We start from the raw sequence: 57,671 nt of genomic DNA on the forward strand, positions 1-57,671 counted from the left end.
ACGAAAATTGCTTTTCAAATTTTTGTGAATTTCGCTTATTTCCGAAGGAGTTGCTTCTGCTCCCACCGTTTATTCGGAGTTAGAGTCTGTGGCAAAACTGATTTTTAGTTTTGTCCCACGCTCTATATTTTTGCTCTAGATAAAACACGAACGATTTTACAAATTATTTAGATAATATTCGAAAATTCTTTGACAACAAAAAAACTCATTGCTAAAATATGGATGTAAAAGAGAGAGAGGAGAAAGACATGAGTGCAACGGTTTCTGTGATTATGGGAAGTACCTCCGATTGGGAGACGATGAAAAATGCTTGTGACATTTTGGATGAATTCGAGATTCCTTACGAAAAAAAGGTGGTGTCTGCACATCGGACACCTGATTTGATGTTTCAATATGCGAAAGAAGCACGTGAGAGAGGAATCAAAGTGATCATTGCCGGGGCAGGTGGTGCTGCTCATCTACCGGGGATGGTGGCTTCTCAAACGACACTACCAGTTATTGGTGTGCCGGTACAAACACGAACATTGAATGGATTGGATTCGCTACTATCCATTGTTCAGATGCCTGGAGGAGTGCCGGTTGCAACGACGGCAATCGGAAAAGCAGGGGCAATTAACGCTGGACTACTTGCGATAGAGATGCTTTCAATGTATGATTTAAAGTTGGAGGCTAAATTAGCGCAACGACGCTCAATGTTAGCAGAAACTGTTATAGAAAGTAGTGATCAACTTGGTTAAACCTTTGTTGCCTGGATCAACGATCGGGATCGTCGGTGGCGGTCAGCTTGGCCGCATGATGGCGTTCAGCGCGAAAGAAATGGGCTTTAAAGTAGGTGTTCTTGATCCTGTAATTGATTGTCCAGCTGCACAAGTGGCAAATTGGACGATTCAAGGAACCTACGATGACACGTTTGCACTAGAAGAACTTGCTAGAAGAACAGATGTTATCACTTATGAATTTGAGAATGTCAGTGTCGAAGCACTTAATGCGATTTTACCAATGTCATTTATCCCCCAAGGAACGGATCTATTGGCTATCACACAGGACCGGCTGTTAGAAAAGTCCTTTTTGGAAACAAACAACATCGTCATCGCTCCTTATGCGACAATCGTTAGCCCAACGGATATCCAAGATGCAATTGACGGGATCGGGTATCCTTGTGTATTGAAAACAACGCGAGGAGGATACGATGGAAAAGGACAATATGTATTGAGAAGTCGCACAGATCTTGCTCCAGCGATGGATCTGTTAAGAGAAGGGACTTGCGTATTGGAAGCATGGATCCCTTTTGAAAAAGAAATCTCGATCATGGTAGCAGGGAATGGTCAAGGCGAATATAGTACATTTCCAGTAGTTGAAAATATCCATCGTAACAATATTTTACACGAAACGATTGCACCAGCTCATGTTTCTAGTGAAGTAATCGAAGAAGCAGAGCGGATCGCTCGAGTAATTGCCGAAGCAGTGAGCTTGTCGGGCGTTCTAGGTGTCGAGTTGTTTTTGACGAAATCAGGTGGATTATACGTGAATGAACTAGCACCACGTCCGCACAATTCAGGACATTACTCCATCGAAGCTTGTTCGATGAGTCAGTTTGATGCCCATATCCGTGGAATTTGTGGTTGGCCGTTGAGTGACAAAGTTCGTTTGCTCAGCGATGCAGTCATGGTAAACGTATTAGGAGAACAATTGCTTGAAAGTTATCATCTCATCGACAAGAAGCCTGACTGGCAATTTCATTTTTATGGTAAATCACAAGCGAAAAAAGGACGTAAAATGGGACATATCACCATTTTGACTGAAGATATCCAACAAACATTGGATGAAATAAAGAAAACCAATATTTGGGATTAAAGGAGAATAATTGATGCTAGAACGTTATACACGACCTGAAATGGGCAATATCTGGACAGAACAAAATAAATATCAAGCATGGCTTGAAGTGGAGATCTTAGCTGATGAAGCTTGGGCCGAATTAGGAGAAATCCCTAAAGAAGATGTACAAAAAATCAGAGAACATGCTTCATTCGATATTGACCGGATTTTAGAAATCGAAAAATCGACACGTCATGATGTTGTGGCCTTCACACGTGCAGTTTCGGAAACGTTAGGTGAAGAGAGCAAGTGGGTCCATTACGGATTGACAAGTACAGATGTTGTCGATACAGCTTATGGCTATCAGATCAAACAAGCAAATGATATTTTAAGAGAAGATTTGAAACGTTTTACAGCAATTATTGGCGAAAAGGCAAAAGAACATAAGTTGACAGTCATGATGGGGAGAACGCATGGGGTACATGCTGAACCAACGACTTTTGGTTTGAAATTGGCTACTTGGTATTCTGAAATGAAGAGAAATATCGAACGTTTTGAACATGCTGCCAAAGGAGTGGAAGCTGGCAAAATCTCTGGTGCAGTGGGTACGTTTGCCAACATCCCGCCTTTTATCGAAGAATATGTTTGTGACAAGTTGGGTATTCGCCCACAAGAAGTGTCTACACAGGTTTTACCACGGGATCTACATGCAGAATATTTTGCAACAATGTCCTTGATTGCAACGAGTATCGAGCGTTTTGCGACGGAGATACGAGGATTGCAAAAATCTGAGACACGAGAAGTAGAAGAGTTTTTCGCTAAAGGTCAAAAGGGGTCCTCGGCAATGCCTCATAAGCGAAACCCGATTGGATCAGAGAATATGGCTGGGTTGGCGAGAGTGATCCGCGGTCATATGGTCACGGCGTATGAAAATGTATCATTGTGGCATGAAAGAGATATCTCACATTCTTCAGCAGAACGCATCATTTTACCTGATACGACGATCTTATTGGATTATATGTTGAATCGTTTTGGGAATATTGTTAAAAATCTAACGGTTTTCCCTGAAAATATGAAACGAAATATGTCTGCTACGTTTGGCTTGATCTATAGCCAACGTGTCATGCTCAAATTGATCGACAAGGGTATGACAAGGGAAGAAGCTTATGACTTGGTGCAACCAAAAACGGCATATGCTTGGGACAACCAAGTACAATTCCGTCCGTTATTAGAAGAAGATCCAGCCATTACTTCGGTTTTATCGAAAGAAGATATCGATGACGCGTTTGATTATCGTCATCATTTGAAAAATGTGGATGTGATTTTTAAACGGGTAGGATTAGAATAAACAACGAATAGTTGAATATAAAAAAGTTACTGCATTGCAACGATCACTAGATCGATTGTGAACTATCAGAATAACCAAAAAGGGTACGACAAACGGATTGTCGTACCCTTCTTTTGTATTTATAACTGTAAGGTTCAAAAACTACGCGTAAACAGCGTGATCTCCATAAGCAAAATGTTGTGTATGAAGTAGCTGTAATAATTCTTCAATAAAAGTATAAGTGAATTCTTGTTGATCGTAGGTTACTTGAATTCGATAATGGTTTTTAAAAAGTCTTTGTTCATGAATTTGGCAGATGACCAAATGATGCTTCGTGTTTGTTTGGAACTGAAACGTTCTTTTACGGCATTCCGTTCGTCGTTTAGCCGCACGGCGGATTTTACGGAAGGTATAAAAGCTCGTATCTTTGTTACATAAATAGACATCTTTGATTGAGAGCAAGTCATTATACAGACGGGCTTTCTCTTCTGGTGATAATTCAGATAAAAAACGTTTGGCATAGGTTGACTCTTCCATTCAATTACCTCCTTGAACAAAGTATCCAAGTTTATTTAATTCTACTATAGCACCATTTTTTATCTGTGTAAACGCTTGTCAAGATTTTCCATCAGCTTTAAAAGATAAAAACACGAACATTAGATAATTTTAATGGTGAAAATGTACATATTTTTATTGATTGATCTGACAAGCCTTGTTAAAATCAAAAGTGAAAACACGAACAAAAAGAAGCGGTTTACTGATGAACGTAAAGTAACTAAGGAGATGGAACTGTGGATAAAAGAGATTTGCTCTATGAAGGAAAAGCCAAGAAAATGTATCGTACTAGTGATGAAGAAGTGATTTGGATCGAGTATCTCGATCAAGCTACTGCGCTTAACGGTGCAATGAAAGATGAGATCGTTGGTAAAGCAGAACTGAACAATCAAATCACAAGTAAGATATTCAATTATCTAAACGAGCAAGGTATTGAGAATCATTTTATTAAACAACTATCAAAACACGAACAATTAGTAAAAAAATTAAATATCATTCCTTTAGAAGTAGTCGTGCGTAATGTCGCTGCAGGGAGCTTTTCTAAACGTTTGGCGATACCAGAAGGACAAACGTTACCTCAGCCCATCGTTGAATTTTATTACAAAAATGATCAACTAGATGATCCATTTATCAATGATGAACATGTTTTGTTTTTGAAGGTAGCAACGATGTCGGAAATTGCTGAATTAAAGGAACAAGCAAAACGAGTGAATGATGCTTTAGTACCATTGTTCAAACAGATCGGCTTACAACTGATCGACTTTAAATTGGAATTTGGCAAAACCAGTGATGGAACTATTCTTTTAGGAGATGAGATTTCTCCTGACACGTGTCGCCTTTGGGATCTAGAAACGGAAGCCCACATGGACAAAGATGTTTACCGCCGAAAAATCGGTGAGATCGTTCCTGTATATCAAGAAGTATTGAATCGCTTAGAAAAAATCAATCAATAAAAAAACAATGGGTAAAAGGAGAAAAGCACATGTATTTTGTAAAAGTCTATGTCACCTATAAAGATTCTGTTTTAGATCCTCAAGGAGAAGCGGTCAAGAATGCCGTTCATCGTTTAGGGTATGACACTGTAGAAGAGATTCGAATCGGCAAATACTTCGAGATCCAAGTCTCTGCAGAGAAACAGGCAGTTGAAGAAACGATCGAAGCAATCTGTGACAAATTGTTGGCGAATGTCAATATGGAAACGTATCGTTATGAAATCGAACAATTGGAGGAAATCTAATATGAGATTTGCTGTGGTCGTCTTTCCTGGATCAAATTGTGATGCAGATATGTTATGGGCAATACGTGAAATCATGGGTGTCGAAGCCGATTACGTTCGTTATGATGAAACTTCATTAGCAGGTTTTGATGGTGTTTTGCTTCCTGGTGGATTCTCCTATGGCGATTACTTGCGTTGTGGAGCGATTGCCCGTTTTTCATCGATCATGGAAGAAGTGATTCGTTTTGCCGATGAAGGAAAACCAGTTTTTGGTACCTGTAACGGTTTCCAAATATTGACGGAAGCAGGCCTGCTTCCAGGTGTCTTGAGAAGAAATGATTCTTTACGCTTTATCTGTAAGTCAGTGCCGTTAAAAGTGAATAACCAGACACCTTTTACTTCGAAATATGAGGCCGATGAAGTCATTCAGTTACCTGTAGCACATGGGGAAGGAAATTATTTTTGTGATGAAGAGACCTTACAGGAATTGAAAGAAAACAATCAAATTGCCTTTACTTACGCTACTGAAAATATTAATGGCAGTGTAGCAAATATCGCAGGGATCACGAATAAAAAGGGGAATGTACTAGGGATGATGCCTCATCCAGAAAGAGCGATGGAAGAATTGTTGGGTTCAGAAGATGGAAAACGATTTTTTGCTTCAATGATCAAGAACTTTGGAAAGGTGACTGTTTGAAATGAAAACATTAAGTGAACCAAGTGCTTTAGAAATCAAAGAGAAAAAAATCTATTCACAGTGGGGATTGACTGATGAAGAATATCGCATGATCGAAGAAGATATTCTAGGAAGAATGCCTAACTATACAGAAACAGGTTTGTTCTCTGTGATGTGGAGCGAACATTGTTCTTATAAAAACTCGAAGCCCATCTTACGTAAATTCCCAACAAGCGGTCCGCAAGTCTTACAAGGTCCTGGTGAAGGGGCTGGAATCGTTGATATCGGTGATGGTCAAGCAGTTGTTTTCAAAGCGGAAAGCCATAACCATCCTTCAGCAGTTGAACCTTATGAAGGTGCAGCTACAGGAGTTGGAGGAATCATCAGAGATATTTTCAGTATGGGCGCACGACCAATCGCCATTCTAGATTCATTGCGTTTTGGTGAGCTAGATAATTCACGTACGAAATATTTATTAGATGAAGTTGTAGCTGGTATCAGCGGTTATGGAAATTGTATCGGTATCCCAACTGTTGGTGGTGAGATTGCTTTTGATCCATGTTATGAAGGGAATCCATTAGTTAACGCAATGTGTGTAGGCTTGATCGATCATCAAAATATCCAAAAGGGACAAGCTTCGGGAGTCGGGAATTCAATCATGTATGTTGGTGCAAAAACCGGTCGCGATGGTATCCACGGTGCGACATTTGCTTCTGAAGAGTTCAGTCAAGAAGAAGAACAACAACGTTCAGCTATTCAGGTAGGCGATCCATTTATGGAAAAACTTTTATTAGAGGCTTGTTTAGAACTTGTTTTAGATCATGCCGATATCCTAGTGGGAATCCAGGACATGGGGGCTGCTGGCTTGGTCTCTTCAAGTTCTGAGATGGCGTCTAAAGCTGGTTCGGGTTTGGTGCTGAGTTTAGATGATGTCCCACAACGGGAAAGCCATATGACACCTTATGAAATGATGCTTTCTGAATCACAGGAACGGATGTTGATTTGCGTCAAAAAAGGCGCAGAAGCACAAGTGAAAGAGTTATTCAAAAAATATGATCTAGATGCTGTGACGATCGGTAAAGTGACAGATGATGGACTTTATCGTCTATACCATCATGGGGAAGAAGTAGCGAATTTACCAGTTGATGCGTTGGCAGAAGATGCACCAGTCTATGAGAAGGAAGCAAAAGAACCTGCTCGGATCAAAGAATTCAAAGAATTGGGTCAATATCAGCCAGTGATCACTGATCCTAACGAAGTATTACTTGATCTATTACGTCAGCCAACGATTGCTTCGAAACATTCGATTTATGAAACGTATGATTCACAAGTACAAACGAATACAGTGGTCAGACCGGGAAGTGATGCAGCAGTTTTACGGATTCGTGGCACAGAAAAGGCATTGGCGATGACTACTGACTGTAATGCTCGCTATATCTATCTGAATCCTGAAATCGGTGGGCAGATCGCTGTAGCAGAAGCAGCAAGGAATATCGTTGCAAGCGGTGGGCAACCACTAGCAATCACAGATTGTTTGAATTATGGCTCTCCAGATAAACCAGAAGTATTCTGGGAATTAAAAACATCTGCTGAAGGTATCTCTGAAGCGTGCAAAGTATTAGGAACGCCCGTTATTTCTGGAAATGTTTCTCTCTATAACGAAACAGATGGTCAAGCAATCTATCCAACGCCGATGATCGGAATGGTCGGCTTGATTGAAAAACAACAGAATATCACGACACAAGAATTCAAAGAAGCGGGGGATCTTATCTATCTGCTTGGTGAAACTTACGAGGACTTCAATGGCAGTGAACTCCAAAAATTACAATTAGGAAAAATCCAAGGAGATATCGAACACTTTGATTTGACGATTGAAAAAGAGAACCAACAAATAGTGTTAGCAGCGATTAAGGCTGGAGTAGTCGCAAGTGCGCATGATTGCGCAGAAGGCGGGGTAGCGGTTGCCTTGGCAGAAGCAGCTTTTCCTAAAGGATTCGGCTTAGACGTACGGACGACAATGACAACAGCGCAACTATTCTCTGAAACACAGTCAAGATTCGTTTTGACGACTTCGCCAGAGAATAAAGCAGCTTTTGAAACAATCGTAGGCGAAAAAGCGACATTGATCGGGCAGGTAACCACGGAAAAAAGAATCACCATCCAAGCTTCTGATGGGAAAATCGATGTGGCTACTCAAGTTGCCTACAGAAACTGGAAGGAAGCGATCGAATGCCTTATGAAGTAAAGAGTTTAAATGAAGAGTGCGGGGTATTTGGCGTATGGGGGCATTCAGACGCTGCGAGTATCACTTACTTTGGTCTTCATAGTTTGCAACATCGTGGGCAAGAAGGAGCCGGGATCGTATCGAATGATCAAGGGAAACTGTTAGGTCATCGAGATCTCGGATTGCTTTCGGAAGTGTTCAAAGATCAAAGAAAATTAAAGGCGTTATCGGGTGAGGCTGCGATCGGACATGTCCGTTACGCAACGGCGGGAAATGGAAGTGTCGATAATATCCAGCCTTTCCTATTTAAATTTTATGATCAGTCAGTTGGTCTAGCGCACAATGGTAACTTAACGAATGCACGCTCACTACGAACAGAATTAGAAAAAGATGGAGCGATCTTTCATTCTAATTCTGATACTGAAATACTGATGCATTTGATACGCCGAAGTGGTGAGCAGACGTTTCTTGGCAAACTAAAACATGCGTTGAATGAGGTGAAGGGTGGTTTTGCTTATCTTTTACTGACAGAAGACGCCATGATTGCGGCTCTTGATCCTAACGGTTTTCGTCCGCTTGCGATTGGACAAATGAAAAATGGTGCGTATGTGATTGCTTCGGAAACTTGTGCTCTGGAGGTAGTGGGTGCCAAGTTTGTGCGTGACGTTCGTCCAGGAGAAATCGTGATCATCGATGATTCAGGTTATCGTATCGAAACGTATACAAAAGATACGCAACTAGCCATCTGTTCAATGGAATATATCTATTTTGCGCGCCCCGATTCCAATATTGCAGGGGTCAATGTCCATACAGCGCGTAAGAATATGGGACGGAATTTAGCAAAAGAAGCGTTAGTCGATGCTGACATGGTAGTTGGTGTTCCTAATTCATCTTTGTCTGCTGCTAGCGGCTATGCTGAAGCAAGTGGTATTCCTTATGAAATTGGTTTAGTCAAAAACCAATATATTGCACGCACATTCATCCAACCAACCCCTGAATTGAGAGAACAAGGTGTCCGGATGAAACTCTCAGCAGTTCGCGGTGTGGTCGAAGGAAAGAGGATCGTGATGGTCGATGATTCGATCGTTCGAGGAACGACGAGTCGGCGGATCGTTCGTTTGCTGAAAGAAGCAGGGGCGAAAGAAGTCCATGTCCGGATTGCTTCACCACCATTGAAATATCCATGTTTTTATGGCATCGATATCCAAACAAGAAAAGAGCTGATTGCAGCGAATCATAGTGTAGAAGAAATCAGACAATGTATTGAAGCTGACTCACTTGAATTTTTAAGTGAAGAAGGATTGATCCAAGCAATCGGTCTAGCGGAGGATGCTCCATATTCTGGTTTGTGTATGGCTTATTTCAATGGAGATTATCCTACTCCACTCTACGATTACGAAGAAAAGTACCAGGAATCATTAAAAGAAAAAGTATCGTTTTTTTGATTATTAAGGAGGACACGAACGAGATGGGAAATGCTTATGCGAATGCGGGTGTGAATGTCGAAGCAGGTTATGAAGTAGTCGAAAGGATCAAAAAGCATGTCAAAAGGACAGAACGACTTGGTGTAATGGGGGCTCTTGGCGGTTTTGGCGGGTGTTTCGAGCTTGGCTCATTCAGCCATTTGAAGGAACCGGTCCTAGTTTCTGGTACAGACGGTGTGGGAACGAAATTACTCTTAGCGATCGAATCTGGGATACACGATACGATCGGAATTGATTGTGTAGCGATGTGTGTGAATGATATTCTTGCGCAAGGTGCTGAACCACTCTATTTTCTGGATTATTTGGCAACAGGAAAGAATTCTCCAGAAAAGTTAGAAAAAGTCGTAGCGGGAGTAGCTACTGGCTGTGTTGAGGCCAATATGGCTCTGATCGGCGGCGAAACAGCGGAAATGCCGGGGATGTACACGGAAGACGAGTATGATCTTGCTGGTTTTGCGGTAGGTATCGCTGAAAAAGCGCAATTGATCACAGGAAAAGCAATCAAAGCTGGGGATGTCCTTCTTGGCTTGCCCTCTAGTGGTATTCATTCTAATGGCTATTCATTGGTGCGCAAAATCTTCTTTGAGAAACACGCTTTTTCATTATCTGATACGATCAGCGGATTATCAGAACCGCTTAGTACAGAGTTGCTAAAACCTACAAAAATCTATGTTTCTTCACTATTACCTATTATGAAAGAGCAAAAAATCAAAGGTGCAGCTCATATCACTGGTGGTGGGTTTGTTGAAAATATCCCCCGCATGCTGCCTGAAGAAACAGCGGCTCGCATCCAACTAGGTTCTTGGCCGACATTGCCGATCTTCGATTGTTTGGAAAAATACGGAGAAATACCAACGAAAGAAATGTATGAAATCTTTAATATGGGGATCGGGATGGTATTAGCAGTAGAAGCCACCGAAGCTGATGAAATCATGGAGAAAATACAAAAACAAGGGGAAACTGTTTATCGTATTGGAGAAGTCGTGCCGTTAGAAACAGAAAAAGTGGAATTTGTTGAGGCAAGAAGATGAGAATCGCCGTATTTGCTTCGGGAAATGGCAGTAATTTTCAAGCGTTGGTTGAGTATTTCCGTGAAAAAGGGTTAACAGATCAATTTGTGTGGCTTTTTTGTGATCAACCGAATGCATACGTTTTAGAACGTGCGAGTAAACTGGATATTTCGACAAGTATATTTTCTCCAAAAGAATTTCAGTCGAAAAAAGCATACGAAGAAAAAATATTGGAATATTTGTTGGACAAAGAAGTAGATTTGATTGTTCTAGCAGGATATATGCGGATCATCGGTTCTACTTTACTAGATCAATATGAATCACGGATCATCAATATCCATCCTTCTTTATTACCTGATTTTCCAGGATTACATGGTATTCGTGATGCGTTTGAAGCAGGAGTAAAGAAAACAGGAGTGACGATCCATTACATTGATAAAGGTGTTGATACTGGTCCGATCATTTGTCAAGAAAGTGTAGAGATCAAAAAAGGGGATACACTGGAAGAGTTAGAAAGACGGATCCATCAAGTAGAACATCGAATCTACCCAAAAGTGATAGAACAAGTTGTAAAAGAAATGAAGACGATGGAGGCTCATATAAAATGACAAGAGCATTAATAAGTGTGTCAGATAAAAAAGGCGTTATTGCGTTTGCTGAAGGGCTAATAGAAAATGGCATTGAGATCATCTCTACTGGTGGGACGAAGAAAGTGCTTGATGAAGCAGGTATTCCCACGATTTCAATTGAAGAAGTAACGGATTTTCCTGAGATGATGGATGGTCGTGTCAAAACTCTTCATCCAAAGATTCATGGGGGATTGTTGGGTCGTCGAGATCTAGCTAGTCATATGGAGGCCATGGCAGCTTCGCAGATCACGCCAATTGATTTTGTCTGTGTCAATTTATATCCATTTAAAGAAACGATCATGAAATCCGGTGTAACGGAAGAAGAAGCAATTGAAAATATCGATATTGGTGGACCAAGTATGTTGCGTAGCGCAGCTAAAAACCATCAGTTTGTGACAGCAGTCGTTGATCCTGCAGACTATCCTGTGGTTCTTTCGGAATTGAAGGAACAAGGGGGAACGTCCCTTGCAACGAGAAAAAAATTAGCTGCAAAGGTATTTCGCCATACTGCTGCATATGATGCTTTGATCGCACAGTATCTAACTGGTCAAGTAGCTGAACGCGAACCAGAAAAATTGACGCTTACCTTTGATCGAAAACAGGATCTTCGCTATGGAGAAAACAGTCATCAAAAGGCAGCGTTTTATGAAACGGCATTGGCGGAAAGTTATTCGATTGCTCAAGCACAACAACTTCATGGAAAAGAATTGTCCTTCAATAATATTCGTGATGCGGATGCGGCGCTACGGATCATGCGAGAGTATCAAGAACCGACTGTTGTTGCGTTGAAACATATGAACCCTTGTGGGATTGGTTCTGCTTCAACGATTTTTGCTGCTTGGAATGCTGCTTATGAAGCAGACCCTGTATCGATTTTTGGCGGAATCATCGTTCTCAACCGAGAAGTAGATCTGCCTACAGCTGAAGCGATGCATAAGCTTTTTCTAGAAATCATCATTGCACCATCGTTTACACCAGAGAGTTTAGAAGTATTGAAGACGAAGAAAAATATTCGGTTGCTGACTGTTGATTTTACTGTGAAAGAGTCCACGTATACGGAAGAAACGGTTTCTGTTTTAGGTGGATTATTAGTCCAAGACGAAGATGTTGCGATGGAAGAGAAACAAGATTGGCAAGTAGTGACTGATCGAAAACCTACTGAAAAGGAACTAGCTGCTATGGCTTTTGCATGGCGAGCGGTGAAACATGTGAAGTCAAATGCGATTGTTTTGGCAAATGAACATCAAACAGTAGGAATCGGTGCGGGACAAATGAATCGTGTGGGTTCTGTTAAGATCGCTATTGAACAAGCAGGAGCTAAGACCAAGGATGCGGTGTTAGCAAGTGATGCTTATTTTCCAATGGATGACTCTGTCGAATATGCCGCAAAACACGGAATCAAAGCGATCATCCAGCCAGGGGGAAGTATCAAAGACCAAGCATCCATCGATATGGCAAATAAATATGGTGTGGCAATGGTATTTACTGGTGTACGTCATTTCAGACACTAATACAAAGGAGTAGCAGATGAATATATTGATCATAGGTGCTGGTGGCAGAGAGCATGCGATAGGAAAGAAAATAAAACAGAGTCCGAAAGTTAACAAGGTCTATTGTGCACCTGGTAATCCAGGGATGACCATCGATGGCATCGAACAAGTAGATATCCATGAACTGGATCATCAAAACTTGATTGAATTTGCCAAAAAAAATCAGATTACTTGGACGTTCGTTGGCCCAGAACAACCATTGTTGAATGGGATCGTCGATGACTTCCAAGCCGCTGGGCTAAAAATTTTTGGTCCAACTCAATCTGCGGCGATAATCGAAGGGTCGAAAAGTTTTGCAAAAGAACTGATGGGGAAATTTGGCATCCCTACAGCTGAATCAGAGAACTTTACGACTTTTGCAGCTGCAAAACAATATATCGAAGAACAAGGGGCACCTATCGTTATCAAAGCGGATGGACTAGCTGCTGGTAAAGGTGTCGTAGTTGCTTTGACAGTGGAAGAAGCAGTTCAAGCTGCGAAAGAAATGTTAGAAGATCATCGCTTTGGAGACAGCGGAAAATTGATCGTTGTTGAAGAATTTTTATCGGGAGAGGAATTTTCTTTACTGGCATTCGTCAATGGGAATGAGATATATCCGATGCCGATCTCACAAGACCACAAACGGGCATACGACGAGGATCGAGGTCCAAATACAGGCGGAATGGGGGCATATACGCCAGTGCCACAAATCGCCGACGAGTTAGTGGAAGAAGCGATTCAGAAAATCCTTCAGCCAGCTGCTGATGGAATGGTAGAACTGGGACGTCCGTTCGTTGGTATTTTGTATGCTGGGTTGATTGCAACACCAACGGGGCCCAAAGTGATTGAATTCAATGCAAGATTTGGAGACCCTGAAACGCAAGTCGTCTTATCCCGTTTGAAAAGTGACTTTGTCCAAGTAATTGATGAATTGCTTAAAGGGCAGGCACCAAGTGAACTTGTATGGGAGAATGAGGGGTATAACGTGGGTGTAGTTGTTGCAGCTGAAGGGTACCCGGGTGACTACTTAAAAGGGATGCCGCTCCCTGATTTTTCAACTGAGGATGTGACCGTCTATTATGCAGGCGTAAGGAAAGAAGAGGGTAATTTAGTTGGATCAGGTGGGCGAATCTATTTGGTGGAGAGTTTTGGTAAAACCTTGACTGAGGCAAGAACAAACATCTACACAGCGCTTGCGGCAAAAGATACGAATCAGACATTCTATCGGACAGATATTGGAGCAAAAGGGCTACGCGTAACATCGAAAAGTTGAGAATAGGACAAGACACCGTATTTTTCTGGAGAATAGAAAAATACGGTGTCTATTTTTAAAGCCTTTTCATTAAAGTTGTGGTAAAATTATCCCGAAAAGAAAGGAAGTTTTGAGATGAAACAGATTCAATTGGGTGCATCAAGTCAGATGGTTTCCTCTGTTATTCTTGGTTGTATGCGAATCAACGGAGCAAAGGATCCAGTAAAGGTGATTGAAACAGCTTACGATAATGGAATCAATTTTTTTGATCACGCCGATATTTACGGAGGCGGAGAATGTGAATCGATTTTCGCCGATGCTTTGGCAAAAACGTCACTTAAACGAGAAGACTTATTTATACAGACAAAGTGCGGGATAGTTCCTGGTGTTATGTTCGATTTTTCAAAAAAACATATCATTGAATCAGTAGAAGGAAGCCTTCAACGTCTGAAAATGGACTATGTAGATGCGCTTTTACTCCATCGTCCAGATACTTTAGTCGATCCTAGCGAAGTGGCTGAAGCGTTTGATGAGTTAGAAAAATCAGGGAAAGTTCGCCATTTTGGTGTCAGCAATCAAAAACCGATGCAAATCGACTTGCTTAAGAAGTATGTGAAACAGCCATTACTAGCCAATCAATTGCAATTTGGCTTAAAGCATTCTGGAATGATCGATCAAGGAATCCATGTCAATATGACTGATGATGGAAGCGTTGACCATGACGGTAGTGTATTAGATTACTCACGCTTGAATGATATGACTATCCAGGCGTGGTCTCCTTACCAATACGGATTTTTTGAAGGAGTATTTATTGGAAATGAAAAATTCCCTGAGTTGAATCAAGCATTGGATAACTTAGCTGAAAAATACGGAACGACTCCGACCGGTTTAGCAGCGGCGTGGATCTTGCGCCATCCTGCAAATATGCAAGTAATTGCTGGGACGATGAATCCTGGAAGGATCGAAGAAATTGCGAAAGCGTCAGAAATCCAATTAACGCGCGAAGATTGGTATGAACTTTATCGTGCAGCAGGAAATATCCTTCCTTAAACAATATGGAGCCGTTAGTCAGTTGAGGTTGATCTAACGGCTTTTTTACATAGAATAAAAAAACACATAAACAAATAAAGAAAGGAAGAAGAACATGGCGACACATAAAGAACTGTTGAAAGCAGAGAAAAAAGCATTGAACAAGCTTTTTGTGAGGGAACTTTCCAATGTTAGGAAAGAAACTCATGAACTTGATCAACTACAAAAAGCGATCGTGGTCCACGTTAATTATGGGAATAGCAAAGATAGAACAACTTTAGAGCAAAAATACGTAGATAGTCAGGTCGTTGATTTGTTGAACCAATATAGGAAAAAGATAGATGATCATTTGCCGAGATTACGCAGGGTGAAACAAATTGAAAAAGATATCGATTACGCCAAAAAATATTCCTATTATCAGGGTAGCCATACATTCAAAAGACTGAACTATGAAGAAGGGTGGGCTACATGGAAATTAGAGAATGCTGAAGGAATATACTATCCTCCTCCGTTGAAAAAGTATATCGAGCGTTTGAATACCACTTATGATGATGTTCACCTAAATACAGTTATACCTGTACATCCAATGAAAAATAAACTATATCCAGGTACATATACCAAAAACAATTCCCTTAGCCGAAGAGTCCTACATACGCAAAAAGCTCGATTGAATAAAGAAGTGAAAGAACAAATAAAAGTGATTGAAATAAGTAAAAAGGAGTTAGATGAAATTAACGCAAAAATTCTCAACAGCTGTGAAAACATTGGCAAAACGATCAGTGAGCTTGAAGCATTGGAGTATCAGAATTTGTGTGTCAAGCAAAGCGAGTGTTTTGTTACATACATCGATCAATTTGTGGCTCTGGATCAAGTAAGAACTAAGCTTCATCAAACAAGAATAGCGTTGGTACATCATACATCTTTGAATACAGAGAATAAAATAAAGTATATCAATGCTAGTCAAACACTCAAAAAAGTCAACTACACACAGGATTCGTTTGCTGGAAATCTTCAATTGGCGCTTAAAAAGTATCAATCTCCCCAAATCCTTGAATTTTATGATGTTTATACGAATCGAAGCAGTCGAGAGAGAATAGCTAAAGCATTAAAAAAAATGGGCAAGCTTTTAGCGAAAGTCGATAAAGAAAAAGAAGTTGTCGAGAATACGCAAGCGCCAAAAATAGAGCGAGGAACTCTTAATCATCCGGTGATAGAACGTGCTCAAAGTAATCAGTCGATCAACTCTCGGCGACTTGGTGTCGTCATCAATCAAGCAGTCGCTAACAGCACGAATGAGTCCTATATAAAAAGAAATCGGGAAACGGCTAAAAAAGTTGACCAACCTGATAGGAGCTCGACGCTTTAAGAGCACGGGTCGCTCATTTTTATAATCAACTACATAAATACCCTTAAAAACGAACAATGGGCAAAAAAACAAAATCTGTGGGAAAATGCTGATTCTGTTTTTTTTGTTTGCTTTTTCTCTTGATTTTTTATTTCAATTAGGTTAAATTACATAGGGCGCTAAAAATAAGTGCTTTGAAAGTAAATAATGTTCGTGTTTTACCGTATTCGAACATCAGGAGGATCATGTCAATGAAAGTATTTGATTACGAAGATATCCAACTAATTCCTAATAAATGTATCGTGAATAGCCGTTCAGAGTGTGATACGACCGTTACTCTAGGAAAACACACATTCAAGATGCCTGTAGTGCCGGCGAACATGCAGACGATCATCGATGACTCGATTGCAGAATTTCTAGCAGAAAATGGCTATTTCTATATCATGCACCGTTTTGATGAAGCGGCAAGAATCCCATTTGTCAAAAAAATGAAGGAACGCCAATTGATTAGTTCGATCAGTGTCGGGGTGAAAAAGGAAGAATATTCTTTTGTAGAAGAGTTAGCCAAACAAGGATTAGCACCAGACTATATCACGATCGATATTGCACATGGTCATTCAAATTCTGTCATTGAAATGATCCAACATATCAAAGCGCATTTGCCAGAAACTTTTGTGATTGCTGGAAATGTTGGTACGCCAGAAGCAGTCCGTGAATTAGAGAATGCCGGTGCTGATGCCACGAAAGTCGGCATTGGACCTGGGAAAGTATGTATCACTAAGATTAAAACAGGCTTTGGTACTGGTGGTTGGCAACTGGCGGCTCTTAGATGGTGCGCAAAAGCAGCAAGAAAACCGATTATTGCAGATGGTGGTATTCGTACGCATGGTGATATTGCGAAATCAGTTCGCTTTGGTGCAACGATGGTAATGATTGGCTCGCTTTTTGCAGGACATGAAGAATCACCTGGAGAAACTAAAGTGGAGAATGGTGTCGTATATAAAGAATATTTCGGTTCTGCATCAGAGTTCCAAAAAGGTGAAAAGAAAAATGTCGAAGGTAAGAAAATTTGGATCCAACATAAAGGATCATTAAAAGATACGCTGATTGAAATGCAACAAGATCTACAGTCTTCGATCTCCTACGCAGGTGGAAGAGACCTTGAAGCTATTCGAAAAGTAGATTATGTAATCGTGAAAAATTCGATTTTCAACGGAGATACGATCTAAAGAAGATCAATGAAATAAAAACGGAAATAGCAGAAAGTGGTCTTCAATAAATAAGAAAAAATTCAGAGGAGTTGTTTTTCAAATTCCTAAGAATCTTATGTTATTGACACAAAGCAGTGGTTAGCTCCGATTTAGAGGGTGCGACAAAGGTGACTTTTCCTTTTGTCGTGCTCTTATTTTTTATTTTCTGTTTCTTTCTACGGGAAATCCGTTAAAATAAAGAAAAAAACTGGAGAAAAAATATGTGGAAAGAAATAGATAAAACGAAGGGACCAATCTATCGGCAAATGATGGATCAGATAATGAAAAATATCGAAAATGGCAATCTAGCTCCTGGGGAAAGATTGCTTTCTGAGAGGAAATTGGCGGCTGCTTTTAGGACGAATCGGACAACAGTGGTACGTGCGTTGGATGAATTACGGGATCTGGGAGTTCTTACTAGTCGACAGGGAAGCGGACGCTATGTCAATCAAACGGAATGGGGGAAGTTTTCTGTTCCACGAATCAATTGGCGTGAACTTTTTTCTCAGCGCTATGAGCAAGTAGATGACTGGTATGAAGAACGGATCAAGGAAGCAAAAAAACAACCAGATTTTCTGGATCTTTTCTCCAGTGAAATGCCGAATAAACTATTGCCTGATGTACAATTTCCGGCACATACGATGGCAGAAATGATCACTGAAGAGCAAAAAATGACGGATCTAGGTTATCTTCCGTTAGTAGAAAAAATTGAAGGATATCTAAGTGACGAGTTTCAATTTGATTTTTCCCGCACACAGTTATTAGTGACGGTGGGAGGGCAACAAGCTATTTTTTTGATTTTACAAACACTTCTCTCCAATGGAGATGCAGTAGCAGTCGAATCACCTTCCTTTTTCTATCGTTTGGCTTTGTTTAGAGCAACAGGGACTCGGCTATTTGGTATTCCGATGGATGATGAGGGGATAGATTTGGCTATTTTAGAAAAGTCCATCCAAAAAAATAAAATCAAAGCTGTACTAGTCAACCCTAATTTCCAAAATCCTACCGGGAAAGTCATGTCGCAAAAACGGCGAAATGATCTAGTCGTACTGTGTAGGAAGTATCAGGTCCCGATTGTTGAAGATGATGTTTTTAGTGATCTTTCGTTTCAGGAAGTTGAAAAAAGCCCTGTTTCTATCCATTCACTCGATCCTGAAAATGTTCTATATGTTGGTTCTTTATCTAGACTACTTGGGAAGACGACAAAAATCGGTTGGATAATCGGCCCCCAAACGTTGATCTTCAAATTAGCCAAAGCACAACAAATGATGGAATTCTCCATGAGTATCTTTACACAAATTGCTGCCACTGCAGTTTTCGAAGAAAGTTATGATGCGAAACTAGCGCTTGTACGTAACCAATTGCAGGAAAAAAGTTTGTTGTTGCAGAAATGGGCACAGAAGCAGAACTTTTTCAATGTCTGGCCAATCAAAGGTGGATATTATGCCTGGGTAACATGGGAAGGAAAGAAAATGACGGCAGAAATTGCAAGTGAAGCGGTGGCAAAAGGGTTGGGCGTAGCCCCTAGTTGGTTATTTGGTCGGGAGACGAATGGGATAAGGATCAATTTCAGCAGACTTGACCAAGATCGAATGATTGTTTTTGCCAAACGAATGGAAGAATTGGCAGGTTGGTTGCAAGCATGAACTAAATGAAGGAATAAATAGTGCAACAGTTTGGAAAAAACCTGACTGTTGCTTTTTAGTTGAAAAAAATGCACATATAGGAGTAAATTAGAATATAAGTGTTTGTTTATTTTATCACTAATATCTTTAGAGGCTTTTGCTTGATTCGTGAAAAAGGTATAACAATAAGCTTTGTTTATAGTAACAGCTAGTATAGTGAAGGTAAAAAAAACAAGGGATAATGGCGAAAAAATGTAAACCGCTTTCTTGATTGTGATTGACTTCACTAATGTTGTAATAAAGCGGATATCTGTAATTTTTTTAAATCGTGAAAATTTGGGCTTTAAGCTTGTGTTTCTTAATGATACGTGATAATTTATAAATGAAGACGGTTAAATAGTGATACAGATTATATCGCTGTTTCAATCGCAGAAAGAAGAGATTTTCTTATAGATGAGAGAGGAATGTGTGATAATGGCAAACAAGAAAGCACCTATCGACTTCACTGCATTATTAGAAGAAGTCAATTCAGATTTTCCAGTATACCAAGCACTAGACCAAGATGGTAAAGTAGTAAATGAAAACCTTGTTCCTGATTTATCAGATGAACAATTAGTTGAATTGATGACGAATATGGTTTGGTCTCGTGTTTTAGATCAACGGTCAACCGCTTTGAATCGTCAAGGACGTTTAGGATTTTTCGCTCCAACAGCAGGACAAGAAGCAAGTCAGCTTGCAAGTTCATTTGCATTTGATAAAGAGGATGTATTGCTCCCAGGTTATCGTGATGTCCCTCAATTGGTTAAACATGGTTTACCTTTATCACAAGCATTCTTGTGGTCACGCGGACATGCGGCAGGAAACTTTTATCCAGAAGAATTGAAAGCTCTACCACCACAAATCATCATTGGCGCACAATATGTTCAAGCGGCTGGTGTAGCACTTGGCTTAAAGAAACGTAATAAGAAAAATGTAGTGTTCACTTACACAGGTGATGGCGGTTCTTCACAAGGAGATTTCTATGAAGCAATCAACTTCGCTGGTGCTTACCATGCCAACGCAGTATTCTACATTCAAAATAATGGTTTCGCTATCTCAACACCTCGTGAAAAGCAAACAGCTGCTAAAACATTAGCACAAAAAGCTGTTGCTGCTGGTATTCCAGGTATCCAAGTTGATGGTATGGACCCATTAGCAGTTTACACTGTATCTAAGATGGCACGCGATTGGGCAGTAAGTGGTAATGGCCCTGTGTTGATCGAAACGTTAACTTACCGTTACGGACCACATACATTATCTGGAGATGATCCAACACGTTACCGTACGAAAGATACGGATGACGAGTGGCAGAAAAAAGATCCATTGATCCGTTTCCGTAATTATTTGACTGAAAAAGGATTATGGTCAGAAGAAAAAGAAGAACAAGTCATTGAACAAACAAAAGAAGAAATCAAAGCAGCAATTGCAGAAGCTGATAAAATGCCAAAACAAAAAGTATCAGATTTCTTGAAAAATATGTTTGAAGTTTCTCCTCAAACAATCAAAGAACAAATTGCAATCTATGAAGCGAAGGAGTCGAAATAATCATGGCACAAAAAACAATGATTCAAGCAATCACAGATGCCTTAGCGTTGGAACTAGAAAATGACGAAAATGTTGTCGTTTTTGGTGAAGATGTCGGTAAAAACGGTGGGGTATTCCGTGCAACAGAAGGATTGCAAGAAAAATTTGGCGAAGAACGCGTTTTTGACACTCCTTTAGCGGAATCAGGAATCGCTGGACTTGGATTTGGATTAGCTCTTGAAGGATTCCGTCCGGTACCAGAAATCCAGTTTTTCGGATTTATTTTTGAAGCAATGGATGAAGTCGTTGCACAAATGGCACGTACAAGATACCGCATGGGCGGAACGAGAAACTTACCGATCACGATCCGTTCACCATTCGGCGGAGGTGTCCATACACCAGAACTTCACTCGGATAATTTAGAAGGATTGATTGCTCAGTCACCAGGGATTCGCGTAGTCATCCCATCAAATCCGTACGATGCAAAAGGACTATTGATTTCAGCTATCCGTAGTAATGACCCAGTCGTCTACTTGGAACATATGAAACTATACCGTTCGTTCCGCGAGGAAGTGCCAGATGAAGCGTATGAAGTACCTTTGGATAAAGCTGCTGTCACACGTGAAGGTTCCGATGTTTCGATCATCACATATGGTGCAATGGTTCGTGAAGCAATCAAAGCAGCAGACAATCTTGCAAAAGAAGATATTTCAGTAGAAATCATCGATCTACGTACGGTAGCACCATTGGATGTGGACACGATCATTCAATCTGTTGAAAAAACTGGTCGTGTTGTAGTTGTGCAAGAAGCACAAAGACAAGCTGGCGTAAGTGCACAAGTGATTTCTGAAATCTCAGAACGCGCGATCCTTTCTTTAGAGGCACCAATCGGCCGTGTTGCAGCACCAGACACTGTCTTTCCTTTTGGACAAGCAGAAAATATCTGGTTACCTAATGCTGCTGATATTGAAGCAAAAGTGAAAGAAATCGCAGAATTCTAAGAAGAGGGGACGTAATTAAATCATGGCATATCAATTTAAATTACCTGATATCGGTGAAGGTATCGCAGAAGGTGAAATCGTCAAATGGTTTGTTAAAGCAGGAGATACGATCAATGAAGACGATACTTTATTAGAAGTACAAAATGATAAATCAGTTGAAGAAATTCCTTCTCCAGTAACGGGGACAGTCAAAAATGTTATTGTACCAGAAGGCACAGTAGCAAATGTAGGGGATGTATTGGTAGAAATCGATGCTCCTGGACACGAAGGTAACGAGGAAAGCGGTGGCGATGCGGGTGTAGCAGCCAAAGAACAAACACCAGAACAGCCTGCAGCTGAACCGGCTGCTGACACTGAAACACAAGGGACAGACGGTGGCGTGTTTGAATTCAAGTTGCCTGATATCGGTGAAGGTATCGCAGAAGGTGAAATCGTCAAATGGTTTGTTAAAGCAGGAGATACGATCAATGAAGACGATACTTTATTAGAAGTACAAAATGATAAATCAGTTGAAGAAATTCCTTCTCCAGTAACAGGGACAGTCAAAAATGTTATTGTACCAGAAGGCACAGTGGCAAATGTAGGGGATGTATTAGTTGAAATCGATGCCCCTGGTCATAACACTGCTCCATCAAGTGCAAAACCAGCTGCACCTGCTTCTGAAAAAGTCGAAACATCGGGATCAGCCGCTGTTGTCGAAGCTTCAGATCCAGATAAACGTGTGTTGGCGATGCCATCTGTTCGTCAATTCGCTCGTGAAAAAGATGTTGACATCTCTCAAGTGACGGCTACAGGAAAAGGTGGACGTGTGACAAAAGAAGATATTGAAAAATTCATTTCTGGTGGTGGAGATCCTGCAAAAGCAGAAGAAGCAGCACCTGCAAAAGAAACTGCTCCTGCTGAAAAAGCTGAAACAAAACCAGCGAAACCAGCTCAAGCATTCAAGTCAAATCTAGGTGATCTAGAAGAACGCGTAGCATTGACTCCTACACGTAAAGCTATTGCGAAAGCCATGGTCAACAGTAAACAAACAGCGCCTCATGTGACGTTACATGATGAAGTTGAAGTTTCTAAATTGTGGGATAACCGCAAACGATTCAAGGAAGTTGCAGCAGCCAATGGAACAAAACTTACTTTCTTGCCATACGTGGTGAAAGCATTGACAGCTACAGTGAAAAAATTCCCTATCTTGAATGCTTCGATTGATGATGCAAAACAAGAAATCGTGTATAAAAATTACTATAATATCGGTATCGCTACAGATACGGATCATGGGTTATACGTGCCAAACGTGAAAGATGCAGACCGTAAAGGAATGTTTGCCATCGCTGACGAAATCAACGAAAAAGCAAAATTAGCTCACGATGGAAAACTATCTGCTGATGATATGCGTAATGGAACAATCACCATCAGTAATATCGGTTCAGTTGGTGGCGGCTGGTTTACTCCAGTAATCAACTACCCAGAAGTAGCGATCTTAGGTGTCGGTACAATTGCACAACAACCGATCGTGAATGGTGAAGGTGAAATCGTCGTAGGTCGAGTAATGAAACTTTCTCTAAGTTTCGATCACCGGATCGTTGATGGTGCGACAGCACAACAAGCAATGAACAATATCAAACGTCTTTTAGCTGATCCAGAGCTATTAATGATGGAAGGATGATAAACAAATGGTAGTTGGAGATTTTGCTGTAGAATTAGATACAGTTGTAATCGGTGCGGGACCTGGCGGCTATGTAGCAGCCATTCGCGCTGCTGAAATGGGTCAAAAAGTTGCAATCATCGAAAGAGAATATATCGGTGGCGTTTGTTTGAATGTCGGCTGTATTCCTTCAAAAGCATTGATTGCTGCAGGACATCATTATCAAGAATCACTTGATTCCACTATTTTTGGTGTAACAAGCGAAAATGTTACTCTTGATTTTGAGAAAACACAAGATTGGAAAGAAAACAAGGTAGTTAAAACACTTACTTCCGGTGTTGGATTCTTACTAAAAAAACACAAAGTAGAAACGATTGAAGGAGAAGCTTTCTTCGTGGATGATCATACATTGCGTGTGATCCATCCAGATTCAGCACAAACGTATTCATTTAACAATGCAATCATTGCTACTGGTTCACGCCCTATCGAAATTCCAGGATTCAAATTTGGCGGGCGTGTACTTGATTCAACTGGCGGTCTAGCATTGAAAGAAGTACCTAAGAAGTTTGTGATCATCGGTGGCGGTGTCATCGGTGCGGAACTCGGTGGTGCGTATGCAAATCTTGGAGCCGAAGTAACGATTCTTGAAGGTTCGCCACAAATCTTACCAACTTATGAAAAAGATTTGGTGAAACTAGTGGAAGACGACTTTAAGAAAAAAGGAGTAACCGTCGTAACCAATGCCATGGCAAAAGAAGCAGTGGATAATGGCGACAGCGTAACAATCAAATACGCTGTTGACGGGAAAGAAGAAACTGTGACGGCTGATTATGTCATGGTAACAGTTGGTCGCCGTCCAAATACTGATGACATGGGCTTAGAACAAGCTGGTGTTGAAGTTGGCGAACGCGGATTGATTAAAGTGGATAAACAAGGGCGTACGAATGTGCCGAATATATATGCGATCGGCGATATCGTACCCGGTGCAGCATTAGCCCATAAAGCAAGTTATGAAGCGAAAATTGCAGCTGAAGCTATCTCAGGCAAAAAGGTAGCTGTCGACTATAAAGCAATGCCGGCAGTTGCATTTACGGATCCTGAATTAGCTTCTGTCGGAATGACGATCAAAGAAGCAAAAGAAGCTGGGCTAGAAGCGACTGCTTATAAATTCCCATTTTCTGGAAATGGTCGTGCCTTGTCACTTGCGAAAACTGAAGGCTTTATTCGTTTAGTCACAACAAATGACGATAATGTGGTCATTGGCGCACAAATCGGTGGTGTTGGTGCCAGCGATATGGTGTCAGAATTAGCTTTAGCCATTGAATCAGGAATGAATGCGGAAGATATCGCTTTAACTATCCATCCACATCCATCCCTTGGAGAAATCACAATGGATGCATCAGAATTAGCATTAGGATTACCGATCCATATTTAAAGATCAAAGAGAACTCTCTCTATCATTGAGTGATAATTGATTATCAATACGAGCCAAGTACCTAATTCCATTGAGTTAGGTACTTGGCTTTTTGTATGTACGTTAATTCTCAAATATGAAAAAATGGGACATCTGTCTATCTGGTTATTTGTTAAGATTCTCTTAGCGAGTAAATCTTTAGAACGTAAGAAAGAGTGGAGAACCGTGGTTTTTTGCTTTCAATCATAGATTGCTTGAATAAAAAAGGAGTGGAGCAAGTGAATAACCCAGAAAAAAATCCTGAAGAGGTTTATGTAGCACCAATAACTAGAGATCTTAGAAATCATCCTCAAAGTGATAAGATACGGCAGATATTTGTTCGAAGTGAGGAAAATTTCTTTCGTCATTTATCGGATCTCTTTGTAAAAGAACCTGAAGTTTACGCTAAAGTTGAAGAAATCATTTTTGATAAGTTCCGGTTGTCTGTTCCTTCGTTATTAGAAATGGTTGAACGAAAAGGAGAAAACATTCTACGTGCTCCATTACTCTTGCCAGAATATGAAGAACAGCGAAAAGAAGCAGTAAAAAAACTATATCTTGCCTGTCGAGATGAAGCGGAAACTACAATCTTCAATGCCTATCATCGAAATGGATATTGCATCGCTGAAATTGTTTCGCCAAGTTTCAACCGTCTTATTGAAGAAACGAAGAACTTTGAAAGAAGAAGAGACAATGTGCGTTTTGCCGCACGTGCGCTTGAAGCTTGTCTTAAAAATCTACGTAGAGATAAGCCTATCAATCTGATCAATTTTTATACAAAACCGGCGAGACAGGGCAATGATAGATAAGTAGTGGTTGTTCTTTAGTTACAAGTGAGCAACAACTTCTCCCTAATAAAAACATATTGATAAGCGAAGAAAATCCATCAAGAGGCGAACAAAAAATGAGTGAAATCAGGTAATGACTTAAATTGCCTGATTTTTTGCCGTGATTGGAATGAGGCGGGGACAGAAGTGTTTAACTCCAAGAAATAAGAAGAAATTACGAAAATTGCTTTTCAAATTTTTGTGAATTTCGGCTTATTTAAGAAGGAGTTGCTTCTGCTCCCACCGTTTATTCGTTTTTAAAGAATGAGACAAAAATGTTTCATACTTTTTGTCCCACGCTCAAAGGATGACGGGATAGTGAATATGGAGGTTTAATTTCATGTTACATAATTATATTATGTAAACTAAAAAAGTAAAAATAGTTGGTTGCTTATTCTTTTCTATGATACACTGATTTTGATTATGATGAATAGGAGAATGAGCGATGCAAGAGTATCAATATCCATTAGACCTTGATTGGACGACCGAAGAAATGGTGATCGTCATGAAAATGTGGGAGGACTTAGAAACTGCAAATGAAAAAGGAATCGCGAACGATCAGTTTCTAAAAACCTATCAAAACTTTAAAACAGTGATCAAATCGATCGGTGAAGAAAAACGACTAGGCAGAGAATTTGAGAAGGCTTCTGGCTATTCCTTATATCGAACGGTTCAGGAAGCAAAAAAGAATACGAAAAAAATCTTGAAGATAAACGGGTGAAGACATGGAAAAACGAATCAGTGTGATCAAAGAGTGGCTTTATGAAGCAGGAGAAAAAATAAAAAATGCTGAAAATAAAAAGTTGACGATTGATCAAAAGACTAGTCGAAATGATCTCGTCACTAATATGGATCGTGAAATCCAAGCTTTCTTGATCGACAAAATCCACAGATTCAATCCAGAAGCCAAAATCCTTGCAGAAGAAGATGGATACAGTAAGGTAAACGATTTTACAGGACAGCTTTTCGTGATTGATCCAATCGATGGCACACTTAATTTTGTCGTAGAACGTGAGAACTTTTGTATTATGTTAGGAGTCTACGAAGATGGTAAAGGTCAGTTAGGGTTTATTTACGATGTCGTCAAAGAAGAACTTTACTGGGGTGGTAATGGAATAGGAGTGTATAAAAACGAAGAAGCATTGCCAAAGCCGCCCAACAGTGGATTATCGCAAGGATTATTAGGAGTAAATGGTTATTTGTTTAGTCATAACAGATTCAATGTTCGAACGATTGCAGAAAAAAGTATGGGAGCCCGCCTTTATGGATGTGCTGGTCTAGAATTGATTGCGATGCTAAAAGGGCATCATATTGGCTATATCTCTAATCTAAGCCCTTGGGACTATGTAGCGGGGAATATCTTACTAGAAGAGTTCGGAATGAAGTACAGTGGCATACTAGGTGATAAATTAAAATTCGCAGGACGTGAATATTATCTCGCTGGGACAGAGAAGGCTTATGAAGAAATGCGACGATTGATAAACGATTCACAATCCTCAAAATCATAAAAAAACCGTAAGTTTAAGAGGAAAATGGCGAGAATATTAATTTTCTCGAAAAAATGAAAACATTTTACTATATTTCATGAAAAAAATTTGCTATAATAAACAGTCGAGTAAAATTGCACTGTCATAAAGAACCGAGAAGGAGTTAGTTACATTGAACTATAGAAACGATATCCGTAACGTAGCGATCATCGCTCACGTCGATCACGGAAAAACAACATTGGTTGATGAATTATTGAAACAATCCGATACATTAGACGCACACACACAATTACAAGAACGTGCGATGGATTCAAATGCTTTGGAAAAAGAACGTGGAATTACTATTTTAGCGAAAAATACAGCGGTTGATTATAAAAACTACCGTATCAATATCATGGATACTCCTGGACACGCGGACTTCGGTGGCGAAGTTGAACGTATCATGAAAATGGTAGACGGCGTTGTTCTAGTTGTTGATGCTTATGAAGGAACGATGCCACAAACACGTTTCGTATTGAAAAAAGCATTAGAACAACATATTACACCGATCGTCGTTGTAAATAAGATCGACAAACCATCTGCACGCCCAGAGTTTGTTGTTGATGAAGTACTAGAATTATTCATCGAATTGGGTGCTGATGATGATCAATTAGATTTCCCAGTTATTTACGCTTCAGCATTGAATGGAACTTCAAGCTTGTCTGATGATCCTACTGACCAAGAACCAACGATGGCACCAGTTTTCGATACGATCGTTGAAAAGATCCCTGCTCCAGTAGATAACAGCGACGAACCTTTACAATTCCAAGTATCATTGTTAGATTACAATGACTATGTTGGACGTATCGGGATCGGCCGTGTTTTCAGAGGAACCATCAAAGTAGGGGATCAAGTAGCCTTGATCAAACTTGACGGTTCAGTTAAAAAATTCCGTGTAACGAAATTGTTCGGTTTCTTCGGTCTAAAACGTTTAGAAATCCAAGAAGCAAAAGCTGGAGATTTGATTGCAGTATCAGGTATGGAAGATATCTTCGTCGGTGAAACAGTTACACCTGTAGATCACCAAGAAGCATTACCGATCTTACACATTGATGAACCAACTTTACAAATGACATTCTTAGTAAATAATTCACCATTTGCTGGGCGCGAAGGTAAATTCGTCACTGCACGTAAAATTGAAGAACGCTTGATGGCTGAACTTCAAACAGACGTTTCACTACGTGTTGAACCAACAAACTCTCCAGATGCTTGGACTGTTTCTGGTCGTGGGGAACTACATTTATCGATCTTGATCGAAAATATGCGTCGTGAAGGCTATGAATTACAAGTATCACGTCCAGAAGTTATCGAAAAAATCATCGATGGTGTAAAATGCGAACCATTTGAACGTGTTCAAATCGATACTCCAGAAGAATACATGGGTAGTGTAATCGAATCATTGAGCCTACGTAAAGGCGAAATGCAAGACATGATCCATACTGGAAATGGTCAGATCCGTTTGACATTCCTAACACCAGCACGTGGCTTGATCGGTTATTCTACTGAATTCCTTTCTATGACACGCGGATATGGAATCATGAACCATACCTTCGATCAATATTTACCAATGTTACCAGGACAAATCGGTGGACGCCACCAAGGTGCTCTTGTTTCGATCGATGCAGGGAAAGCAACAACTTATTCCATCATGAGTATTGAAGAACGTGGAACAGTCTTTGTTGAACCAGGTACAGAAGTATACGAAGGAATGATCATTGGCGAAAACAGCCGTGAAAATGACTTGACTGTCAACATTACAAAAGCAAAACAAATGACTAACGTACGTTCTGCTACGAAAGACCAAACATCTGTCATCAAAAAACCAAAACAATTAACATTAGAAGAATCATTAGAATTCTTGAATGATGATGAATATTGTGAAGTAACACCAGAAAGCATTCGTTTAAGAAAACAAATCTTGAACAAAAATGTTCGTGAAAAAGCGTCTAAAAAGAAAAAATAATGCGTGATCAAGCATCATAGGAGGAGGGGATAAAATCCCCTCCTTTTTTAGTTTGTCAGTCACAGTACTGAAAGAAAATGATTCTTTAGGCGATACTATAAAAGTACAACTACAATCGAAACCGATAAATCTAGTTGGTTTTGTACATAGCTGAAAATATCTGATTCTCTAGTAATGTTGTTCAAATATAAAAAGTTCGTAGCATGGAGTGATCTAGTACATCAGGTTAAGTGTTATTTATCTATAAAAAATATTTTTGGTATGCTTAAGATAACAAGTGTGTAATTGATGCTATCACTGTCGACTAAGTAGGATAAAAAGCCTTTAGCTATGCTATTTTACAAAGAGGCTGCAAAAATCAAAGGGCGTGATGAAGTGCGCGTTTCAGCTAATGTGTCACCTAGCATGGAAAGAAAATAGTTTATTCTAAAAATTCGATTGTGGTGATTATGCTCAGCTATTTCTGTGGAGAAGTAGATTTAGAAATAGAGAAAAACACACGAAATAACGGAAAAAGTCTATTAAAAGACTTTTTAAAAACTCAAAATAAGCTCTCTGATGTTTCATAAATGCGATTTGTTTCACGGATAAAAGGGTTGTTCTGAGTGACAACGAGAAGTAAAATAGTTCTTGCGTAATCTATTTAAATGAATGAAATATTGCCATCATTTTCTTAAAATATGTATAAAGTAGGGATAAGATGAACGAATTACTAAAAAAATATTTTGGCTATGACGAATTTCGCCCAGGGCAAAGGGAAATCATTCAAAAAGTGATGGAACATGAAGATGTGCTGGGTATCATGCCGACAGGAAGTGGGAAATCGGTGTGCTATCAACTGCCAGCATTGATGCTAGATGGTTTGACGATCGTTGTTTCACCCTTGATATCCCTCATGAAAGATCAAGTAGATGCGGCTAACCAGTTAGGGATAGCTGCAACATTTATCAATAGTTCGTTGAATGGCTATGAAACAGCAAGACGTTTCCAAGAACTTGAACAGAGGGAGATCCAGTTGCTCTATGTTGCACCTGAACGCTTTATCATGCCAGATTTCATTCGTTCGATGCAACATTGGAATGTCCAACTGCTTGCCATTGATGAAGCACATTGTATTTCCCAATGGGGGCATGATTTCCGTCCTAGTTACCTTCAAATGGCAGAAAAGTTGAATGAGTTGATCCAACGGCCGATCATTGTTGCATTAACAGCAACTGCAACGATAGCTGTAGCCGAAGACATCAAAAGACTTTTAAAGATTCCGGTCAAAAATCATATCCAAACCGGGTTTGCTCGCGAAAATCTACGGTTGCAAGTAATCAAGGATCAAAAAAAAGAACAATATTTGGTCGAATATCTGCGTATGAATCAGAAACAATCCGGCATCATCTATGCGGCAACACGCAAAGAAGTTGACCGTATCTATCATTTATTAAAAAAGTTTGGTTTCAATGCTGGTAGGTATCATGGTGGCATGAGTGAACGGGAACGGACGGAAATGCAAGAAGCTTTTCTGTACGACCGCGTAGAGTTATTGGTGGCTACCAATGCTTTTGGAATGGGGATCAATAAAAGCAATATCCGCTTTGTCATCCATTATCAAATACCAGGTTCTTTGGAGGCGTATTATCAAGAAGCAGGTAGAGCGGGAAGAGATGGTCTTCTAAGTGATGCTATCTTGTTATTTGCACCGCAAGATATCCAGATCCAGAAATTTTTTATCCAGCAATCACAACGGGAAGATTATCAAAAGCAAAAAGAATATGAAAAATTAAAAGCTATGACCGAGTATGTCTACATTGAGGATTGTTTGCAGCAATATATCTTAGCTTATTTTGGAGAAGATGGTGTACCTTGCGAGCGTTGCGGTAACTGTTTAGATGATCGAGAGTTGATCGATGTTACGAAGGAAACACAGATGGTTTTATCTTGTATCAAACGAATGGGCGAAAACTATGGGAAGCAGATGTTGATGAAAGTGTTAGCTGGATCGAAGGAGCAAAAAGTGAAAAACTTCGGATTTGATCGACTTTCTACGTACGGTTTATTAAAGAAATACGCGCAAAAAGATATCTTGCAGCTAATCGAATTCCTTATCTCTGGTGGTTACTTGCTCTCTGTGAGTGGAGAGTACCCCGTTTTGAAGGTCACAGAGTCAGGTATCGCTGTTCTTACTGGAAAAAAACAAGTATTTAAGAAAGAACCAAAGAAAGTAGTTCAACTTTCAGATGAAGCTGCAGACAGTCTGTTTGAAGCATTACGAGAACTGCGAACAGACTTAGCTTCTGAAGCTGGTGTTCCACCATATGTCGTTTTTTCTGATTCGACGTTAAAGGAAATGAGCCAACAAAGACCACAAAACCGACTGGCATTTCTGCAAATAAAAGGTGTCGGTCAAAGTAAATTAGATAAATACGGAGAAGCATTCCTAGCCGTTATCAAAGAAGCACAAAGCGAAAAATGAAAAGTGCGTCCATCGTGCAAAACAAAAGGATAAAAAAAGGGAAAATCACCTTACGAAAACCGTGATTTTTCCCCGTTGGATTTTTAAGTATGTTATAATAAATAAACTTAGAATGGGGGTAGGCGTAGATGGATTCTCTGTCAAATGAATTTGCAGTCCAAGTATTGAAAGATGAAGCTGAACGGATCAAACGCTTGATCAAAAATCAAAAAAACAGCTTATGTATCTCGCAATGTAAAGCTTTTGAAGAAGTAGTGGATACGCAAATGTATGGATTCTCACAACAAGTCAATTTTGCGATACGTGTGGGGATAGTCGAAAAAACAGAAGGTCAGCTATTGCTGAGTGAATTAGAGCGTGAACTGAACCATTTATATAGTGAAGTTTACCAAGAAAATTATGATAAAAAAGAAATTGGCAAGGAGGAGTAAACTTGCCTAAGAAAGTTAAAAAAAGGCATTTATTAGACTATAGCATATTGATCCCATATTTGATTCTATGTGTATTGGGATTGATCATGGTCTATAGTTCGTCATCATATTTATTAATGGAAAACGGGACAAGCCCTTCCGCATCATTTTTTAATCAAAGTATTTTTTGGGTCCTGAGTCTAATTGTAATCGGGCTACTTTACAAAATGAAAACCGATGTTTTGAAGAATCAGCGGTTGATCATGGCAGCAATCGCTGTGCTGACGATTTTACTTTTGATCGTTTTATTTTTTGGTAAAGAGATCAATGGTGCAAAAGGATGGATTCAGATCGCTGGATTTACGATCCAACCTGCAGAGTATTTAAAGATCATCGCAATCTGGTATTTGTCTTGGACTCTTTCCAAACGACAATACAGCATCCAAAAAGATTTTATCGGCACGGTCAAACGACCTCTTGCTTTGGTATTGGTATTGACGGCTATCGTTGCAATCTTGCCCGATTTTGGGAACGCAACTGTCATCTTTTTGATTACGTTGGTTTTGCTTTTAGCAAGTGGTATCAACTATGTATATACATTGATCGTTGGATTTGGCGGAGTTGGTTTAAGTGTGTTTACTATCTGGCTAGTCAATATCACTCACGGGAAATTTCTTCCTGAACGATTGCAATATATCTATAATCGTTTTGCTATTTTTCAGAATCCTTTTTCCGATGAACTCAATAGAGGGCACCAAATGGTCAACGGCTATTATGCGATGTTCAACGGCGGTCTATTTGGCCGAGGATTAGGGAATAGTATCCAGAAAAAAGGCTTCTTACAAGAAGCACAAACCGATTTCATCTACGCGATCGTAGTAGAAGAACTAGGTGTTATCATGGGGATCCTGATCCTTGCTCTACTATTCTTTATGATCACTCGGATCATTTTAGTAGGGACGCGTTCAAAAGATCCATTCAATTCATTATTGTGTATCGGGATCGGAGCAATGTTCTTAGTTCAAGTGTTCGTAAACCTTGGAGGGATCACTGGTGTTATCCCATTGACAGGTATTACTTTCCCATTTTTGAGTCAGGGCGGTTCTAGTCTCTTGATGCTCTCGATCTGTATTGGTTTTGTATTGAATATCAGTGCAGATGAGAAAAGAAAAAGCTTAGGTTTATACTAAAAAAGATGTAGGAGTGGTTCGATGGAAAAAGTTTTAGTTGCTAACAGAGGAGAGATTGCGGTACGTGTGTTCCGTGCTTGCACAGAATTAGGAATTAAAACTGTTGGTATCTACGCTGAAGAAGATGAGTATTCAGTGCACCGGTTCAAAGCAGATGAAGCATATTTGATTGGACAAGGGAAAAAACCGATCGATGCGTATTTAGATATTGAAGGGATCATCTCGATTGCAAAACAATGCGGAGCATATGCTATTCATCCAGGATATGGATTACTATCTGAAAATTTAGGTTTTGCACAACGTTGTAAAGAAGAGGGGATCACTTTTGTCGGTCCCGATTTACATCATCTTGATATTTTTGGAGATAAAATCAAAGCAAAAGCAGCAGCGATCGAAGCTGGGATCGCATCGATTCCTGGAACAGATGGTCCGATTGCGAGTGTAGAAGAAGCACTAGATTTTGGCGAACGCTATGGTTATCCAATCATGATCAAAGCAGCTTTAGGTGGTGGCGGACGTGGGATGCGTGTCGCTCATGATGAAAAAAGCGCTCGAGAAGGATATGAACGTGCAAAAAGCGAAGCAAAAGCAGCGTTTGGTAGCGATGAAGTCTATGTAGAAAAATATATAGCGAACCCTAAGCATATCGAAGTCCAAATCCTTGGAGATAAGCATGGCAATGTGATCCATTTATTTGAAAGAGATTGTTCTGTTCAAAGACGCCACCAAAAAGTTGTAGAAGTCGCACCTTGTGTGTCCATGAACGAAGAACAGCGTCAGCGGATCTGTGAAGCTGCTGTCCAATTGATGAAACATGTGGGCTATGTCAATGCTGGAACAGTCGAGTTTTTGGTTGAAGGAGACGATTTTTACTTTATCGAAGTCAATCCTCGAGTGCAAGTAGAGCATACGATCACTGAAATGATCACAGATGTCGATATTGTAACGACACAATTATTGATTGCACAAGGAAAAGATCTGCACAAAGAAATCGGTTTGCCAGAACAATCAGGGATCAAGCTTAATGGTTCGGCGATCCAGTGCCGAATCACGACAGAAGACCCGTTGAATCATTTTCTTCCTGACACAGGGAAAATCGATACTTACCGTTCTCCAGGTGGATTCGGCGTCCGTTTAGATGTCGGTAATGCTTATTCTGGTTATGTCGTTACTCCTTATTTTGACTCTTTATTAGTTAAAGTTTGTACGCATGCAGCTGATTTTGACACTGCGATCCAAAAAATGACACGTTGTCTGAAAGAATTTCGGATTCGTGGAGTAAAAACCAACATTCCATTTATGTTAAACGTTATTTCTCATCCTGTGTTCCAATCCGGTAATGCAAAAACAACGTTTATTGATAATACAAAAGAACTATTTGAATTTCCTCGTTTGAGAGACCGTGGCAATAAAACAATGAAATACATCGGTGAAATCACTGTCAATGGCTTCCCTGGAATCAAAAAAGGGGAAAAACCATTCTATGACAAACCACGTCTACCTAAAAAGCTGATCACTCGGGATGAGTATCTCACAGCAAAAAATGTTTTAGATAATGAGGGAGCTGATGGATTAGTCCAGTGGATCAAGAACCAAGAAAATCTGCTACTGACTGATACGACCTTTAGAGATGCGCATCAAAGTTTATTGGCAACTAGAGTACGGACAAAAGATTTCAAAGAAGTTGCCCGTTTAACAGGAGAGGGACTTCCAGAACTTTTCTCAAGTGAGATGTGGGGAGGCGCCACTTTTGATGTGGCCTATCGTTTTTTGAATGAAGACCCATGGCAAAGACTAAGAAAAATCCGTTCCTTGATGCCTAACACTTTATTGCAGATGCTGTTCAGAGGATCGAATGCAGTAGGATACTCGAATTATCCAGATAACGTGTTAGTGGAATTTGTGAAAGAAGCGGCGGCACAAGGAATTGATGTCTTCCGGATTTTTGACAGCTTGAACTGGACACCTCAAATGGAAAAAAGTATTCAAGCAGTCCGAGATACAGGGAAAATCGCAGAAGCCGCAATCTGCTATACTGGCGATATCAACGATCCAAGTCGCGCAAAATACAATGTGCAATATTATAAAGATATGGCAAAAGAGCTTGAACAACTAGGGGCGCATATCATAGCAATCAAAGATATGGCTGGATTATTAAAACCTCAGGCAGCCTATCGTTTGATTAGTGAATTGAAAGAAACAACTGATTTACCGATCCATTTGCATACACATGATACTAGCGGAAATGGAATCATCACCTATTCAGCAGCAACCAAAGCTGGGGTGGACATTGTCGACGTAGCCATGAGTGCGATGAGTGGAAATACGAGTCAACCGAGCATGAGCAGTTTATATTATGCGTTAGTCAATGGTCCTCGCTTACCTGAGATCAATATCCAAAATGCACAACAATTGAACCATTATTGGGAAGATATACGCATGTACTATAAACCATTTGAAAATGGGTTGAACGCCCCTGAAACAGAAGTCTATATGCACGAAATGCCAGGGGGACAATATTCAAATCTCCAACAACAGGCAAAAGCAGTCGGTCTAGGACACAAATGGGATGAAATCAAAAAGATGTATCACACAGTCAATTTAATGTTTGGTGACATCGTTAAAGTAACACCGTCATCAAAAGTGGTGGGGGATATGGCGTTATTCATGGTCCAAAATGATTTGACGGAAGACTATATCTATGAAAAAGGAGACACCTTGAGTTTCCCAGAATCAGTTGTCACTTTCTTCCAAGGTGAGTTGGGACAACCAGTTGGCGGATTCCCTGAAAAATTACAAAAGATCATTTTGAAAGGAAGACCTGCAATCAATGTCCGTCCAGGTGCTTTAGCTGAACCAGTCGACTTTGAACAAGTCAAAAATGAGTTAGCTGAAAAAATCGGTTATGAGCCTAAAAATGAAGAAGTTTTGAGCTACTTGATGTATCCTCAAGTCTTTTTAGATTATCAAAAAGCATACAATCAATTTGGCGATGTGACTTTATTAGATACACCAACGTTCTTCCAAGGGATTCGCTTGGGTGAAACAGTGAATGTCCAAATCGAAAGAGGAAAAATCTTGATCATTCGGTTGGATGAGATCGGTGAACCAGATATTGAAGGAAATCGCGTGTTGTTCTTCAATCTGAATGGTCAACGCCGCGAAATACTGATCAAGGATACTTCGATCATCAGTTCAGTTCAAACACGTTTGAAAGCTGAACCAACGAATCGCGAACAAATCGGAGCAACGATGTCAGGTTCTGTGCTAGAAGTGTTAGTGAAAAAAGGCGATAAAGTGAAAAAAGGTGACACTTTGATGATCACAGAAGCGATGAAGATGGAAACGGCGATCGAAGCCCGTTTTGACGGAGAAATTGCCCATATCTATGTGGCAAACGGTGATTCGATTGCGTCAGGTGACCTCTTGATCGAAGTGACTGAAAAATAAAGGTGGTGGGTCAGCATGAAACGGCTAGGATTATTTATCTTGATATTGCTATCAGTGATCGTCGCATTCTACATGCAGCCGGTATTGTTCCCACCCGTGCTAGAGGCAAAAAAAAGCCAAGAACAACAGACACAAAACCAGATGACGACGTGGAAATACCAGGAGCTTAAAGCAACTGGTTTTTCCACCTATATCGGAAAGCCAATCGAAGAGTTAGAACAGCATTTTGGAAAACCATATGATCGCTTAACTTCTGGATTTGGCTTTGAAACTAGATACTATCAGGATACCCAAGGACAATGGTCTTTCGAAGCAAATATCCAAGATGATAAAGTAGAAGCCGTCAAAGTATTAAAAGCAGATCATGAAACGATCGCACCTTTTACGCTTGGTATGACGATGCAAGATTTAACGGATATCACGACCATTTATACAAATTTCACATTTGAGTATCAAGATACAGAAGTCGGTATTGAGCTGATGGAAGAGGATATGAATTATCGACCACTGCTCGCCTTTGACAATCAGACTTTTGGTATTTTGTTTTTTGATCAAAGTACAGGTGATTTGTTCTCAGTAGTATATTTGAGTAAAGATAGTTTACTCAAATTGTTGCCTTATCAAGTGTTTGGTGAAGGGTTACCTCATTATCAATTAGAGGATGATGCAGATTGGGAAGAAATCAATCAAGCAAAGGAAAATAAAAGTTTTATTTTGTTGAATTCTTTGAGAAAACAAGATGATTTACCACTCTATCGAAGAAACATCAATTTTTCCGATAAAACGAATTTATTACTACACGATTATTTGAAAAAGCCAGAAGAATTTCTTTCAGAAGATCGGTTAGCAGAATGGAAGCAAACATTGGGTAGTGCAAAAACGGCTACAAAATTCACCCTAGCCAAAGACGAACTGGATAAGTTAACAGGAAAAGGCAAATTACAGCATGTCAATGGTGTATTTACTCACCCTGTCATCGATCCAACGTTCACTTTTTTATTTTTGTATAGCGATCCATACTATCATGATCGTTTCTTGCTTGATTCCCCTGATCAGTTAGGAATTGCTTTTTCTAAAGAAAATATGATAGTCTTGATGCAAGAAGAAGTTGAGGAGAGTAGCGATAGCAGTGATAATCAATGAAGAATTATTTGTTTTAGAAGATCAATGTAAACGTTTGGCGAAATGTATCATTGAAAGTCATACAATGAGCGAATACATGAAAACAAAAAAACAGATGGAGCAATCGGAAGAAGTTGCGAAGTTAAAAGCTGATTTCTTCAAAAAAAAAGAAGACTATGAAAAGATTGCGCCCTACAAAGAGTACGCACCAGGGTACAAAGAAACGTATTTGGCTGTTAGAAAAGCCAAAAGACAACTTGATTTAAATGACTCAGTCGCCGCCTTTCGGATACAAGAAACCCAACTTCAAAATATACTCGATGAAATCAGTCGAGAGCTTGCACAAGCTGTTTCTTCGGAGATCAAGATCGATGCAGGCAATCCTTTCTTTGAAAAAGGAAGACATGCTGGATGTGGAGGAAACTGTCATGGAAACAGAAAACAATCAATTTGAAATAACGAAGCGACGTGGACTGATCGTCTGGGTCTATAGCCTGAAACAACTAAAGAATCTCAAGAAGTTTGGCTTGCTTCATTATGTTTCAAGGAAAATGAAATACGTGGTCATCTATTTGAACGAAGAAACATTCGATCAAACAGAAGAACGAATCAAAAAATTACATTTTGTACGCAATGTAGAGCGCTCATACCGCCCTGATATTGAAATGAATTTTGCAGAAAAAATCGGATCAAAAGCACAAGTGAAAGATGATGGGTTCGAAGTAGAAGAAGCCAATACCAAAATTCGCTTGGCAGACCATGTATTCTAATTTTCTATATGAATAAAAGGTTCTAAGTCAAATAGTGTTGTTTTGAATTAAATCATGAAAAGGAGACGTTTCGGCGTTTCCTTTTTTGTGTAATTAAATGATCTCGTAAAGATTTTGTTGGATCAGAATTCTCTTTCTAAGATGACAAAACGTTCTAAAGCCAAATGCGATTCTTTTGATGACTTTGATCAAGTTGTTTTTACCTTCCAGTTTGCCGTTAGAAAAAGAAATGTTCGAATCTTTAATATTTAGTAGTTGTTTGATCATTTTGTCTATGCTTTTTTCTTTCATTTTGATATTCTTATTAGTGGACATTTGGTTTTCCTCCTATGATTGGGTTCAGCGATTTAATTATAGGACAACCAGATGTCTTTTTGTTATAAAAATAATTGGCGTTCCTACTCCTAAGAGTAACAACTCCGAATATTATAGAACCTTTATTTTGTCATGATTTAATCATACTAGGGAACGATATGTTTTTTTAATATCTAAAATGAACAATGGGGCTGATGAATCAAAATTGATTCTTCAGTCCCATAAATTATAGAACCCCTTTTTTGAGTGTCCACACGTAAATTTGATTCATAGATACAATGCAACACTGTCTTTTAATCAGTCAAAATAAGTGGTGGATCATCTTCAGCAAAAATAGATCAGGTAGATGAAACAAGTGTTATTATTTGTATAGTTAACAAAATTTAAGGATAATAATAGTGGGTGTATTGTTGCTTTTTTCCACAAACAATTGAACAACTCAGTAATTAGAAAGGTAAAGGTGTAATTACAATGAAAAAGTTTGTCTATTCTATGATGTTATTCAGTTTGTTAGGTAATTTTTTCACACCCATCGTTGCAACAGCGATGGAAAACGGAGAAGGAGTATCTACTACTGCAAGTGAAAAAACCATAAATTCTACATCAGGTGATACCCCAAAAACACTGCAGACAGAATCTGTTCCTCCTACTAAAGAGTCATCAAGTACTGAAGAAAGTATTCCCGTCGAGAATCACCTTCAGTTTGATCAAGCAAGTGAGTTTGTTAGTACAGCTGAGAAGAATGAATTAGCATTGAATTTAGTCGGAAATATCACTAGTTCTACTGAAAACAATCAAGCGATCACTTTTGAAATGGCTAAGTTATTTGTATTGAAAGATGCCAAAGATGAAGAGAAGAATATCCTGAATGACCAAAAAGAAATAATCGGAAAGTATACGGTTGATACAACGAAAAATGGTACCCAATTTACATTAGATTTTAATAAACTAAGTAAAGGCGATAACCGTTTCCGGCTTGTTTTACTAGGGACGAATACACGCGGACCAAATCGAACGGTTGATTTTTATCAAAAAGATAAAAAAATATTTCAATTAAACTTGCCAAAAGAAACAGAGTCTACTACACAGACAATCGAAACCAAAGAAACGTCAACCGAGAATAGTCAATCTGACACTCAAACAACGGCAACCACTGAACGGACTAAAAACGCAAGTAGTAATCAAAGTAAGAATGTGAATAAAGCAGTCCTTTCACCCGAAACAAAGAGTGAAGATGCTGGAGCAACACAGGATTCTAAACAAATGGATGAATTATTTGAGAAGTATGCTCCTGGTGACAACTTCGTGAAAAAAATTAAATTGACAACTGAGACTAACCCAGCAACGATCGATTCAGTCGTTGTGTTTCAATTGGACTTTGAGATTCCTGATACTGTCCGAACTGAAATGATGCCTGGTGATTATTACGAGATGGATTTTCCACAAGGATTAGAAATCAGGGACCCTTCACCAAAAGGAGATTTACTGGATAAGAATAAAAATAGCTATGGTACTTACGAGTTTGATGCAAATACGCAAAAATTGCGTATTGTTTTTACGAAACAAGACAGTATGGAGTTTTTGCCAGCCAGCAGTGGTTCAGTTTCAGCTGATGTACATTTTGATAAAAAGAAAATCACTCAACCAGGCGAGACAACGATCACTTATCCGAGTAAAACGAATATCCCACCTGCTACTTTCATAATAAAACCATCTAGTGGAGCCTCTCTTAGTAAAGCAGGTCATCCAGATAGAGTAAATAGTCCAGATAAAGTGATTTGGGATATAGACTTCAACAAAGATTATAGCGACTTATCTAAGCCATTGATACGTGAACATTTTCCTGATCAACTGGTATTTGATAAACAGGAGAAAGGCGCAGTTTCTGTTTATCCGTTGAATCTGGATTTTGATGGAAACGTGGTGGGAGTAGACACGATACCTCTTGATCCAAAACAATATACAGTAGAGAATGATGGCTCGATTCAATTCAATATGGCTATCCAACAACCTTACCGCATCGTTTATACTACAACGATCAAAGATTCAGTAAAACCCAGTGACGGTGGAAAGCTAACAATAAGAAACAACGTGGAATTAACTACAGATACAACGAATCTACAAGCTTCGGCTTCTGTCGACCTTACTTATGAAAAAGCATTAGAAAAAGTTAAAACTGATTATGATCCTGTCGAACAAGTCTATAGTTGGCTGATTCGTTACAACTATGGTCAAAAAGAATTAACAGCGGACAATGTGATCTCAGACACGTATTCGGCAAATATGGATGTCGATCCGGATAGCTTTGCTATTTACCAGGTCAATTTTGACAGTGATGGTACTCCAGTCAATGGCGCACCAATTGATCCGAGTGCTTATACAATTGACACGACCAATAATCCATTTAAAGTGACATTTAAAAATAATGTACAGGCTGAAAAAGCAATCAATATCACCTACAAAACAAAGGTCAATAAAATCGTCACAGACAACTCTGGTATAAAGATAACGAATCAGGCACGGACTGAAAATCTCTCTTCATCGGCAGAAGTCCAAGCGAACCCTACACAACAAGTAATCATCAAAAATAAACCAACACTTGATGTAGGAAGGAAATCAGCTCACTATGTGGTTGATATAAATAAAAATAAGTATGAACTGGAAAATGCCCTTTTTACTGATACAATGAGCTACACAGATGAGGGGTATGTAATTTTTCCAACTAAAGTAAAAGTACCAGACAAGCAATCAGACTATGGGGTGATCATCCGTGATGTCTCAGAAAATGATCACATTTTGACAGGAGCAGTCCAATTTTTGGATGTGCATGGAAATATACTGAACATGATAGGGGATGAAACTACAGCTGACTATGTTCTTTCTGTGCATTTAACTGAGTCTCAAAAAGGATATACGGATTTTAAGATAAAATTCCAAAACAGCTACGCAAAGACGAGACATCAGTTCCAAATGGAATATTATGTCTCCTATAATCAGTTTAATGAAGAGTTCGAAGACCCAAATACGAGTATTAATTATGCGAATACAATCAAAGTTAATTTTGACAATAACGGTGAATCCTATGAAGCTTCCAGCAGTGCAGAGTTTAAAACAAACACTCAAGAAACACAACAAGGAATGAAGTTTGGCAGCTATGATCCAGCAACGAAAGAATTCACATGGACGATCGTGACCAACTATAATAACTTAGGGGTATCAAGAATTTATTTTCATGACCCAATCACTGGAAATCAAGTCTATGAACCGAATTCATTAGAGGTAACACGAGGAACAATCAATCATAACGGGCAGTTTCAGGCAACTACCAGTGATCCCTATAAAGGCAATCAGGTGGGGAAAAACTATCTTAAAGTAACTGACCCAGCACCAACCAGCGAGAACCAAGGAACATTAACTATAGATCTGGGTACAGATGAAGAGTACATTCAAGGCTGGAACGTGACAGGGGCTCCAATGGTCTTTCAGATCCAGTTCAAAACATCTTTGAAAAATCAGATTGTGTACGATCAATCTACGTATAGCAATGTGGCAAATGTTGATGTCAAGGGGATTAAACAAGATTTACCCGCTTCAGTCTCCGTGGCGTTCGGCGGACAATCTATTTTAAAAGATGGAAAATACAATGCACAAACTGGTAAAGTTGATTGGCAATTGGTGATCAATCCAAATCAATCATGGCTATCAAACGTTAAAGTTGAAGACAAACCAAGTGCGAATCAATTCATAAAAGCAAGCAGCTTCAAACTTTATACAGGAAAATACTCAGGAACGGGCAGTTCGATCACTGTGGAGCCAGATCAGCCCGTACCGACCAATCAATACAAAGTTCAGATCGATACTGACTCGACTGTAGGACAACAAACATTTACTGTAGATATGTCCGGTATCAAAGAAAAAAAGGATCCAAATCATGAGAACGAGTTTTTAAACGGAGTAATCGAAAAACCGTATGTGTTGGTTTATGAAACTGAACCGAATTTTACATCTAAAACTGAAACGGTCACTAATGATGCCATCATTTCAAGTGAGGGTGCTGAATTACCTGGGAAAGACACAAAGAAAGATGTTCAAGTGACTATTCAAGAGTCCGATGGTTTAGCGTATGGAACAAAAGGAAAAATCATTGTTCAAAAGGAAAATGGGCAAGGGGGAGTCGTTCCTAATGCTGTTTTACAATTGCTACGAAAAAATACTAAGACCAACCAATCCGATATCATTTACCAAGTAACAACAGACAAGCAAGGAATGGCCATATTTGGTAATTTGATTGCTACTAGCCCAATATATGAATACTCTGTCAAGGAGATCGAAGCACCAGAAGGTTATACAATTTCTCCTGAGCTACTAGTAGGAAAAAAAGTATCGATCAATACGGACAGCACTCCATTGACTACTTTGATTAAAAATGAACCAATCAAATTAATTTTTAATAAAACAGATGGAGAAGGGAAGCCACTATCTGGCGGATTATTTAGTTTGTTAAAAAATAAAGGAACTAAAGAAGCACCAAATTATGTTTCCGTACAGACTTTTGCAGCGCGAGAAAGAGGCGTAGATTTATCAGGTCTTAGCGACGGCCAATATCAAATCAGCGAATCAATGGCACCGGAGGGGTACCAAATCAATCAAACACCGATCGATTTTGAAGTAAAGAAAAATGCCGACAATACACGAAATGTTTTCGTAAACGATCAAGTGGTCCCAGATGGCGTATTGACGCTAAAAAACTACCAAGGTTCAGCCGTATTGAAGAAAACCGATGAGGCAGGTAAAACTCTTGCTGGTGCCCAGTTCAATTTGCAACATGCAAAACTAAATACAGGTGATTTTAGTGATTATGGGAATCAAAAATCTTATATTACAGATAATAATGGACAGTTGAATCTAACTGGCCTAGCCCCAGGGAAGTATAAATTGAAAGAAAGCAAAGCACCAGAAGGCTACTACTTGAATACGGAAGAAATTGCTTTTGAAATTCCTCAAATAGCAACTGGCAATGAGGCACCAATCCAGTTGAATGATGGCAAAGCATTGATCAATTATCAAGGAACTGCGACAGTAACAAAGAAATCTGAATCTGGGGAATTATTACGAGATGCTATCTTTGAAGTCCAAACAAGTAGTGGAAAAACAGTCCAAACAAATTTAGTGACTGATGAGAATGGGAAAGTTACAGCTAAAAATCTTGCTCCTGGCGCGTATCAATTTGTCGAAACCAAAGCGCCAAATGGGTACATGCTCAACACCCAACCGTTACCATTTACCATTGATACAACATCGGCAGGAAAGCCAGCGGCAGTGACTGCTAATTTTGTAAACTATCAAGGCGGAGTTGAACTAATAAAAATCGACGCTGAGGATAGCAACAAATATTTGGCGAATGCGGAATTTCAATTACTTGATAGCAAGGAAACAGTCTTGCGTAAAGAACTTAAGACGAACGGGGAAGGAAAACTAGCGCTAAACGATTTGGCACCTGGAAAGTATTTCTTTAAAGAAACTAAAGCGCCAGAGGGCTACCAATTGTCAGATAAGCTAGTTGGATTTACGATCCCAACGAAACACAACGGTAAACCCAAACAAATGGAGATAGTAGTAAAAAATAGTGCGAATACTCCAAGTAGAACGACTCAATCGACCAAACCGGATCAATCAATCAAACCGGATCAATCAATCAAACCGGATCAGTCTACCAAGCACCAGCAATCTGGAAAAGGATATTATCCGAAAACTGGTGAGACTAAAAGCATGATCATGATCATTGGAGGGGTGATCCTTGTTCTAGTTATCATTGGAGCCACTTATCTACGAAGAAAGCAACACGAAAAATAAATTTAGAAGGGTGGAATAGCAGGATTCAACTCTGAGAAATAAGTTTGACTTATTTTCAAAGCCGTTGCCCTGTTTCCATCATTTGTGCATGTTTAGACTGTGAGGCAAAAGCATTTCTTGTTTTTGTCTCACGGTCTTTTTGTCTTTCGAGGAATCACTAAAAGGAACATGAACACACGTATAGATCTTTTTTAGAGAAAGAACACGAAGCTTGTGCCGTAACAAACCCAAAAAAGCGTTATTGTAAGTTTTGCGAAACTAAAAAACTCCTTTTGACTAAATGAATAGCTGTAACCATTCATTGATCAAAAGGAGTGTCTATCTTATCTCTATCATTTTTTGAGAAAAGGATTGAGAATCTGCAACTCTAAAAATATAGATAAGAAATCAAATAGGCTATAAAAAACGCGTAGAGGCCACAAATAAGATTTAAAATACCTAATAGTCTGACTGATCGAACCACTTTATTCATTGTTTCAAGAGGACGTAAAATAACCATCAATGGGTTATCAGGATGGGTTTCCAAATAATCCATCCAGAAAGCATGTTCTTTATCAGGCTTTGGTGTAGACAAAGCGATCACTGAGATGTAGATGAAGAGTAATCCTAAACTGATATACTCGCCAATAAAATTATCGGAAATGATTAATCCTATCCCTACTCCAACTGTAATAAATAGCAAGAGTGTTAAAAAAATTACGAGTTTAAAATTAGAATAACCGGTAAAATAAATTTTAAAGTAGGCTCTAATACACTCTTGTCTGTATTTCAAATCCTTATCAGATAAATCGGGATATCTCTCTTTTAATAAAGCATTTTGTTCATCTATTCTGGTTTTGTTTCTTCTTCCTCGAAGAATCGCAAGAAAAAAGTTTAGAAATAAAAGTACACAAAAAATAATTAAGTGGATGTTCGGGTTTAGATAACTGTCAATTTCCATAGAGATACCTCGCTTGATGTTTAGATTTTTCTTTAAAATAATCTTGTTTTGTAAAGCTTAAGACTTATGTTTTAAATTTCTTATGTCGGTATTGTATCAATCATAGCGGTATGTTCAGAATTATGAGATGTAGATTTGAGCGCCAAAGATGATTGTAGAAGTTCTTTTTTTGATTGATGTAATATTGTCAGAGACTTTCGCTCCTTTCATTTTGAAGGTATTTCTAAATCGACGAAGTCTAGAGCGAGAGTCGAAAAGTAATGAAAAACTGCTGTTTGACTCTTACGTAGTTTCTTCCACTTTCTAAAACATTAAATGATTACTGGAAACCTTCATTTTAAATTTAGTACCAGTTTAGATTCTATCCATAGCTTTTGTCTCATTGGAATTATCGACGCATCTACTTAATGCCAGAAAACCAATTAGCCAATAGTTATGATATAATTCTTTATTTGCTGGAAGTAAATCAGCTCACCAACCTTGATAGAATGGTAACTAGTTCTAAGACTTAAATATAGTTTAGTTATTTTAATGGAAAAGTCAAGACAATATAAGGGTAAGTAACTGGATTTACGGATAGATTGTTAAAAATGTATCGAAGGCTCACCGATAGAGGAAACCATTTTAGACAATGGTTTATTGCTTTAGAACTATTCACTTTAAAATGTTGTTCTTGATTATTAGATCTACACCCGTTCCAGAAGATGGATGAGTGTTTCAAAAACACAAAGGAAGTGAATCACCCACTAAGCATCGTGTAATTTGGCACAGTTGCTTGTACATTTTACGGTACTATTGGATGAAAGAAAAAGAGGATGGAACTCTTGTTCTATGAGGATCTACATTTGTATCAGTGCTAGAGGGGAGATTGGGTACCATGTTGGTTGTTTCCACTAATTTAATGGGAATCCAAGTTTTTTTTTCGCTTTTTTTGGTATACTAGTAGCAGTACAATTTTTAAGAGGAGTGAGTAAATGCGAGTCATTTCAGGAGAGTATGGAGGACGGCGCTTGAAGAGCCTGTCTGGGCCTAACACACGTCCGACAACAGATAAAGTAAAAGAATCAATATTCAATATGATTGGCCCTTATTTCGATGGAGAAGAAGTATTAGACTTGTTTTCCGGAAGTGGTGGTTTAGCCATCGAAGCAGTATCTCGAGGTTGCTCGCATGCTGTTTGTGTAGATAAAAACTACCAAGCGTTGAAAATCATCAAAGAAAATATTGCAATAACAAAAGAGCCAGAAAAATTTACTACGCTGAAACTTGATGCAGACAAAGCAATCGAAAAATTAGCGCAACTTGGGAAAAAGTTTGACTATCTTTTTCTTGACCCACCTTATGCTAAACAACAGATCATCGAACAAATCGAAAAAATGTCGGCACTTAATCTTTTCAAAGAGGAAGCTGTCATTGTCTGTGAAACAGACAAAGCAGTGGAATTGCCAGAAAAAATCACTTGTTTTGAGCAAATCAGAAAACAAACTTACGGAATCACTTCTGTGACAATATACCGAAAAGAGGACGATAGATGAAAAGAGCGCTATTTCCAGGAAGCTTTGATCCATTGACAAATGGACATTTGAATACGATTGAACGAGCAGCGAAACTATTTGATGAAGTAGTGATTGGTGTGTTTGTGAATACCTCAAAGAAAAGCCTATTTCCTGCTGAGGAACGAGTGGCATTGATCAAACAGTCAGTCCTACATATTCCGAATGTCAAAGTCGTTCATCAGGAAAGTCAATTGACGGTAGAGACAGCTAAAGAATTGGGTGCAACTGTGTTGATCCGAGGAGTTCGCAATATCAAAGATTTTGAATATGAAAGAGATATCGCCCAGATGAATCATCATTTGTCTAACGAACTTGAAACAGTCCTTTTATTAGCTGAACCAAAATATAGTCATATCAGTTCTAGTTTATTGAAAGAGGTTCTTTATTTTGGCGGCGATGTAACAGAATATTTACCAGATGCAATCAACGAAGCATTAGCTAGAAAGCGTGAATCTAATGAACTTTAAAAAGTGGTTAAAAACGATTCTCGTTATTTTTCTGGGAATCTTTATCGTTGGCTTCGTAGTCGTTCCCCTGCCTTACTATGTAGAGTCACCAGGAGCAACGATCAACTTAAAGGAACTGATCACAGTGAATGATCAACAGGATAAAGCATCTGGTTCATTCTCTTTGACTTCTGTCGGCATTCGCAAAGCAACAGGTTTTCTTGCAGTAAAAGCAAAATTATCTAAATTTGAAGACTTGATCAGTGAAGAAGAGTTGACTGGTGGTGCGACGAATGAAGAATACAATCAGATGCAGCGTTATTACATGGAATCCTCTCAAAATGCAGCAATCGAGCAAGCATTGAAGTTAGCAAAGCTCCCTTATGAGATGGAGTTTAAAGGTGTCTACGTCATGAGTGTAGAGAAAAACTCTAATTTCTACGGTAAATTATCTGTAGGAGATACAGTGACAAAAGTTGATGGACAAAGCTTTAAGAGTGCAGAAGCATTTATGGAGTATGTGAAGAGTCAAAAAGTAGGGGACACTGTCAGCATCACCTATCTGCATAATGGAACAGAAAAGGAAACTTCAGGGAAACTGATCAAACTTCCAACTGATAAAAAAGCAGGTATCGGAATCACTTTGACAGATCATACAGCCATCAAATCTGATACACAAGTAACGATTGATTCAGGATCGATTGGCGGACCATCTGCCGGTTTGATGTTTACACTTGAGATCTATGAACAATTGACAGGAAAAAATCTTCGTCAAGGCAAAGAAATCGCTGGGACCGGCACGATCAATAGTGCAGGGGAAGTTGGCCGAATCGGTGGAATCGACAAAAAAGTGGCTAGTGCAGATCAAGCAGGTGTCGAAGTATTCTTTGCACCAGATGATGAGATTTCTAAGGAAATGAAAAAAGAATACCCAGAGTTACAATCAAATTATGAGGAAGCAAAAAAAGCAGCGAAAGAACTCAATTCATCAATGAAAATCGTTCCTGTAAAAACAGTACAAGATGCGTTGGACTATTTAGAAAACATGAAATAGTCTGCCTTTATTCATAGAGTGAGGTCGAGACAATAGTCGTTTAGGTTTGAGAAATTGGAGAGAAAAACGAGGTTGGGACAGAAGTGTTTAACTCCGAGAAATAAGAAGAAATGAACGAAAATTGCTTTTCAAATTTTTGTGAATTTCGGATTATTTCCGAAGGAGTTACTTCTGCTCCCACCGTTTATTCGGAGTTAGAGTCTGTGGCAAAACTGATTTTTAGTTTTGTCCCACGCTCGTTTTTTTTTTTGAAATTTCCGAAAAACTGACTTTTGAAGGCCGTTTATTTGAGAGAGGCTGTGACAGAAGTGTAGAGTTGTCCCACATTATTTTTTATGAAAGAATGATCGTTTGAATGATAAATCCAACTTTTTTACGTATTTGATTGTGAAGAGCAAAGTAGCACTTATCACTAAGAAGACAGAGGCATTCGCTATATTCAGTGAAAGGAATTGAATGAATGAAAAAAATCTACCAACATATCATTGATTCGCCTAAGCTTATTATCAGTGTTTTATTGAGCATAGCTCTTTTATTTCTTGGAACAGGGCTATTAGTGGGGAGGATCATTAGTCAAAAGGATGATGGACATGTGCCATTGAACCTTTCCTTAAATAGTTCTAACAGTTCTAACAGTTCTAATAGTTCTATAGTTACAGAAGAAAATATGCGGGAGGAGAAGAAAACTTACAAAGAAACAAGTAAAGAAACTATTCCGGTGATCAATTATGTAGATGTAAAAGGGGCGGTGAACAGGCCAGGCATCTATTCCTTTTCTTTGGAAGAAAGAGTCCATGATGTAATAGAAAAAGCCGGGGGATTAACGGATACAGCAGATGGGAATCAAATCAATCTAGCAGCAAAGTTGATAGACCAACAATTGATTTATGTACCCGTAATTGGAGAAGAGATACCTGAAGCAGCTAAGGGCCAACAGTCTCATCCAGTAGAAGAGACTGAAAAAGACGGTCAGGAAGAAAAGATAAATCTCAATACAGCAGACTTGGCACAATTACAGCAGATACCGGGGATCGGCAACGTAAAAGCGCAAGAGATCATTCGCTATAGGGAAGAAAAAGGTTCATTTCAAAAAATAGAAGAATTACAAGAAATAACAGGAATAGGTGCAAAGACAGTCGAACAGATTAGAAATTGGGTCACAGTCACTGGTGAATGAACTATTCAAACACTTACGGTCCACAGTTTTACATACTTTTATTTCATTAGAATGGATCATATGATTTGCAGTTGTCTAAGTATATATTTAGCAGCACATATACCAAAAATCGAGGGAATGTGGTAAAGTTTCAGTAGATGATTTACCTATAGTGATTAATAGATTCCCATGACTCTAAAAAATGTTCAAGAAACTAAAAATAGTTTCGCAACTAACGTATGTTTTAAGTGAAGACTAGATCTCATTCAGTGAGTAAGTACGGCTGAATAGTTTTAACAGGTGGGAACGCAATCAGTAAGCTATACGAATCAAAGAATCACTATTTATTAAAAATGTAAATAACTTTCACTTTGAAAATGCGAGGTGCTAATGGATGATGGAAAATAATGAGAGACTAGACCATACAAACAATGAATCAGGAAAACAAACAAATGAGCGTATCCCATGGGATCAGTATTTTATGGCTCAAGCAGTGCTGTTATCTTTGAGAAGTACGTGTACTAGATTAGAAGTAGGTGCGACATTGGTTAGAGAAAAGCGGATCATCGCAGGTGGCTACAATGGAGCTGTCAGTGGCGATGTCCATTGTATCGACGAAGGATGTTATGTAGTAGATGGTCATTGTTTGCGTACCATCCACGCAGAGATGAACGCATTGTTGCAATGTGCTAAGCTAGGTATCCCGACAGAAGGATCGGAAATCTATGTGACACATTTTCCTTGCTTGGCTTGTACAAAAGCATTGTTACAAGCGGGGATCAAAAAAATCAATTATCTTCATGACTATCGAAATGATCCTTACGCACAAGATCTGATCAAGCAGCTAGGTGTATCCGTTCACCAAGTGTCTTTAGATTCAACTCATTTTTCAAAATTACAAAAAGAATTATCAGGGGAACATGTTTAACGAATATTGCGATCGATTGCAAAATCGGTTGATTTTTCCAGCGATTTCTTCGATTTTTATCTGTTTACTTTATTACGTAGACCAAGGGTATTATCGAATGATTTTCGCTGGCTTTTTTTGTTTTTTTCTGATGAAAGAAGGAAAGTGGGTCGCATCCATCTGTATGTTATGCAGTATATTGGTATTGGTTTCTTGTTGGATCAGAGAAACAGAAGCGATTGATCTTCGAAAGAAAATAGAAATTGTTGGAGTTATTTCAGACTCCATCAAAATAAATGGCGATAAAGTGACCTTTTTTGGAAAGACAGCGAAGCAGCAAAAGATCCAATTAGACTATCAGCTAGACACGCAGCAAGAACGGGATTCATTTATCCAAATGACAAAACAAACCCTTCAACTAAAAGTAACTGGTGAATATCAAGCCCTTGAAAGGAAGAGCAACGAATTTGCTTTTGATCAGACAGTATATTTTAAAAGTCATCGAATAAGTGGGCGTTTTAAAGTGGCAGCGATCCAAAATGTCAGACAAAAGACAACCTGGAAAGATTTTCTAACACGAAAAAGGAGAGAATTTACTCGTAGTATCGAGGAAAGATTCCAGCCAAAAACAAGTGTTTATATGAATGCACTTTTATTTGGTTATAAAGATCACCGATTTATAGAATCAGAGCCTCTTTTTAGAGAAACAGGCCTGTTACATCTTTTTAGCCTATCAGGGCTGCATATCCAATATTTTTTGGGGTGTATGTATTATCTTTTTCGTAGGGTTGGGGTTAGACTATCGGTCAGCTTTCTTCCGTTAGCAGTGTTAACTATGGGATATGCGATTTTAGCGGGAGGCTCGATTTCTGTTTTAAGAGCAAGCAGTCTCTTTTTAATAAAACTAGTCTTGAAGCTTTTTAATATTCAGCTGTCTTCATTAGATTGTTTTTCACTTACACTTTGGATCATCTTATTGATTGAACCACTTGCACTTTTTCAAGTAGGTGGGCAACTCAGTGTGCTGATCAGTTTTTTCTTTGTTCAATTATCTAGCAGTACACAAAAATATCAAGGAATCAGGAGGCTGTTGCTATTTACTTTAGCAGTCTTTCCGCTAACTGCTTGGCATTTCTATGAATGGCCTATTCTAGGGAGCGTCTTCACGGTTCTTTTTTCTCCTTTATTTATTTCTTTTTTTCTTCCTTCTTTTGTCCTGCTTTTTCTCTTTGGTCATTCTTTTCCGAATGAGTGTCTTGATTGGCTTGAAACTGGCATCCAGTTGTTCGAACATTTGCTTGGATCATTGGATTTTTCCAATGTGATCACTGGACGTCCACCGTTGCTATTCGTTTTTTTCGCTATTGTCTATATTTTATGGCTGAATGAAAAGAAGTCAGAGAAGCTATTCCCTTTGTTTGCAAAGGCATTGATTGTACCAACTCTCCTATTAGGAATGCGTTATTTTCGATTAGAGTCTAGTATCTCCTTTATCGATGTTGGACAAGGAGATGGGATGGTACTGACTGCGCCACATCATCAAGAAACAATAGTGATTGACACTGGAGGCATGTTTACATTTGAGAAAGAGGACTGGCAGAAGCGGACTGTGAGACCGTCTGCAGAATACAATTTGGTTCCATTCTTAAAAGGAAAGGGCATCAGTCGGATTGATAAATTGGTTTTAACCCATGATGATATCGATCATATAGGTGAATTAGGAACACTTATTAAGCATTTTAAAATCAGTAAGGTGTACATCGGTTGGGGAGCAGGAAGGACTGATCCTCTTAAAACACATCTCTCAGATTTAGAAAAGGCTGGAACGATGATCGCTGAAGTCAAACAAGGGGACTCTATTGAAGGGTACTTCAACTTGTTCGTAGTATCGCCTGATAAGAAGGGAGATGGGATGAATGAAGATTCCATTGCATTATCTATGCTACATAAAACGCACTCTTTTCTTTTTCTGGGAGATTTGGATAAACAGGCAGAAGAGCGTATAGGGGGCAGGTATCCTGAATTAAGAGCGGATGTGGTGAAGTTAGGCCATCATGGGAGTCAGACGTCTAGCAGTAGTAACTTTATCGAACAGTTGAATCCAACCTATGGGATCATTTCTTGTGGTCAAAACAATCGATATGGACACCCACATGCTGAAGTGTTGCAGGAGATGGATCGTTTACAGATAACGATTTTAAGAACAGATACACAAGGGAGCATTTCCTTTACCTGGCATCCATTTTGGGCACCTAAAGGCAGGGTAGGAACAATGCTGGACTAGCATTTCATTCGCGCACATGGTAGGATAAATTGGAAAGTGGTGAGTGAGATGAGTATCCAAGCAGATTTACAAAAAATCCGAAAAGAAAAGCTTGCTCCTTGTTATCTTGTCTTAGGTACAGAAAAATTTTTACAAGATCAAGTGAGAACTGAAATCCTAAAAAAAATAAAGATTGATGGAGAAGATGATCTGAATTTTTTAAGTTTCGATATGGAAAATTCAAGTATTGATGAGGTCATCGCTGAAGCTGAAACCTTGCCTTTTTTTGGGGATCAACGGTTGGTTTTTGTTGAAAATCCCTATTTTTTAACTGGAGAAAAAGGAACGAATGGCATCGATCAAAATACGGAACTATTAGTGAATTATCTGAAAGAGCCATTAGAAACAACTGTATTAGTCATCTTTGCCCCTTATGAAAAGTTAGATGAACGTAAAAAAGTGACGAAACAGTTAAAGAAAACAGCAATCACAATTGATGTAAAACAATTAGATGAAAAAGCAGTGCGACAGTATTTATTGAATACATTAGAGAATTCGGAAATCAAGATGGATCGACAAGCCATCGATCTATTTTTGCGGCTAACGGACCTTGATTTGTCGAAGATGATGCGAGAATTACAAAAAATCTTACTTTATGGGCAAGAACAAGAAGTAATCACTGTTAAAGAAATTGAACAATTAGTGCCAAAAACATTAGAACACAATTTGTTCGACATGACGCAATATATCTTATCTGGCCGTACGGAACAGGCATTGCGACTTTTTCAAGACTTAGTGACTCAGGGGGAGGAAACAATCAAAATCAATGCGATTCTTCTTTCCCAGATACGTTTGTTCTTACAAACAAAATTCTTAGTAAAGATAGGTTATCAGCAAGCGAACATCGCTGAAACATTGAAGATCCATCCTTATCGAGTAAAATTGGCGATGCAAGAGGTACGGAAATTTGATGAACAAACCCTGAGAAGGTTATTTGATGAATTGGTGGAAATGGATTATGAAATCAAAAGTGGAAAGATCGAAAAAGAATTAAGCTTTCAACTTTTTGTATTACGGACAGGGGAATTATTGAAACGATAAAAGAAAATAGGCGGGCTTTGGTTTTTATGAAGGAAATCGAGTCAATCGAAGAGGTCGAGACAAAAGTCGTTTAGGTTTGAGGAATTGGAGAGAAAAGAGCGTGGGACAGAAGTAAGAAACAATTTTGTCCCAGCCTCTAAAAATGAATAAACGGTGGGAGCAGAAGCAACTCCTTCTTAAATAAGCCGAAATTCACAAAAATTTGAAAAGCAATTTTCATTAATTTCTTCTTATTTCTCGGAGTTGAACACTTCAGTCCCAGCCTCTTGCTTATTTTGATAAAATAAAAAAACCGGCCGCAGCCGATTTCCTTATTTAGCGATTTTTTTGCTTAAACGAGATTTGTCGCGGTTAGCTTTGTTTTTATGGATTAGACCTTTTGATTCAGCCATATCAACAGCTTTAACAGCTTCTTTATATAACGCATCTACGTTGTCAGCACCTGAAGCTACAGCATCTTCAAATTTTTTGATTGCAGTACGCATAGCGCTTGTTTGAGATGAATTTTTTACATTCGCGTTTTCGCTTGTACGAACACGTTTGATTGCAGATTCAATGTTTGGCATTAGTTTCACCTCCGATAAAATAAGTTCTTACGCGTGTTACCGCATAATTCAACATTCATTATTATACCTAAATCATGCTATCTTTGCAATATCAACATGACAAGTTTTTTTCCTTAACACTAAAAGAAAGAAAGATTTAATAAATTGGTGCCTGTTACGAAAGAGTTGCACAACCAAAAAACGCTATTGTGGGAGACAATAGCGTTCAACCAAACGAGATAAGATTATCTTTTTAAACAAAATTTGAATGGGACTGTTTGGTACCAAAACATTATATAACAAGGATAATCGTTTGCAAAGCTTTTTTTGAAAAGGGATACGAACCTTGTTGATAAAGGAATTAGAACGATACCATAATAAAGTTATTTTATAACCTGTAACCGTTGGCATTATTGGTATTATTCTGGAGTGCCGATAATTTTAATATATTCATCGATATTTTTGATCATCATTTTTTTGATGACTAATTGATTCCGGCGATTCCATTTTCCGCTAACTTCTAAAACATATTTGTTTAATGGCAAGCGTAAAATATATTTGGCAAGATAACGATCCTTCAAAAGACCATTGATCACTCGATCTTCAAGCTGAAGATTCAACCCAGTCAACATCATTGGTTGCTCTTGTAAAACATACGTATCAATTAAAAGACCTTCAAAAGTTTCCATGAGCGTCTTCCTTTCTATAGCTGAAACATAGGAACAAACTTTTACATAATAAGAGATAAAGTTGTTCTGCAGTCTAGTATAACAAAAAAAAGAAGAAGGAGGCAAAAAGAAACAATAATTTGTTCTCTAACGCCTCTCGCATTTAGCAAAAAGTATAAAAAAAACTACCAGACAGAATTTTCATCATGTCTAGTAGTTTTTTGCAATTTGTCTGTTTGATAGAAAGAATAAAAATAGCATACACGTCATAACTGCCCAACAGCTGACAAGCTAAAAATAGGTATTAAATACATTTTGGATCAAATCGGGGAATAGGAGATAAGCTAATCCTAAAATCAATAAAATAGCTAACAAAAACCAGCCAATCGTACCGAAAAAATATCTTAATTTTTCTAACATGTAATCACCTCAGAATAATTATAGCACGAACAGCTGGAATCACTCAGCCAAAACACTTTAAAAATAGCTATTTCCCAAATGCAAACAATTGCAGGATACAGTAGGCAATCCCAGAAGCAATTACTGGACCTGCGGCAATCCCTTTTAAGAAAACAACACCTAAGATCGTACCGAAGACTAAGGCTACAGTAATCTGCGGATCAGAAGCAATCAGTCCAACTCCTTTTGATGAAAGGACTGCTACCAAACCGCCACAAAAGATGGCAACCCAGCCCATCGGTGATTTAAATGCATCTAACAAATCTTTTAAACTGATCTCCCCAGTAGCGATAGGAACTAAAATTGCAGCCGTAATGATCGTAACGCCAATATTGATCCCTTTCCCTTGGAGCCAAGTCAAGATTAACTTTGATGAGGGAAGTAACTTGAGTAACAGAACAAAGCCTGTGGCGATGATCAAACTTTGGTTTTTAGCTAATAATGCGACGAGCATGATCAGTCCTAAAAAAAGCCAACTTTCCATAAATAAAGAACCTCACTTTCCTTCAATCCATCATATCATTTTTTTATATCGGACAAAAGGGAAGGAGGTAATAATAGGCTGATCAAGTTAGGTGAACCTTATATAAAGGACAATTTGCACAACGAGTGGTAGCTTCTTTCGACTCCTTTAACGGTTTTAATAAGCGTAGTCCATTCAGTATGACCAAGATCGTACTACCTTCATGTCCAATCACGCCAAAGGGTAGTGTCAGGAATTGGAAAAAATTAGATAAAATCAACAAGCAGATCACCGCAATGGAGAAAATGATGTTTTGTTTGATGATCTTTTTCATTTTTAAGGACAACTGGTGTGCATAGACTAACTTATCTAAGGCGTTATGGACCAACACGATATCCGCAATCTCCATCGCTGCATCTGTTCCTTGGCCCATGGCGATCCCTAAAGATGCAGTAGCAAGTGCAGGCGCATCATTCACTCCATCTCCCACCATCGCATTTGTCTGGTATTTTTCTTTTTCATTTTGGATATAGGCTGTTTTTTCAGCGGGTGTAGAATTCGCATAGAAAGAGTCGATTCCAACTTGAGAGGCAATTGCCTTTGCAGTACCTTCATTGTCACCAGTTATCATGCTAGTATGGATCTTTTGTGAACGGAAGTAGGCGATTGCTTCACTCGCATTTTCTTTTGGTACGTCTAGTAAACCGAGCGCCGCCATCAATTGATCGTTTTTAGTCAGAGCAATCACTGTTTTTCCTTGTTCCTCTAACTGCTGGATTGTTTTGATTTTGTCTACATCTTCGGAAGAAAGAGCTGATTTATTTAATTTGCCAACAGCCCAATGTTCGTTTTGATAGATGGTTTGGAGACCCAAACCTGTGATTTCTTCAATGGACAGTTGCTGTATATCTTGTGGCAATTCCAAATCGAAATGAGTGACGATTGCTTGGGCCAATGGGTGAGTGGTCTTTTTCTCCATTGAAACAAGGAGTTGTTGAGAAAGCTCTTTTTCTGCAAAAAAGTAACTATCTGTGACAACTGGTTTGCCTTTGGTCAACGTACCAGTTTTATCAAAAGCAATTGCTTTTAACTCAGCTAACTGTTCTAAATAGATGCCGCCTTTTATCAATACACCTTTTTTAGCCGAGTTAGACAGAGCGGCTAAGGTAGCTGGTGTGGCTGATGCTACAAGGGCGCAAGGGGAGGCAACGACTAATAACACCATACCACGATAAAAGCTTTCTTGAAAACTCCAACCGAAAATAAAATAAGAAATGGCGATCATCAAAGGGACAATCAACAAGACTAGTTTGACATACGTATTTTCGATACGTGAAATGAAGGAGGCAGTTTTAGTTGGTGTATTTTGTGCGGCTTCGACTAGTTTGATGATTTTAGCAAAAACGGTATCGTCACTTTTCTTTGTGACAGAGATAGTTAGAGGATTGCCTTGATTTAATGTACCCGCTAAAACTTCATCTTGAAAAACTTTTTCTACTGGAATCGATTCACCGCTGATCGTTGCTTCATCGATTATTGCTTGTGGGCTTTCTAATAGGCCGTCGATAGGGATCGTAGCGCCTTTTGCGACAAATACG

At 39.0% G+C, this 57,671-nt stretch carries 47 protein-coding genes (1 of these 47 running past the window's edge); 39 read left to right on the plus strand and 8 right to left on the minus strand.

Annotated elements, in window-relative coordinates; all coding sequences use genetic code 11:
• Nucleotides 1-248: 248 nt before the first annotated feature.
• The 3 genes from purE to purB are packed head-to-tail and all read left to right on the plus strand — an operon-like array spanning nucleotide 249 to nucleotide 3,163.
• Nucleotides 249-737: a 5-(carboxyamino)imidazole ribonucleotide mutase gene (gene purE, locus FGQ66_RS11485; protein WP_005876453.1), complete on the plus strand. Its 489-nt coding sequence runs from the start codon at nucleotides 249-251 to the stop codon at nucleotides 735-737.
• The gene (gene purK / locus FGQ66_RS11490; protein WP_138302464.1) at nucleotides 730-1,854 is read left to right on the plus strand and encodes a 5-(carboxyamino)imidazole ribonucleotide synthase; all 1,125 of its coding nucleotides are present in this window, start codon (nucleotides 730-732) and stop codon (nucleotides 1,852-1,854) included. Before purE ends, purK begins: the two co-directional genes overlap by 8 nt.
• A 13-nt stretch (nucleotides 1,855-1,867) precedes the next feature.
• Entirely contained in the window at nucleotides 1,868-3,163 is a 1,296-nt protein-coding gene (purB, locus tag FGQ66_RS11495) for an adenylosuccinate lyase (protein ID WP_005876456.1), read from the plus strand.
• A 141-nt stretch (nucleotides 3,164-3,304) separates the two neighbouring features.
• On the opposite strand, the gene FGQ66_RS11500 is transcribed toward purB, so the two are convergent.
• The gene (locus FGQ66_RS11500) at nucleotides 3,305-3,679 is read right to left on the minus strand and encodes a hypothetical protein (RefSeq protein WP_005876458.1); all 375 of its coding nucleotides are present in this window, start codon (nucleotides 3,677-3,679) and stop codon (nucleotides 3,305-3,307) included.
• A 254-nt stretch (nucleotides 3,680-3,933) separates the two neighbouring features.
• Here FGQ66_RS11500 and purC point away from each other — a divergent pair, with 254 nt between their 5' ends.
• The 28 genes from purC (at nucleotide 3,934) to FGQ66_RS11640 (ending at nucleotide 38,347) form a co-directional block, all read left to right on the plus strand.
• Nucleotides 3,934-4,650, plus strand: a complete 717-nt coding sequence (gene purC / locus FGQ66_RS11505; RefSeq protein ID WP_138302465.1) for a phosphoribosylaminoimidazolesuccinocarboxamide synthase — start codon at nucleotides 3,934-3,936, stop codon at nucleotides 4,648-4,650.
• 29 nt (nucleotides 4,651-4,679) lie between these two features.
• Entirely contained in the window at nucleotides 4,680-4,934 is a 255-nt protein-coding gene (gene purS / locus FGQ66_RS11510) for a phosphoribosylformylglycinamidine synthase subunit PurS (protein WP_005876462.1), read from the plus strand.
• A 1-nt stretch (nucleotide 4,935) separates the two neighbouring features.
• A complete protein-coding gene (gene purQ, locus FGQ66_RS11515; protein ID WP_138302466.1) occupies nucleotides 4,936-5,610 on the plus strand; it encodes a phosphoribosylformylglycinamidine synthase subunit PurQ in 675 nt (224 codons plus the stop codon).
• A gap of 1 nt (nucleotide 5,611) precedes the next feature.
• Nucleotides 5,612-7,834, plus strand: a complete 2,223-nt coding sequence (gene purL / locus FGQ66_RS11520; protein ID WP_138302467.1) for a phosphoribosylformylglycinamidine synthase subunit PurL — start codon at nucleotides 5,612-5,614, stop codon at nucleotides 7,832-7,834.
• Nucleotides 7,819-9,258, plus strand: coding sequence for an amidophosphoribosyltransferase (gene purF / locus FGQ66_RS11525; protein ID WP_081133439.1), 1,440 nt, complete (start codon nucleotides 7,819-7,821; stop codon nucleotides 9,256-9,258). Before purL ends, purF begins: the two co-directional genes overlap by 16 nt.
• 23 nt (nucleotides 9,259-9,281) lie before the next feature.
• Nucleotides 9,282-10,328: a phosphoribosylformylglycinamidine cyclo-ligase gene (gene purM, locus FGQ66_RS11530; protein WP_138302468.1), complete on the plus strand. Its 1,047-nt coding sequence runs from the start codon at nucleotides 9,282-9,284 to the stop codon at nucleotides 10,326-10,328.
• Entirely contained in the window at nucleotides 10,325-10,915 is a 591-nt protein-coding gene (gene purN, locus FGQ66_RS11535) for a phosphoribosylglycinamide formyltransferase (protein WP_138302469.1), read from the plus strand. The genes purM and purN overlap by 4 nt, the downstream gene beginning before the upstream one ends.
• The gene (gene purH / locus FGQ66_RS11540) at nucleotides 10,912-12,447 is read left to right on the plus strand and encodes a bifunctional phosphoribosylaminoimidazolecarboxamide formyltransferase/IMP cyclohydrolase (protein WP_138302470.1); all 1,536 of its coding nucleotides are present in this window, start codon (nucleotides 10,912-10,914) and stop codon (nucleotides 12,445-12,447) included. Before purN ends, purH begins: the two co-directional genes overlap by 4 nt.
• Before the next feature lie 16 nt (nucleotides 12,448-12,463).
• Nucleotides 12,464-13,738 (plus strand): phosphoribosylamine--glycine ligase, encoded by a 1,275-nt coding sequence (purD, locus tag FGQ66_RS11545; RefSeq protein ID WP_138302471.1) that lies wholly within the window; start codon nucleotides 12,464-12,466, stop codon nucleotides 13,736-13,738.
• A gap of 114 nt (nucleotides 13,739-13,852) precedes the next feature.
• Nucleotides 13,853-14,767 carry an aldo/keto reductase gene (locus FGQ66_RS11550; protein ID WP_081133444.1) on the plus strand — a complete coding sequence of 305 codons (915 nt, stop codon included), beginning with the start codon at nucleotides 13,853-13,855 and terminating at the stop codon, nucleotides 14,765-14,767.
• 94 nt (nucleotides 14,768-14,861) lie between these two features.
• Complete coding sequence (locus FGQ66_RS11555; RefSeq protein ID WP_138302472.1) at nucleotides 14,862-16,112, plus strand: hypothetical protein; 1,251 nt, start codon at nucleotides 14,862-14,864, stop codon at nucleotides 16,110-16,112.
• 230 nt (nucleotides 16,113-16,342) lie between these two features.
• Nucleotides 16,343-17,320: a GMP reductase gene (gene guaC, locus FGQ66_RS11560; RefSeq protein ID WP_005876481.1), complete on the plus strand. Its 978-nt coding sequence runs from the start codon at nucleotides 16,343-16,345 to the stop codon at nucleotides 17,318-17,320.
• A gap of 242 nt (nucleotides 17,321-17,562) precedes the next feature.
• Nucleotides 17,563-18,987, plus strand: a complete 1,425-nt coding sequence (locus FGQ66_RS11565) for an aminotransferase-like domain-containing protein (RefSeq protein ID WP_138302473.1) — start codon at nucleotides 17,563-17,565, stop codon at nucleotides 18,985-18,987.
• 453 nt (nucleotides 18,988-19,440) lie between these two features.
• Nucleotides 19,441-20,550 carry a pyruvate dehydrogenase (acetyl-transferring) E1 component subunit alpha gene (gene pdhA, locus FGQ66_RS11570; RefSeq protein WP_005876485.1) on the plus strand — a complete coding sequence of 370 codons (1,110 nt, stop codon included), beginning with the start codon at nucleotides 19,441-19,443 and terminating at the stop codon, nucleotides 20,548-20,550.
• Between the two features lie 2 nt (nucleotides 20,551-20,552).
• The gene (locus tag FGQ66_RS11575; RefSeq protein WP_104660269.1) at nucleotides 20,553-21,530 is read left to right on the plus strand and encodes an alpha-ketoacid dehydrogenase subunit beta; all 978 of its coding nucleotides are present in this window, start codon (nucleotides 20,553-20,555) and stop codon (nucleotides 21,528-21,530) included.
• Nucleotides 21,531-21,552: 22 nt separating this feature from the next.
• Entirely contained in the window at nucleotides 21,553-23,193 is a 1,641-nt protein-coding gene (locus tag FGQ66_RS11580; protein ID WP_138302474.1) for a dihydrolipoyllysine-residue acetyltransferase, read from the plus strand.
• A 7-nt stretch (nucleotides 23,194-23,200) separates the two neighbouring features.
• Nucleotides 23,201-24,607 (plus strand): dihydrolipoyl dehydrogenase, encoded by a 1,407-nt coding sequence (lpdA, locus tag FGQ66_RS11585; RefSeq protein WP_138302475.1) that lies wholly within the window; start codon nucleotides 23,201-23,203, stop codon nucleotides 24,605-24,607.
• A 257-nt stretch (nucleotides 24,608-24,864) separates the two neighbouring features.
• Entirely contained in the window at nucleotides 24,865-25,434 is a 570-nt protein-coding gene (locus FGQ66_RS11590) for a hypothetical protein (protein ID WP_138302476.1), read from the plus strand.
• A 463-nt stretch (nucleotides 25,435-25,897) separates the two neighbouring features.
• Nucleotides 25,898-26,173 carry a UPF0223 family protein gene (locus FGQ66_RS11595; protein ID WP_104661575.1) on the plus strand — a complete coding sequence of 92 codons (276 nt, stop codon included), beginning with the start codon at nucleotides 25,898-25,900 and terminating at the stop codon, nucleotides 26,171-26,173.
• A gap of 4 nt (nucleotides 26,174-26,177) precedes the next feature.
• Nucleotides 26,178-26,960 carry an inositol monophosphatase family protein gene (locus FGQ66_RS11600; RefSeq protein ID WP_138302477.1) on the plus strand — a complete coding sequence of 261 codons (783 nt, stop codon included), beginning with the start codon at nucleotides 26,178-26,180 and terminating at the stop codon, nucleotides 26,958-26,960.
• Between the two features lie 151 nt (nucleotides 26,961-27,111).
• The gene (typA, locus tag FGQ66_RS11605; RefSeq protein ID WP_138302478.1) at nucleotides 27,112-28,941 is read left to right on the plus strand and encodes a translational GTPase TypA; all 1,830 of its coding nucleotides are present in this window, start codon (nucleotides 27,112-27,114) and stop codon (nucleotides 28,939-28,941) included.
• 700 nt (nucleotides 28,942-29,641) lie between these two features.
• A complete protein-coding gene (recQ, locus tag FGQ66_RS11610) occupies nucleotides 29,642-31,405 on the plus strand; it encodes a DNA helicase RecQ (protein ID WP_138302479.1) in 1,764 nt (587 codons plus the stop codon).
• Nucleotides 31,406-31,533: 128 nt separating this feature from the next.
• The gene (locus tag FGQ66_RS11615; RefSeq protein WP_005876504.1) at nucleotides 31,534-31,836 is read left to right on the plus strand and encodes a DUF1507 family protein; all 303 of its coding nucleotides are present in this window, start codon (nucleotides 31,534-31,536) and stop codon (nucleotides 31,834-31,836) included.
• A 2-nt stretch (nucleotides 31,837-31,838) separates the two neighbouring features.
• Nucleotides 31,839-33,005 (plus strand): FtsW/RodA/SpoVE family cell cycle protein, encoded by a 1,167-nt coding sequence (locus tag FGQ66_RS11620; protein ID WP_005876506.1) that lies wholly within the window; start codon nucleotides 31,839-31,841, stop codon nucleotides 33,003-33,005.
• Nucleotides 33,006-33,026: 21 nt separating this feature from the next.
• Nucleotides 33,027-36,455 carry a pyruvate carboxylase gene (locus FGQ66_RS11625; protein ID WP_138302480.1) on the plus strand — a complete coding sequence of 1,143 codons (3,429 nt, stop codon included), beginning with the start codon at nucleotides 33,027-33,029 and terminating at the stop codon, nucleotides 36,453-36,455.
• A 15-nt stretch (nucleotides 36,456-36,470) separates the two neighbouring features.
• Complete coding sequence (locus FGQ66_RS11630; protein WP_005876510.1) at nucleotides 36,471-37,598, plus strand: CAP-associated domain-containing protein; 1,128 nt, start codon at nucleotides 36,471-36,473, stop codon at nucleotides 37,596-37,598.
• The gene (locus tag FGQ66_RS11635) at nucleotides 37,585-38,031 is read left to right on the plus strand and encodes a YlbF/YmcA family competence regulator (protein ID WP_113845482.1); all 447 of its coding nucleotides are present in this window, start codon (nucleotides 37,585-37,587) and stop codon (nucleotides 38,029-38,031) included. Before FGQ66_RS11630 ends, FGQ66_RS11635 begins: the two co-directional genes overlap by 14 nt.
• Nucleotides 38,006-38,347: a YlbG family protein gene (locus FGQ66_RS11640; RefSeq protein ID WP_005876514.1), complete on the plus strand. Its 342-nt coding sequence runs from the start codon at nucleotides 38,006-38,008 to the stop codon at nucleotides 38,345-38,347. The genes FGQ66_RS11635 and FGQ66_RS11640 overlap by 26 nt, the downstream gene beginning before the upstream one ends.
• Before the next feature lie 93 nt (nucleotides 38,348-38,440).
• Here the strand turns inward: FGQ66_RS11640 and FGQ66_RS15305 are convergent, their stop codons facing one another.
• Nucleotides 38,441-38,644: a transposase gene (locus tag FGQ66_RS15305; protein ID WP_270779343.1), complete on the minus strand. Its 204-nt coding sequence runs from the start codon at nucleotides 38,642-38,644 to the stop codon at nucleotides 38,441-38,443.
• Nucleotides 38,645-39,133: 489 nt separating this feature from the next.
• Here FGQ66_RS15305 and FGQ66_RS11650 point away from each other — a divergent pair, with 489 nt between their 5' ends.
• Nucleotides 39,134-44,515: a SpaA isopeptide-forming pilin-related protein gene (locus tag FGQ66_RS11650; RefSeq protein WP_138302481.1), complete on the plus strand. Its 5,382-nt coding sequence runs from the start codon at nucleotides 39,134-39,136 to the stop codon at nucleotides 44,513-44,515.
• Nucleotides 44,516-44,882: 367 nt separating this feature from the next.
• Here FGQ66_RS11650 and FGQ66_RS15445 read toward each other — a convergent pair whose 3' ends face one another.
• Nucleotides 44,883-45,455 carry a hypothetical protein gene (locus FGQ66_RS15445; protein WP_005878704.1) on the minus strand — a complete coding sequence of 191 codons (573 nt, stop codon included), beginning with the start codon at nucleotides 45,453-45,455 and terminating at the stop codon, nucleotides 44,883-44,885.
• Nucleotides 45,456-46,429: 974 nt separating this feature from the next.
• Here FGQ66_RS15445 and rsmD point away from each other — a divergent pair.
• The 7 genes from rsmD (at nucleotide 46,430) to holA (ending at nucleotide 53,938) form a co-directional block, all read left to right on the plus strand.
• Nucleotides 46,430-46,990 carry a 16S rRNA (guanine(966)-N(2))-methyltransferase RsmD gene (gene rsmD / locus FGQ66_RS11660; protein ID WP_138302482.1) on the plus strand — a complete coding sequence of 187 codons (561 nt, stop codon included), beginning with the start codon at nucleotides 46,430-46,432 and terminating at the stop codon, nucleotides 46,988-46,990.
• The gene (gene coaD / locus FGQ66_RS11665; RefSeq protein ID WP_005878700.1) at nucleotides 46,987-47,478 is read left to right on the plus strand and encodes a pantetheine-phosphate adenylyltransferase; all 492 of its coding nucleotides are present in this window, start codon (nucleotides 46,987-46,989) and stop codon (nucleotides 47,476-47,478) included. Before rsmD ends, coaD begins: the two co-directional genes overlap by 4 nt.
• Nucleotides 47,468-48,511, plus strand: coding sequence for a SepM family pheromone-processing serine protease (locus FGQ66_RS11670; RefSeq protein ID WP_081133457.1), 1,044 nt, complete (start codon nucleotides 47,468-47,470; stop codon nucleotides 48,509-48,511). Before coaD ends, FGQ66_RS11670 begins: the two co-directional genes overlap by 11 nt.
• Before the next feature lie 460 nt (nucleotides 48,512-48,971).
• Nucleotides 48,972-49,688 (plus strand): helix-hairpin-helix domain-containing protein, encoded by a 717-nt coding sequence (locus tag FGQ66_RS11675; protein WP_138302483.1) that lies wholly within the window; start codon nucleotides 48,972-48,974, stop codon nucleotides 49,686-49,688.
• Nucleotides 49,689-50,061: 373 nt separating this feature from the next.
• Nucleotides 50,062-50,595, plus strand: a complete 534-nt coding sequence (locus FGQ66_RS11680; RefSeq protein WP_005878694.1) for a ComE operon protein 2 — start codon at nucleotides 50,062-50,064, stop codon at nucleotides 50,593-50,595.
• A complete protein-coding gene (locus FGQ66_RS11685) occupies nucleotides 50,588-52,858 on the plus strand; it encodes a DNA internalization-related competence protein ComEC/Rec2 (RefSeq protein WP_138302484.1) in 2,271 nt (756 codons plus the stop codon). Before FGQ66_RS11680 ends, FGQ66_RS11685 begins: the two co-directional genes overlap by 8 nt.
• A 36-nt stretch (nucleotides 52,859-52,894) precedes the next feature.
• Complete coding sequence (gene holA, locus FGQ66_RS11690; protein ID WP_138302485.1) at nucleotides 52,895-53,938, plus strand: DNA polymerase III subunit delta; 1,044 nt, start codon at nucleotides 52,895-52,897, stop codon at nucleotides 53,936-53,938.
• 311 nt (nucleotides 53,939-54,249) lie between these two features.
• Here the strand turns inward: holA and rpsT are convergent, their stop codons facing one another.
• The 5 genes from rpsT to FGQ66_RS11710 form a co-directional block, all read right to left on the minus strand.
• The gene (gene rpsT, locus FGQ66_RS11695) at nucleotides 54,250-54,504 is read right to left on the minus strand and encodes a 30S ribosomal protein S20 (RefSeq protein WP_005878687.1); all 255 of its coding nucleotides are present in this window, start codon (nucleotides 54,502-54,504) and stop codon (nucleotides 54,250-54,252) included.
• 398 nt (nucleotides 54,505-54,902) lie between these two features.
• Nucleotides 54,903-55,172: a hypothetical protein gene (locus tag FGQ66_RS11700; RefSeq protein WP_005878685.1), complete on the minus strand. Its 270-nt coding sequence runs from the start codon at nucleotides 55,170-55,172 to the stop codon at nucleotides 54,903-54,905.
• Nucleotides 55,173-55,442: 270 nt separating this feature from the next.
• The gene (locus tag FGQ66_RS15585) at nucleotides 55,443-55,571 is read right to left on the minus strand and encodes a hypothetical protein (protein ID WP_005878682.1); all 129 of its coding nucleotides are present in this window, start codon (nucleotides 55,569-55,571) and stop codon (nucleotides 55,443-55,445) included.
• 67 nt (nucleotides 55,572-55,638) lie between these two features.
• The gene (locus FGQ66_RS11705; protein ID WP_005878680.1) at nucleotides 55,639-56,094 is read right to left on the minus strand and encodes a DUF441 domain-containing protein; all 456 of its coding nucleotides are present in this window, start codon (nucleotides 56,092-56,094) and stop codon (nucleotides 55,639-55,641) included.
• An 82-nt stretch (nucleotides 56,095-56,176) separates the two neighbouring features.
• A protein-coding gene (locus FGQ66_RS11710) for a heavy metal translocating P-type ATPase (protein ID WP_138302486.1) crosses the window boundary here: on the minus strand, nucleotides 56,177-57,671 show its 3' portion. It continues 425 nt past the right edge of the window; only the last 1,495 of its 1,920 coding nucleotides appear in the window; its start codon lies beyond the right edge, outside the window; the stop codon is at nucleotides 56,177-56,179.

This window comes from Enterococcus sp. BSD2780061688st2 D3, from assembly GCF_005844145.1.
Classification (GTDB): Bacteria; Bacillota; Bacilli; order Lactobacillales; family Enterococcaceae; genus Enterococcus_B; species Enterococcus_B durans.

Bases quoted from the DNA above. Each gene is read 5' to 3' on its own strand.
- purE (WP_005876453.1), top strand. From the start codon at position 249: ATGAGTGCAACGGTTTCTGTGATTATGGGAAGTACCTCCGATTGGGAG.
- purB (WP_005876456.1), top strand. From the start codon at position 1,868: ATGCTAGAACGTTATACACGACCTGAAATGGGCAATATCTGGACAGAA.
- FGQ66_RS11500 (WP_005876458.1), bottom strand. From the start codon at position 3,679: ATGGAAGAGTCAACCTATGCCAAACGTTTTTTATCTGAATTATCACCA.
- purS (WP_005876462.1), top strand. From the start codon at position 4,680: ATGTATTTTGTAAAAGTCTATGTCACCTATAAAGATTCTGTTTTAGAT.
- purQ (WP_138302466.1), top strand. From the start codon at position 4,936: ATGAGATTTGCTGTGGTCGTCTTTCCTGGATCAAATTGTGATGCAGAT.
- purL (WP_138302467.1), top strand. From the start codon at position 5,612: ATGAAAACATTAAGTGAACCAAGTGCTTTAGAAATCAAAGAGAAAAAA.
- purF (WP_081133439.1), top strand. From the start codon at position 7,819: ATGCCTTATGAAGTAAAGAGTTTAAATGAAGAGTGCGGGGTATTTGGC.
- purM (WP_138302468.1), top strand. From the start codon at position 9,282: ATGGGAAATGCTTATGCGAATGCGGGTGTGAATGTCGAAGCAGGTTAT.
- purN (WP_138302469.1), top strand. From the start codon at position 10,325: ATGAGAATCGCCGTATTTGCTTCGGGAAATGGCAGTAATTTTCAAGCG.
- purH (WP_138302470.1), top strand. From the start codon at position 10,912: ATGACAAGAGCATTAATAAGTGTGTCAGATAAAAAAGGCGTTATTGCG.
- purD (WP_138302471.1), top strand. From the start codon at position 12,464: ATGAATATATTGATCATAGGTGCTGGTGGCAGAGAGCATGCGATAGGA.
- FGQ66_RS11550 (WP_081133444.1), top strand. From the start codon at position 13,853: ATGAAACAGATTCAATTGGGTGCATCAAGTCAGATGGTTTCCTCTGTT.
- FGQ66_RS11555 (WP_138302472.1), top strand. From the start codon at position 14,862: ATGGCGACACATAAAGAACTGTTGAAAGCAGAGAAAAAAGCATTGAAC.
- guaC (WP_005876481.1), top strand. From the start codon at position 16,343: ATGAAAGTATTTGATTACGAAGATATCCAACTAATTCCTAATAAATGT.
- FGQ66_RS11565 (WP_138302473.1), top strand. From the start codon at position 17,563: ATGTGGAAAGAAATAGATAAAACGAAGGGACCAATCTATCGGCAAATG.
- pdhA (WP_005876485.1), top strand. From the start codon at position 19,441: ATGGCAAACAAGAAAGCACCTATCGACTTCACTGCATTATTAGAAGAA.
- FGQ66_RS11575 (WP_104660269.1), top strand. From the start codon at position 20,553: ATGGCACAAAAAACAATGATTCAAGCAATCACAGATGCCTTAGCGTTG.
- FGQ66_RS11580 (WP_138302474.1), top strand. From the start codon at position 21,553: ATGGCATATCAATTTAAATTACCTGATATCGGTGAAGGTATCGCAGAA.
- lpdA (WP_138302475.1), top strand. From the start codon at position 23,201: ATGGTAGTTGGAGATTTTGCTGTAGAATTAGATACAGTTGTAATCGGT.
- FGQ66_RS11595 (WP_104661575.1), top strand. From the start codon at position 25,898: ATGCAAGAGTATCAATATCCATTAGACCTTGATTGGACGACCGAAGAA.
- FGQ66_RS11600 (WP_138302477.1), top strand. From the start codon at position 26,178: ATGGAAAAACGAATCAGTGTGATCAAAGAGTGGCTTTATGAAGCAGGA.
- recQ (WP_138302479.1), top strand. From the start codon at position 29,642: ATGAACGAATTACTAAAAAAATATTTTGGCTATGACGAATTTCGCCCA.
- FGQ66_RS11615 (WP_005876504.1), top strand. From the start codon at position 31,534: ATGGATTCTCTGTCAAATGAATTTGCAGTCCAAGTATTGAAAGATGAA.
- FGQ66_RS11625 (WP_138302480.1), top strand. From the start codon at position 33,027: ATGGAAAAAGTTTTAGTTGCTAACAGAGGAGAGATTGCGGTACGTGTG.
- FGQ66_RS11630 (WP_005876510.1), top strand. From the start codon at position 36,471: ATGAAACGGCTAGGATTATTTATCTTGATATTGCTATCAGTGATCGTC.
- FGQ66_RS11640 (WP_005876514.1), top strand. From the start codon at position 38,006: ATGGAAACAGAAAACAATCAATTTGAAATAACGAAGCGACGTGGACTG.
- FGQ66_RS11650 (WP_138302481.1), top strand. From the start codon at position 39,134: ATGAAAAAGTTTGTCTATTCTATGATGTTATTCAGTTTGTTAGGTAAT.
- FGQ66_RS15445 (WP_005878704.1), bottom strand. From the start codon at position 45,455: ATGGAAATTGACAGTTATCTAAACCCGAACATCCACTTAATTATTTTT.
- rsmD (WP_138302482.1), top strand. From the start codon at position 46,430: ATGCGAGTCATTTCAGGAGAGTATGGAGGACGGCGCTTGAAGAGCCTG.
- coaD (WP_005878700.1), top strand. From the start codon at position 46,987: ATGAAAAGAGCGCTATTTCCAGGAAGCTTTGATCCATTGACAAATGGA.
- FGQ66_RS11670 (WP_081133457.1), top strand. From the start codon at position 47,468: ATGAACTTTAAAAAGTGGTTAAAAACGATTCTCGTTATTTTTCTGGGA.
- FGQ66_RS11675 (WP_138302483.1), top strand. From the start codon at position 48,972: ATGAAAAAAATCTACCAACATATCATTGATTCGCCTAAGCTTATTATC.
- FGQ66_RS11680 (WP_005878694.1), top strand. From the start codon at position 50,062: ATGATGGAAAATAATGAGAGACTAGACCATACAAACAATGAATCAGGA.
- FGQ66_RS11685 (WP_138302484.1), top strand. From the start codon at position 50,588: ATGTTTAACGAATATTGCGATCGATTGCAAAATCGGTTGATTTTTCCA.
- rpsT (WP_005878687.1), bottom strand. From the start codon at position 54,504: ATGCCAAACATTGAATCTGCAATCAAACGTGTTCGTACAAGCGAAAAC.
- FGQ66_RS11700 (WP_005878685.1), bottom strand. From the start codon at position 55,172: ATGGAAACTTTTGAAGGTCTTTTAATTGATACGTATGTTTTACAAGAG.
- FGQ66_RS15585 (WP_005878682.1), bottom strand. From the start codon at position 55,571: ATGTTAGAAAAATTAAGATATTTTTTCGGTACGATTGGCTGGTTTTTG.
- FGQ66_RS11705 (WP_005878680.1), bottom strand. From the start codon at position 56,094: ATGGAAAGTTGGCTTTTTTTAGGACTGATCATGCTCGTCGCATTATTA.